Below are 57,671 nucleotides of genomic sequence, written 5' to 3'. Positions count from 1 at the left end.
CGCGTCGACCACCTGTTCTATGCTCGCGCGCGTGACGTCCGCATCCCAGAACTCGAACTCGCGCCGCGGTGCCGCCGGCCTGACCGGGCTGGCGCTGACCGCGCTGTCGTCCGGGCTGGTCGCCGTGCCGACGGCGGCCCACGCGTCGGCTGCCCCGGCTCAGGCCTGGGCTCCCGGCGCCCGGTCCAACGGCCCGATCGCGTACACCGTCCAGCCGAACGGGCCGAACGGCCCTGACATCTGGAAGACGGTGAATCCCGACGGGTCCGGCCAGGCCGTGGTGCCGGCCGGGGATCCCAGGGCCTATGACGGCATCGGTGCCGGTGCGCCGAACCAGAGCGGGCTGACGGACCAGGGCGTCGGACCGTTCATCGGCCATTTCGCGTACTCTCCCGACGGCTCCCGCGTGGTGTTCCCCAACCACTGGAACGACTGCGCCGAGCTCGCCGATGCCGACGGCACGAACGCGACGGTGCTTGCCGGCGGCGACTGCGTGCTGGGCGACGCCTCGGGCAAGGCCCGTGTCCTGAAGGCCAACGTGGCGGGCAAGCCGGTGTGGAGCGCGGACAGCAAGTCCGTGTACTTCCAGTCCGGCGCCTCGATCGTCGCGGTCGACGCCGCCGGGACGGTGGCCACGCCGGTGGCCCTCAACGTCTCCATCCCGGCCACGTACCAGCTGGATTCCGTGTCGCCGACCGGCGCGTTCGCCTTCTCCGACTACCAGTCACACAACATCTTCATCCTCGCCCCCGGGGCCTCGTCCTTCCGGCAGCTCACCACCGGCCTGCACGCCTTGTTCTCCCCCGACGGCGCCACGCTGCTCGTATCGGACTTCTCTCCGGCACCGATCAGCGGTTTCTCACTCGTGGAGGTCAACGCCAGCAGCGGATCCCGTACGCCGCTCACCGACCCGGCGACGGAGAACGTGGACCAGACCATGTTCTGCTGGTCTCCGGACGGCACCTCTGTCGCCTACGTCGCGAACAAAACCCTGTACACCCGCTCGGCCACACCCGGCGGCAAGGCCACAGCGGTGGTCTCCGACCCCAACGGTGTGGCTCTGGGCGACTGGCACAACGGCCCACTGACCCCGCCGCGTGCCCTGGACCGTATCGGCGGCTCCGACCGGGTCACGACGTCGATCGCGGTGTCGCAGTGGTCTTACGCCAACACCGGCGCCGGGGGCACGCAGGCGAAGGCGGCGGTGCTCAGCCGCAGCGACCAGTTCGCCGACGCCCTCGGCGGCAGCGCCCTGGCCGCGCAGAAGAACGGCCCGCTGCTGCTGACCGCCACCGGCGGGCTCGACCCGCGGGTCGGCGCCGAACTGCGCCGCATCCTCGCGCCCGGGTCGGACGTGTACGTCCTGGGCGGTACCAGCGCGCTGAGCCCGGTCATCGAGCAGCAGATCCGTGGACTGGGCCTGACCCCGGTCCGACTCAAGGGCGATGACCGCTTCCAGACCTCCGCGGCCGTGGCCGCCGCGATCAGCCCGCACCCGCACACCGTCATGGTGGCCACCGGCCGGAACTTCCCGGACGCGCTCGCCGCGGGCGCCGCGGCGGCGCAGGATCCCGCCGGAGGTGTCGTGCTGCTCTCCGACGACGGCACGCTGCCGGCCTCGGGCAAGAAGTTCCTGGCCGGGACCAACCCGCGCTCCACCGCCGTCTACGGTGTCGGCGGCCAGGGGGTGCAGGCGCTGGCATCGGCGTTCCCGCAGTGGGCTGGGCTGACCACGCCGCTGAAGGGCCCGGACCGGTACAGCACGGCAGCGGCGGTGGCGCGCAGCGCCCTGTTCACGGCGCACGGCCCCGTGCCCTATGTCGGTCTGGCCACCGGCGACGCCTGGCCGGACGCACTGGCCGGCGGGGCGCTGATCGGCCGGCTGCACGGGCCGCTGCTGCTGACGACGAAAACGTCGCCGTACCTGCCGCAGCCGCAGCTGGACTATCTGCGGGCTCTGGCTGCGCACCTGAGCGGGATCACGGTGTTCGGCGGAGAGAACGCGGTGGCCACCGGGGTGGCGGTGAACACCGCCGAAAGCGGTCTCGGCCGGGACGGCTTCTACACGTTCACGAACCGGTCGACGCCTCCGGTGACCGGCGCTCGCTGAGCACGTTCGCCCGCGGCGGGCCGGGGCGGCGCACCGCCCCGGCCCGCCGCGCAATCCGATTGCGACAGCCCAGCTCAGCCCCGTACTCTCACCGCCCGTGGAACACATCACCGCCGCGGTGGACGCCGTCGACTGGCCCAACCTCAAGCACGCCTACGGCCCGGCGACCGACACCGCCGGACACCTGCACGCGGCACTGGCCGGAGACGCCAACGCGGTCAACAAACTCGACATGTCGCTGTACCACCAGGGCGGCTGCGTCTACCCGGCAGCCGCCGCAGCGGCACCGATCCTCATCGACCTGGCCTGCGAACCAGCCATCGCACATCGGCCCTCGATCCTGGACATGCTGAGCCGCTTCGCCGCGTTGCTGCTCGACATCCGCGAGCCGTGGCGCTCGCAGCCGCACGCTCAAGTGCTGCGCGCGACCATGCAGGACGCCCTCGTCCGCTTCATCGACCTGCTCGACGACGCCAAGCCCGGCATCCGGGAAGCCGCAGCCGACATCATCGCCGCCTACGACAGCGGCACCGACCAGATCACCGATGCGCTACGTCGCCGCTTCCCGATCGAGTCCGATCACCGCGTCCGCGTCGTGCTGCTGCTTTCGCTCGGGGAACTGTCGGCCCAGCTGCCGCCCGATGCCCGCGCCGCTGTCGCCGCGTGGGCGGACGAGGCGACCCGCACCGATCGCCGCGCACGCCTGGCCGGGCTGATCGCGCGCCACCAGCTGACCCCGGCGCGCGCCGACGCCGCCGACCTCCTCGAGGCCCTCGCCGATCCGGCGTTGGTGGCGAAGGACTATTTCGCCAGGGCCGCCACTGTCGGTGAACTGGCCACTTGGGTTTCCCACCGTGTCGACGACCGCGATTTCCAGCAGCGGTTCGCCACGTGGGCGTTGAACCATGACGAGATCCGCACCAGCGGCGCGCCGGTGTTCATGCAGGTCGGCGGTGTGATGCTGCGCTCGCGTGTCGCAACGGCGGAGCTGCTTGCGGACGTCGCGGCACTGCTGGGCCATCCCCTGGCCGAGGTACGCCTCGGTGCCGCTCACCTTCTCGCCGCCGCCGGGCGGTGCGCGCAGCCGTACGCAGACCTGCTCGCCGCCGCACTGCACGACCCTGACGACGCGGTCGCCACCCGGGCCGTGTGGGCCCTGGCCGTCCTCGGCGATGCCCGCGCGATCCCCGACCTGGCCGCGGGCATCGAAGCCATCGAAGCCACCGAGGCCGATGGCACACTGCGGCGGTTCGCCGCGAGCAGCATGCACTACGGGGCCGAGGTCGTACCGTTCATGGTCACCGACCTGCCGGGCCTGCTCGACGTCCTGGCCCCGATGCGGCAGCACGCCGAAGCCCTGCTGCCGGCCATGCGCCGCCGACTCGCCCACGAAACCACCACCCCCGGCCTGCACCATCTCACCGAGACCCTCGCCGGCTTCGGCCCCGCCGCGGCGGCCGCGCTGCCGGAGCTGAGGGCCCTGCTGGACTCGCCGCACCCCGAGCTGGCGTGCAACGTCCTCGGCGTACTGGGACCACACGCCACCGAGGCTGCGGAAGACCTCCACCGCGTCGGAACCTCACCGCTGCCGGGCGCCGAAGCCGCAGCCTGGGCCTATCTGCGCGTCACCGGCGATCCAGTCCCGCTGCTTGCCGCGCTCAGTGTCGAACGGGGCCTGTCCGGCCCGGCGCTTACGTTCCGCCGAGCCGCCGCCCTCGGCCCCGACGGGGCGCAGCTGGCCGAGGGCTTCGCGACCATGCTCGATGCCAAGCCGCAGTACTGGCCGACCTGGACCGGCATCGAGGCCGCCCACGCGCACTGGCGCATCACCGGCGACCCGACGCTGTGCCTGCGCGTCTTCGACACCGCACTCGATCCGCTGCGCCACGGCCGCCAGCTGCCGATCTCCCGGCAGGTCCTGCGCTACCTGCCGGCGCTCGGCGCGGACGCAGCGCAGTTCCGGCCGCTGCTGGAGGACATGGTCGCAAGCAGCGAGCGCCTGATCTACAGCGGCGGCTGGCGCGGCATCGCCGAGGACGACGAGGCGGTGCGCCTGGCTCGTGCCGCGATCTGACTTCAAGACAACCACCCCCAGGACCCGCGCCCCACCGAATATGATCCGCAACCATGCCCGACCACACAGGCGCCGACCTCGAAGTACAGCGCAGCCGCAGCAACCTGGCAGCCGGCGACCTCGCCCACGCCGCCGTCCACCTGGCCCGCGCCCTCGACCACGACCCGTCCCTGCAGGCGGCCTACACCTGCCTGAACGACCTCGCCGAAGCCGCAGGCTCCTTCGACGCCGCACGCGCGATGTTCGCCGGCGACGGAGGCAGCGTCGCCCCCGGCAACGCAGCCGCGATCACCGCGCTGCTGCCGGGCCAGGGACAGATACCCCAGGCCGTGGAACTGCTCGGCAGCCTGACCGCAGCCAACCCGGCCAAGCCCTGGGCCGCAGCCCCCTGGTTCAGCCCAGACCTGGCGGCGACACTGCCAGAAATCAGCATCGGCCGCGCCATCACCACCGTCTGGCAAGCGATCGGCAACCCCGCACCGGAACCCACGGCGCGCGCCGCACAGCCGTGGCTGGCGCTGGCACGCGCCGCCGCAGCCCGCCCCGACATTCGCGCCGACGTGCTGTGTGCGGCATCGGCGCTGGCCAGGCGGCTCGGCGCGCACGACGACGCCATCGCCTGGTGCCAGGCCGCGGTGGAACGGGACAACCAGACCGAAGGCGTGCCCTCACAACACACGCTGATCATGCTCGGGTACGCCTACCGCGACGCCGGCCGGCCCGCCGAGGCGATCGAAGCGTGGACCCGCGCCACCACCCGGACCCCCGCCAATGCCGACCTCCTGCTGGACCTCGCCGACATCACCTTCGACCAGGGCGACTTCCCGCAGTCGCTACGCTGGGCCGAGCGGGCCGCGGCCCTGAAGGGCTCCGCGCCGAAGCCGAAAGTGCAGGCCGCGCTGCTGGCCGCCCGGTTCCGCACCAGCACCGGAACCGGAACCGGCGGCAGCGGCAGCGGCAGCGGCGACCCGGTGAACCACATCCCGGACGCCGCACCCCTGATACAGCTCGCAGACCTGTCCGCAGCCAACCCGGAATCCGCCTACATCCGCCGCTGCCTGTCCCGGGCCTGCGACGGTATGCCGTGGCTCATGCTCGTCCCGCCCCCGACCGAGGCGATCTGCGCCAGCTACGGGGAACTGGCACGGATCGAGGAATCAGGCGAAGGCCAGGTCACCAGCGCCCAGTCATACATGACCTCCCTGGAAGCGCCGACCCCGATGACGCTGCACCGCACCCGCTTCCCCCAAGCCTCGATCCAACTCGGGCCGATCATCGAACCAGACCCCCGCACCCCGATGACCACACAGTTCGGCACGCCGCTGTGGAGCTACGACGGAACACACGCCACCGCGACAGTGCCACCACCCGGCGCCGAAGCACTCGAACTCGTCCACGACGTCGGAGGCGGCATCTGGGCCGACCCGCTCGTCGCCTACGACCAGGCCGCCGGATTCGCCACACTGAACGCCGACGACCTGCTGGGACTACTCGCCCACATGCCGCCACCAACAAACCCCTCGTGGGTGAAGGTGAACCGCGAACACCCGCTGACCTGGCAGCGGCTGGCGCAGGTCTGGGTGTGTGTCGGCATCCTGCATCACCGCCCCGAGCAGCCGTGGGCCGACTCCGGGCGGCGCGCGCTGCTGTTGCGTCTGTTGTTCGGGCCTGAGGACTGGACTGTTGAGGCGGCGGCGTTCGCGTTGTGCGTCAGCGCTTGGCGTTTCCCGGCGCAGCGTGCGGACGTCGCCGAGGTGATCGGGCGCCGGTACCTGCACGCGGCCGAGGCGCTCGGGCGGCGGCCGACCCAGCTGCACGACCCCCTGGCGCGGATCCTGCTGATCTGCCCGGCCGCCGACCGCAAGATCGCGCGTCAGGCACGCAAAGCCCTGGACGTGCAGCGGCAGGCCGCGGACGTCGTCGACACCGACCAGCTGAAGGAGTCGCTGCTGCGCAGGTGGACGCGCCGCAAAGACAGGTAACAGCCCGGCGCCACTTGCCGGCATGCCGGTCTGCCGCTCAGCCGCTCAGCCGCTCAGCCGGTCGCGGTGAAACCGCCGTGTTGCCGCCGTGTTGCCGCCGTGAAGCCGGCCGCACCTACCTTCGGCCCTGAGCCCGCCAGGGTACGAAGGAGTGCGACGACATGACCACAGCCACCAGCGCCGTCGAGGCGGCCGGGTTGCGCAAAGAGTTCGGGAAGTTCCGTGCGGTCGACGGTATCGACCTGCAGGTGCGCCAGGGGGAGATCTTCGGGGTGCTGGGCCCGAACGGCGCCGGGAAGACCACGGCGCTGCGGATGCTGGCCACGCTGCTGCCGATCGACGGCGGCGCCGCCCGGGTGTTCGGGGTGGATGTGGCGCGGGAGCCGCACCGGATCAGGCAGCTGATCGGGATCACCGGCCAGTACGCGTCCGTCGATGAGGACATGACCGCCGTGGAGAACCTGTGGATGTTCGGGCGGCTGCAGGGGCTGCGTTCGGCCGACGCGCGCGCCACCGCACGGCGGCTGCTGGGCCAGTTCGACCTGGAGGAGGCCGCGGACCGGCCGATCGCGCAGTTCTCCGGCGGGATGCGGCGGCGCCTGGATCTGGCGGCGAGCCTGATCACCCGGCCGCCGCTGATCTTCCTGGACGAGCCGACGACGGGTCTGGACCCGCGGACCCGCGGACAGATGTGGGACACGATCCGGAACCTGGTCACCGAAGGCTGCACGGTGCTGCTCACCACCCAGTACCTCGACGAGGCCGACCAGCTGGCCGGGCGCATCGCGGTCCTGGACCGGGGCCGCAAGGTCGCCGAGGGCACGCCGGAGCAGCTGAAGGCCTCGGTCGGCAACTCCACGCTGCAGCTGCACCTGGCCGCCGGCGCCGACACCGGGACGGCCCGGCAGGTCGTGACGCGCGTCGCCGGCGCCGAGGCGGTGCTGACCCCGGAGTCCGGCCGCATGAACGTGCCGCTGGACACCGCCGACCGTGCCGCGGACGTGCTCATCGCGCTGCGGGAGGCCGGAGTGTCGATCGCGTCGGTCAGCGTGGCGCAGCCGACGCTGGACGAGGTGTTCCTCGCCCTCACCGGCCACGGCACCGATGACAACCGCACGGATGACGACCCCGATGGCGGCAGCGCCGTCCCGAACCCCGCCGACCACACCGCCCGGGAGACCCAGTGACCACCGCCTCCGCCTCCACGCCCACACTGCCCGCCAAGCCAGAGGCGGCACACATCGTCGACCCGGCCGCGGCCGTCGCCGCCGCCCGCGCGCACGGCACCCCCGCCGAGATCGGCACCCAAACCCTGATCATGGCCTGGCGGGCGCTGAAGAAGATGCGCCGCAACCCCGAGCAGTTCTTCGACGTCACGATCCAGCCGCTGCTGTTCACCGCGATGTTCGCGTACATCTTCGGCGGCGCGATCTCCGGCGGGGTGAGCGCCTATCTGCCGGTGCTGATCCCCGGCATCGTCGCCCAGACCGTCCTGACCACCTGCATGTCCACGGGGGTGCAGCTGCGGGAGGACATGGACAAGGGCGTGTTCGACCGGTTCAAGTCGCTGCCGATGGCGCGGATCGCGCCGCTGGCCGGCCCGATGATCGCCGACCTGGTGCGCTACCTCATCGCCTCCGGGCTGACGTTCGTCGCCGGGCTGCTCATCGGCTACCGGCCCGGCGGCGGCGTGCTCGGGGTGGCCGGCGCGATGCTGCTGGCGATCGTCACCGGCTGGTCCCTGGCCTGGATCTTCACCTGGCTCGGCACCATCACCTCCAGCGCCAAGTCGGTGCAGGGCATCTCGATGCTGATCCTGTTCCCGCTGACGTTCCTGTCGAACGCGTTCGTGCCGGTACAGACGCTGCCGCGCTGGCTCGCCGACTTCGTGAAGATCAACCCGGTGTCGCACCTGGTGTCCGGGACCCGGGCGCTGGCCAACCACGGCACCGTCAGCGCCGAGGTCGGCTGGACCCTGCTGGCCTGCGCCGCCGTCATCGCCGTCTTCGCGCCACTGTCGACCCGCGGCTACCGCCGGAGCCTGTGAAACCCGGCCCCGGCCAGCCCTACGTTCCCTACGTTCCCTACGATCCGTCCGGCAGCCGCCACGCCGCCGCCCGCGCCTCATCCAGCAGCGCCGGCGGGCGGCGCCCCGCATACTGCGCCCGCAACCGCCCAAGCCCACCAGGCCACGCCTTCTCCGCAACCGCCACGATCTTCTCCCACGCCATCGTCGGCAGCATCCGGTTGTACGCGAACGCCTCAGCCAGCACCAGCAGCCGCACCGCATCGGCCGCCGGCGCGGCCCCGCGCAGCAGCGCCCACGCCCCCAGCGAAAACAGCAGCAACCCGGCAGCCGGATAGTCCAGGCGCTCGTTGTCGACGGTCAGCACCCGGCACGCGCTGTCCCGGCACGCCACGAACATCGCCGCCCCGCACGCCAGCTCATCAGCGGACTGCCCGTACCAGGCGTGCGCGTTCAACACCAACGCGTCCCCGAAGTAGCTCCACAACTCGGTCCCGGTCCGCATGACATCAGGAACCTCGGTCTGGTGCATCCGCCGCGCACATTCCCGATACAGCCGCAGCCCCGCCTCGGCCGCGCCGTCGGCCAGCAGCAGCTCGGCCCGGCAGATGTGCCGGAACACGTCCGTGCCGAACGACGCCGCCCGCACCTCGATGCCGTCGATCCGCGCCAACTGGGCCCGGGCCGCCTCCAGCCGGCCCGCACCGATGTCACACAGCACCAGCAGCGCCCGCAGCTGCGCCTCATCATCGTTGGCGCCGAGCCGCTCGGCCACCGGCAGCGCCGCCACCGCATGAGCGACCGCAGCGTCGGTGTCGCCGAGCTGCATCGAAAGCTCCGCCAGCAGCGCATGCGGCAGCGCCGCCGCCCACGGCCCCACCTCGGCGACCGGCTGCGACTGCGCCAACTCCAGCACCCGCTGCGCCGCCGACAGCGCACCGGCCAGATCACCCTCGTTCTCGCAGTGCCGACTCAGCCACAACGCCGCCACCGAACCCACATGCCGATCCGGCGACGCCGCCAACTCACCCAGCCGCGCGGGGAAAGCCTCATCGACCGCCGGAGCACACGTCAGCAACACCTGAACCAGAGCCGCGACATACGCATCCTCGCCGCTGGCCGGCCCCAGCCGCCGCAGCACCTCGAACAGGTCCGCACGCTCCCCGGACAGCGCCAACGAAATGTTCAACGTGATCGCCACCGCCGCCCGCGCCACATCAGCCAACGCCGGCGGCGGCACCCACTCCCACAACGCGTCACGGACCGCGCCGCCGACAACCAGCAGCCGAATATGCTCCCCGCGCATCATCCACATCGTGCCCAACGCCGCCAACAAAGCCACCAGCGACTCACAGTCACCGTCGGCGATAGCGCCGCGCAGCTCATCAGCCAGGTTCGTCTCCTCCTCCCCGAGCGCGCCGATCGCCTCGAACTGCCCGGCCCCGGCGAATCGCAGCCGCCGCGCCGCCACATACTCCACAGCCCAGCGGCGCTGCGCGGCACGCGCCCGGTCCTGTTCGCCGGCGCGCGCCAGCTGCATCCGGCCGTATTCGCGCACGGTCTCCAGCATCCGGTACCGCACGCCGCCGGCCGGTCCTTCGCGCACCGTCACCAGCGACTGGTCGACCAGCCCCTGCACCGCGTCGATCACGGCCGCTTCGCCGAGTGCTGATTCTCCGCTGACGTGCGCGAGTACTGATTCGGCGGCGTCCAGTGTGAATCCGTCGTGGAACAGCGCCAGCGCCCGCAGCGCCCGCTGCTGCTGCCCGTTGAGCAGGTTCCACGACCATTCGATGACGGTCAGCAGCCCTTGATGCCGGTCCGGGGCGCCGCGGCCGGCGCCGCGCAGCAACGCGAACCGGTCCTGCAGCCGCCGGTCGATGTCTTCGACGGCCATGATCCTCACCTTCGCCGCGGCCAGCTCGATCGCCAGCGGCAGCCCGTCGAGTCTGCGCACGATCCGGGCGATGACCTGCTCGTCCAGCCGCGCGCCGGGCCGTGCGGCCAGGGCTCGTTCGGTGAACAGCCGCGCGGCGTCGGCGGCGCGGAGTTCACCGAGTGGATACAGCTGTTCGGCGGCGATCGCCAGCGGCGCCCGGCTGGTGGTCAGCACCCGAAGATCGCCGGTGGCGGCGACCAGGAACGCCACCAGGTCGGCGACGGCGGCGATGAGGTGTTCGCAGTTGTCGAGCACCAGCAGCGCCGGCACCTGCCCCAGCTGCTGCGCGATCCGCGCGGTGAAGTCAGCCTGCTGCCGGGCACTGAGTGCTGTGCGGCCGCTGACCGAGTCACGCACCCCCAGCGCCGAGCCCACTTCCATGGCCAGGTCCTGTGCCGAGGTGATTGCGGCCAGTTCCACGAAATACACCGCCGGCTGCTCGGCCGAGCGTGCGATGACCTGCGCCAGCCGGGTTTTGCCGAGCCCGCCGGCCCCGATCACCGTCACCACCCGCGATGCGGCCAGCGCCGCCGAAAGATCCGCGACATCACCGTCGCGGCCGATCAGCGCGGTGGCGTCGTAGCGCAGCCCGTGCCGTACCGGACGGTCGGCGGCCAGCAGGGCACGCTGCACCCGCGCAAGCACCTCGGAGGGTTCCGCACCGACGGTGTGGCGCAGTTCCCGCCGGTAGCGTTCGAACCGGTCCAGTGCCGCTGCCGGACCCCGCACCGCTGCTTCACTGCGCAGCAGGTCAGCAAGCAGCGACTCGTCACGCGGGTCACGCTCGTGCGCGGCCTGGAGCCGCGGCAGCGCCTGGGCGTGTGCCCCGGCGCGGCTGGCGGCGCGCGCCGCGACCAGGTGGGCGCTGGCGGTTTCGGCGGCTGCGGCGCGGCGGATGTCGGCCAGCGGCCCGGTGGCGTCGTCTGCGGGTGCCGGGGTTGAGGATTGGGCCAGTTCCAGTGCTTGGCCGGCCAGGTGTGCGGCGCGGGCGGGGTCGTGGTCCAGGGCGGTGTGGGCGTCGTGGACGAGTTGGGTGAGTTTGGTGCTGTCTACGTGTTGGGGTCCGGTGCCGAGCCGGTATCCGGCGGCTTCGCGGGTGATGATGTCGGCTCCGCAGGTGCTGCGGGTGCGCGATATGAGCACTTGCAGGTTTTTGGTGCTGGTGGCGGGGGCGTCGGGGCCCCAGATGAGGTCGATGAGTTCGTGTGCGCCGACTGGCCGGCCGTGGCGTGCGGCCAGGGCGGCCAGTAGCGCTTGCGGGCGCTCACCCACGACGGGGATGCCGTGCCAGCGCACGTCGTCCAGCAGGGTCAGGGCGATGCTCACCGGCCCAAGTCTAGGAGTGCGGCTGGTCTCAGGCGCGGGTGAAGGCGACGCTGACGTTGTGGCCGCCGAACCCGAAGGAGTTCACCAGGGCGGCGTGGAAGGGTGTGTGGCGGGTTTCGCCGGTGATGAGGTCGAGTTCGGTGGCGGGGTCGGGGGTTTGCAGGTTGCGGATGGCCGGGGCTGCGCCGTCGCGCAGTCCGTGGACGGCGGCGAGGGCTGCCAGGGCGCCGGAGGCGCCGAGCAGGTGGCCGGTCATGGATTTGATGGCGCTGATGGCGGGGTGGGTTCCGATGGCTTCGCTGATGGCGGCGGCTTCTTCGAGGTCGCCGCCGGGTGTGGCGGTGGCGTGGGCTTGGACGAGGTCGATGTCGTGGGGTGTCAGGTCGGCTTCGTGTAGTGCGGCGCGCATGGCGCGGATTTGGCCGTCGACGTCGGAGGCGGTGATGTGGCCGGCGGCGGAGGTGATGCCGGCGCCGGCTGCGGTGGCGAGGGGCTGGGCGCCGCGGGCGCGGGCGAAGTCGGCGCGTTCCAGGACCAGGACGGCGCCGCCTTCGCCGAGGACCAGTCCGTCGCGGTCGATGTCGAAGGGGCGGGATGCGGCGGCGGGGTCGTCGTTGCGTTTGGACAGGACCGTCATTTGTGCGAACGCGGCCAGGGGCAGTGGCAGGACGCAGGCTTCGGCGCCGCCGGCGACGACGACGTCGGCGCGGTTCAGCCGGATGAGGTCGATGGCCATGGCGATGGCTTCGGCGCTGGAGGAGCAGGCGCTGACGGGGGTGCGGGCGCCGCCGCGGGCGCCGAGTTCCATGCTGACCCAGGCGGCGGGGCTGTTGGCCATGAGCATGGGGACGGTCAGGGGTGATACGGCGCGCGGGCCTTTCTCGCGCAGCTTCTGCTCTTGGGTCAGCAGTGAGGTGACGCCGCCGATGCCGGTGCCGATGACCACGGCCAGGCGTTCGGGGTCGACGTCGGGCCGGCCGGCCTGGGCCCAGGCCTGTCGGGCGCTGATCAGCGCGATCTGGGCGCAGCGGTCCAGGCGCCGGGTTTCGATCCGGGACAGTGCCTGCTCCGGTGGTGTGTGCAGGCCGGCGGCGATCCGTACCGGCAGGTTTTGGGCCCAGGTGTGTTGTACGGCGGTGACGCCGGAGTGTCCGGCGAGCATCGCCTCCCAGGTGGAGGTGGCGTCCGGGCCCAGCGGGGTGGTGGCCCCGACGCCGGTGACAAGGATCTGATCAGGTGTGCTGCGCTCGGGCATGTACGGGGCCTTTCTGTTTCTCGTCGGCCGGGGGGTGTGCGGTCGAGCCGTCACGATCACCCTCGCAGTGATCAGGGCCGTGGATGTAGGCCGTCATCCTCCCGAGATCAGCCCTCGATGTTGTGCGGTTCCCACTGGTGCGGGTTCCACCGGCGCCGTCGAGAGTGCGCAATATTCGACGCAACTCGCGCAAGAAATCTTGCAGAGCCAGAAAGACTTCGACGATCTTCGGAAATCAACGTACAGAACTCTTGCTTCGCCGACCGCCGACCCCTACGGTCCTCTCATGTCCACACCCACCAAACCCCTGGCCGCGGCCTTCGCCGTGGTCCTGGGCTTCAGCACGCTGCTCGCCGCGGGCCCGGCCGGCGCGGCCTCGGCCGCCGCGGCCCGGACCACCCGGGCCGCGCTGGATCCCGCGCTGGTCGCCGGCCGCGGCGCCGATCTCGGGTTCGCCGAGCAGGAAGCTGAGAACGCCGTCACCGACGGCACGGTCATCGGTCCGGGCACCGATGCCTACACCCTGGCCGCCGAGGCGTCGGGCCGCTCGGCCGTGACGCTCAAGCCCGGCCAGTACGTGCAGTTCACGCTGCCCGCGGCGGCCAACGCCATCACGGTGCGGTACAGCATCCCCGACGCCCCCACCGGAGGCGGCATCACCGCGCCGCTGGACGTGTCGGTGAACGGCGGCGGCCACCGCACGATGACGCTGACGTCGCAGTACGCGTGGCTGTACAACGAGTACCCGTTCAGCAACGACCCGAATGCCGGGCCGCTGAACCCGGACTGGTGGACCACCGAGTGCAACTGCGTGCCGGACCAGACCACCCCGGCGCCGGTGTTCCCCACGCCGTTCCGGCCCAACCACTTCTACGACGAGCAGCGGCTGCTGCTGGGCCGTACCTACCGCGCCGGCGACGTCATCCGCCTGACCGCCCCGGCCGGCAGCCCCGCGTCCGGCACCACCATCGACCTGATGGACTCCCAGCTGGTCGCGCCGCCGAAGGTCGATTTCGCCGCGGCGAACGTGCTGCTGTTCGGCGCGGACCCGACCGGACGGCGCGACTCCGCCGATGCCATCGACCGCGCCATCGCCTTCGCGCACCTGGCGCACGTCCCGGTGTACATCCCGCCGGGGGTGTTCCAGGTGAACCGGCACATCATCGTCGACGACGTCACCATCTCCGGCGCCGGCAGCTGGTACACCATCATCAAGGGCCACCAGGTGACGCTGTCCAGCCCCGCGCCGGACGGCTCCATCCACACCGGCGTCGGCTTCTACGGCAAGGACGCCTCGGCCGGCGGTTCGCACAACGTGCACCTGTCGGACTTCGCCATCGAGGGCGACGTCCGCGAGCGCATCGACACCGACCAGGTCAACGGCATCGGCGGCGCGCTTTCCGACTCCAGCATCGAGGGGCTCTACATCCACCACACCAAGGTCGGGATGTGGCTGGACGGCCCGATGGACCATCTGACGATCGAGAACAACCAGATCGCCGACCAGATCGCCGACGGCATCAACTTCCACACCGGCGTCACCGGCTCGGTGGTGCGGAACAACTTCATCCGCAACACCGGCGACGACGGCCTGGCGATGTGGTCCCAGACCACCGCCGACGCCGACGACGTCTTCGACCACAACACGGTGCAGACACCGGTGCTGGCCAACGGCATCGCCCTGTACGGCGGCACCGACCTGACCGTCTCCGACAACCTGGTCGCCGACCCCATCCGTGAAGGCTCGGCACTGCAGATCGGCAGCCGCTTCGGCGCGGTGCCGTTCGCCGGCACCATCACCGTCAAGGACAACACCACCGTGCGCGCCGGCACGTTCGAACTGAACTGGAAGATCGGGCTGGGCGCGATCTGGATCTACGCCCTCGAACACAGCATCGACGCGAACATCCAGGTCAGCGGCGACGACTTCCTCGACAACACCTACAACGCGATCATGCTGGTGTCGGACTTCTCGGTGAAGGACCAGTACCAGATCACCAACGTGCACTTCAGCGACATCAAGGTCGACGGCACCGGCACCTCGGTCGTCTCGGCCCGCACCGCCGGCGGCGCCACCTTCCAGAACGTGGTCGCCCGCAACGTCGGAGCCGTCGGCATCAACAACTGCGGCTCATTCCACTTCACCCCCGCCGGCTCGGAGTTCACCGTCACCGACCTCGGCGGCAACACCGGCGGCGGCACCACCGGGCCCTGGCTGGCGCCGTGGGAACTGCCGAACACCATCACCTGCGACGACCGCCCGCCGGTCGTGCCGCCCCCGGCCCCCTCGGCCTGGCCGACCAGCTGAGGGAACACCGAGCGTCGCCGCGCCCAGGAAGTGGGAGGGCGCGGCGACGCTCAGCTTTTCCCAGCACACCCGCCACCGGCAGTGGCACCGGCCGGCCAGCACTCACCCGCGCACCGGCTCCGGCGCCGTCCACGAATCCAACACCCGCAACGCCTGCGCACTGTCCGACCCCGGCTGAACCGTGTACACACACAACGTCTGCTCAGCATCCCCCGGAGCCTGAAACGACTCATAGGAGAAGCTCAACTCCCCCACCACCGGATGCCGATAACGCTTCACCCCATGCGTACGCCGCAACACCCGATGATCATTCCACCAGCCGGTGAACTCCGGACACGCCAACATCAACTCCCCGACCAGATCCGCCAACTGCCGATCCTGCGGATAACGCCCCGCCTCGAACCGCAACATCGCCACCGTCTCAGCCGCGATCTGCTCCCAATCCCCGACCCGCTCACGCGCCAGCGGATCCAACAGGTAATACCGCGCCATGTTCCGCCTGGTCGCCGGCAACACCTCGAAATCAGTGATCACCGCCCGCGCCAACCGGTTCGCCGCCAACACATCGGTCCGCCGGCCCAAAATGAACGCCGGCACATGATCCAACGTGTCCAGCATCAGATGCAGCCCCGGCCGCACCCGCTGCACCCGCGACGGCGCGCGCCGCGAAACCGCCGCCCCCGCACCGCCGCCGCCGGCGCCGCCGGCCAGCAGGTCCGACAGGTGCTCGGCCTCGGTGTCATCCAGCCGCAGCGCCCGCGCGATCGCCGCCACCACCTCCGCCGACGGGTTACCGGCCCGGCCCTGCTCCAGCCGCGTGTAGTACTCGCTGCTGACCCCGGCCAGCCGCGCCACCTCATCCCGGCGCAGCCCCGGCACGCGCCGGATCCGCCCGTCGAACGGCAGCCCCGCGGTTTCGGGACTGATTCCGGCACGCCGCGAACGCAGGAACCCGGCGATCTCCTTGGCACGGTCCATGCCTCAAGTCTGGTCCACGCCGCGCCGTTGCGGACGGGCCAGGGTAGCCCTGCCAGTACCTGCCTGCACGGGGACAGCTATGGCCGCCGGAACGCCCGGCGCGACTGGTGTTCTGGATGTGGGCCGCAAACCAACCGGCCGAACACCTCCCACACCGACTTCCACCTGAGCTTTTGGAAGGTTCACCCATGTCCAGCAACACCTGGGGCACACCCCTGACCGGCCGCGTCGCAGTCATCACCGGCGCGTCCAGCGGCATCGGCCAGGCCTGCGCCGAACGTCTGGCCGCCGGCGGCGCACACGTCGCCGTCGTGGCACGCCGCGCCGAACGCCTCACCGACCTGGTCGCACGCATCACCGCCGCCGGCGGCACCGCCCTGGCCATCACCGCCGACGTCACCGACGCCGCCCAGATGCGCGCCGCCGCAGACCGCGTCCGCACTGAACTCGGCACCGCCGACCTGGTGGTGAACAACGCCGGAGTGATGCTGCCGGCACCCGTGCAGGAGTTGGCCGTCGAGCAGTGGCAGCAGCAGATCGACCTGAACATCGGCGGCGTCATGAACGTCATCGCCGCCTTCACCCCGCACCTGCTCGCCGCCGCCGCCGAACGCGGCGTCGCCGACCTGGTCAACACCTCCTCGATCGCCGCGCAGAACATCTTCCCCGGCTTCGCCGTGTACTGCGGCACCAAGGCCTACGTCACCCACCTGTCCCGGCAGCTGCGGGCAGAGCTGGGCCCGAAGAACGTGCGGGTGTCCGCACTGGAACCGGGCATCGTCGGCACCGAACTGCAAAGCCACGTCACCGACGCCGGCGCCCTGCAATGGCTGGCCGGCGCGAAGCAGAGCATGGAGTTCCTCACCGCATCCGACATCGCCGAGACCGTCGCGTTCCTGGCCTGCGCACCGCCGCGCGTCAACCTGCAGCAGCTCACGATCATGCCCACCGGCCAGCTGAGCTGATCACGACGCCAGCAACACCTCCACGCCGCCGGCCACCAGCGCCGCGACCGTCGCATCACCGGCATCCACATCGGTCACCACACCGCTGACCTCAGCCAACGGCAACACCGTGTACCGGGATGCGGCACCGACCTTCTCAGCGCTGGCCAACACGTAGGTGTCGGCGGCGCGCGCGGCCAGGGCTCGTTTCATGGCGGCTTCGTCGGCGTCGGCGGTGGTCAGGCCGGCTTGCGGGTGGACGCCGGTGACGCCGAGCAGGAACACGTCGGCGCTGATCTGCGCGGCGGCTTCGGCGGCGGCGGCGCCGCAGGTCACCGCGGAGTGTTTGAACAGCCGTCCGCCCAGCAGGAACACCTCGGCTTCGTGGTCCAGCAGGGCCGCGGCGATGGTGGGGCTGTGGGTGATGACCGTGCAGTTGAGGGTTTTCGGCAGGGCCTCGACGACGGCGCCGGTGGTGGTGCCCCCGTCGAGGATGACGGTGGCGCCGGGCCGGATCAGGGTGGCGGCCAGGGCTGCGACGCGCTGTTTGCTTTCGGGGGCGACGGCGTCGCGGGCGGCGTAGGCGACGACGGCCGGGGAGGCGGGCAGGGCGCCGCCGTAGACGCGGACGGCCAGGCCCGCGGCGTCCAGCTCGCGCAGGTCGCGGCGGATGCTGTCCGCGGAGATGCCGAGTTCGGCGGCGATGGCTTTGGCTTCCAGGCGGCCCTCGCGCCGCAGCCGTTCCAGGAGCAGTTCTTTGCGCGCGGCGGCCAGCATGCCGATTCCTTCCGACTCTTTCACGGTGTTGCATGTTTGTGGCATCCTACACGGCATGACGAAACCTCTGCTGATTCTGATAGCGGGCCCGTACAAGTCCGGCACCAACGGCGACGAGGCGCTGATGCACCGGAACCTGCGACGGCTGCAGGAGGCGGCGTGGCCGATCTTCGCCGCCGGACATGTGCCGATGATCGGCGAGTGGGTGGCGCTGCCGGTGCTGGACTCCGCCGGCGGCTTCGGCCCGAACGATCCGCTGGCCGAGCAGGTGATGTATCCGACCGCGCAGCGGCTGCTGCAGCACTGCGACGCCGTACTGCGGCTGCCCGGTGAGTCCGCGGGCGCCGATCAGGATGTGGCGATCGCCAGAGGGCGCGGCATCCCGGTGTACACCAGCCTGGAGCAGATCCCCGGCGCCCAGGCGGCAGGGGTCTGATGCGGGGTGCGTCTCAGTGCGGGGTGCGCCTCAGTGTGGGTGCGCCTGAGTGTGGGGGTGCGCCTCAGTGTGGGGGTGCGCCTCAGTGTGGGTGCGTCTTAGCGCGCTGAGCGCACCTTGTCGTAGTGCCGTGCCGCGCGCACCCGGTTGCCGCACGTCACCGAGCACCATTCGCGCCGCGGATGGGTTTTGACGAAGTACAGCACGCAGCCCGGCGCATGGCAGGCGCGGAGTTTGTCGGCGTCGGGCCCGGTGAGCAGCGTGACCGCATCGGCCGCGACGTGTGCCAGGCCTGTGGTGATCGCCGAGGGGCCGCTGGTGCTGCTCGCCCGCAGTTGCCCGTCGTCGGCCAGGGCGATCCGCGGTGCCGGCAGGTGCGCCAGGACCTCGTTGAGGTCACCGACGGCGGTCTCGACATCGGCGGTGGCCGAGGCCGCCTCGGGCCGGTCATCGCCGGTGACCAGGGCGGCCAGACGCCGCAGGGCGTCCCGCAGCTGCCGCGCCGCGTGCAGTTCGGCGGCAGTGGCGCGCGCCCCTGAGCGTTCGATCGCGACGGCGTCGCAGAAGGCGGTCAGGTCCTCGGTGCCGACGAGGCTGTCGTGCAGGCCCGCGGTGTCGGCCCAGATGGTGGCCATCAGGGCGATCGGCGCGGCCTCCTCGGCCAGCATCCACTCCCGCTGCGTCGTCTGCTGCCCGGCCGCCTCATCCATGCCGCGAGGTTATCACGGATGGATTCACTTGCATCCGTGATAACCCCGTGGTAGACCTTTTCACGGATGCAGAAGTGAGTTTCCGTGAGAAGGGCGGGATGGCTGTGCCGAACGACAACGCCGACACCGGCTTCCACGCCGGCGAACTGGCCGTACAGCGCGCCGCCGGTGTCGCCGACGAAGCCTCGCGGCTGTCGCCGATGCTCGCCCCGGCACGCTTCTCCGCCGGGTTCGCGAACTTCCTCGCGCAACGCACCTTCGTCGTCCTGGCCGGCACCGACACCGACGACCGCCTGTGGGCCTCGCCGCTGGCCGGGCCGCCCGGGTTCGTGCAGGTGAGCTCGCCGACCCAGGTGACGCTTCACGCGACCCCCGCCGCCGGCGACCCGCTGCACGACATCCGCCCCGGCCGCAAGGTCGCGATGACCGCGATCGAGTTCGCCGCACGCCGCCGCGTCCGCATCAACGGAACCCTGTCCCACGCCGACACCGGCACCGGCACCGACATACTGCGGATCGCAGCCGACCAGGCCTACGGCAACTGCCCCCAATACATCACCCCGCGCCTGCTCACCCCCACCGACGCCACCGAAAACCCCGGCCCCCGCGGCGTCATCCGCCGCGACACCGCTCTGAGCGCCGAGGACGTCGCCCTCATCCGGGCCGCCGACACGTTCTTCCTCGGCACGCGCCACGCCGGCCGCGGCACCGACGTGTCACACCGCGGCGGGCCCGCCGGGTTCGTCCGCGTCGACGGCCAGGCCCTGTGGTGGCCGGACTACCCGGGCAACAACCTGTTCAACAGCCTCGGCAACCTGGCTGTTGACCCGACGGCGGCGCTGCTGTTCTTCGACTTCGCCTCCGGTGCCACGCTGCAGCTGTCCGGCACCGCCGAAACCCTGTGGGGCGCCCCCGGCCCGGCCGACAGCGAGGCCGAGACCGGCCGGGTCGTCCGCTTCACCCCGCAACACCTCGTGGCCGGCCCTTTACTGCCGGCCCGGCAGATCACCCCCGGCCCTGAAAGGACCCTGCCATGACCGGCTCCCGTCCACCCTTCCCACCGTTCGACCAGCAGGCGGCACTGCGCAAAGTGCAGGCCGCCGAGGACGCGTGGAACACCCGCGACCCGCAGCACGTCGCGCTGGCCTACACCCCGGATTCGCAGTGGCGCAACCGCGACGTGCACCTGGTGGGACGTCCGGCGATCGTGGAGTTCCTGACCGCCAAATGGGAACGCGAACAGAACTACGCGCTGCGCAAGGGCCTGTGGTCCTACGACGGCAACCGCATCGCGGTGCGGTTCCAGTACGAGTGGCACGACACGGCCGGGCAGTGGTGGCGCAGCTACGGCAACGAGCTGTGGGAGTTCGATACCGCCGGGCTGATGAGCCGGCGTGAGGCGTCCATCAACGACCGCCGCATCGAGGCGGCCGAGCGCCGGTGGTTCGGTCCGCGCCCGGAATCCGAACACGGAGCCGACTTCCCGCTGTGGTGAACCCGCCAGGCTGCCGGCCGCCGACGAAGTTCGGCGGCCGGCAGCCCGTTCTGTATCAGTGCAGCACCGACACCTTCGCCGCCGCCGCCAACTCCGGCTGCAACCGGCGCGCCACATCGACGTGGTCGCCGGTCCAGATCACCCGGACCGCCGTGGCGGTGGCCTGCCCGTCGGAGTCGATGAGGTCGGTGCGGACCGAATCGACCAGCCGCGCCGCCGCCTCCGGCCGCAGCTGCACCGGCGCCGGGATCGGGGTGCGCCCGCCCAGGCTGTCGGCCAGGCCCCGGTACCAGCCGGTGACACTGTCGGCAGCCTCCAAGATGGCGTTGTGCGCGGCGCTCTTGTCGGCCATCGCATGGCAGCGGCCGGTCTTCTCCCACAGCGCCACCACCGAATCCGCCGCCAGACGCAACCCGACCACACCGGTGACCAGCGTGGTGGTGTCGGCCAACGACAGCGGCTTCGCACCTCGCTCAGCCAGGTAGGTGCGGTAGGCGTCATCCAGCCGCCGCGCCGACGCGGCCGCCTCACGGCTCTGCGCCGCTACCGGCTCCACCGCCGGCGGCGTGCTCGTCGAACCGTCACAGTGCCCCAGCGCGTACGCCACCGCACCCGACAGATACCGCGCAGCATCCGTATACGCCCCCGCCAGGGCCTTGTCCACGGCGGCGGCAGCACCGCGCGGCCAGAAGAACAACGCCACCACGATGCTCACACCGCAGCCCAACGCGATGTCCTGGATCCGCAGCAGCACGATGTGCCAGTCCGGGTTCTGCCCGATGTTGAACAAGATCACCAGGGTGACGGTGAACGCCGCCTGCCCCGCGGTGAACGAGATCGCCGCCGGCGCGATACCGGCGATCAGGATCGCCACCGGCAACAACAGCCACAGCACAGTGCCGTGATGACCGATCACCTGCAACAACCCGGCCCCGATGATCGAGCCCAACACCGTCCCCAGCACCGCACGAACCGCGTTCTGCCCGGTGTTCAACGCGTTCGACCGCAACACCGACAACGTACCGAGCAACACCCAGAACGAATGCTGCACGCTGGTCACATCAGCCAACAGCACCGCGATCGCAAGACCGATGGCGCCGCGCACACTGTTGTGCAGCCACACCGAACTCCACCCCAGATGCGCCGAAGCCCGCTCCCGCGCCGAGGCCAGGGGCTTGGCCAACGCCCCCGGCTCCCGGCCCAACAGCCGATCCGGCCAACCGCGCTGCCACGCCTGCGCCGCCAACTCCACGTTCCCGGCGATCTGCGCCACCGCGAACCCCAGCTCCAACGCCCGGAACGAGAAGTCCAATGTGGAGATGAACGTATAAATCTCGGCGGGGGACTCACCCACAGGCTGATCCACCGGCAACCGCGCCGTCGAACTCGCCTCCATCGCCGCCAACGCCACCTGCAACCGCTCCACCGACAACCGCAACGGCCCCACATCACCGCGCAAATCCATCAACAGCGCCGAAGCACCATCCAAAACCTCCGCAGCAGCCACCCGCGCGGCGCGCGCCGCCGGATCACACGCCGGCGGCTGCTCCTCATAGTCCGGCCGGTCAGTGAGGATCGCGCACAACCACGTCAACTCATCCACCAACCGCACCAGCGTCCGCGACGACGTCGACAACCCCGTCGGCCGATACGGCGTCGCATCGAACATCCGGCGCAGCGCGTCGTTGGCGGCAGTGGTCTCATCAGCGGCGATCTTGCACGCGGCGGCATCGAACGCCCTGCTGGAACCCGTCGCCACCGCATCAGCACGCAACAACGCCGCAGCCGCCCGACACACCCGCGCCGCCGGCCCCGCCAGCGGATCCGACGCCGGCCGCGGCCACAACAACGTCACCGCCGGCAACGCCGCGGCCGCCGCCAAACCCGCACCGATCAACCGATCCGACAACTGCGAGAACGGCACAGGCGTCGCCACCGGCAACACGAACGCCAACAACAACGCCGTGGCACTACCGGCCAGCACCGAACTGACCACCCCGGAGAACAACACCACGAACGCCACCGCCAGCGTCGCCACTATCGCCAGCCACGTCACCCGCGCCACAGCCGTCCCGACACAGATCAACGCCGCCCACGCCACAGCCAACGCGAACTGCGCCCGCAACCGCTGAATCAACGTGCCGCTGTAATCCACCAACAACAACATCGAAAACGAACCGAACGCGGCGAAACTCGCCATCGTCGACGAATGGAACACCTGCGTACACAACGCGAACAACGCCGGCATCACCACCGCGGTCCGCCCCGCACGCCGCGTCGCCGCCAACGCCGGATCATGCGACCGCAACCACCCCGTCAGCGCCGACAACCGCCCCTGAACCCAGGCCCCTGACGACATTCACACCTCCGGTGAGCACGTCGGCCTGGCCGGGCGCCACACCGCGCTCAAATGTGTACCACCGCCGACGATCACTGTGTCGGATCAGCCGCCAAATCTTGCGTACCGAGAACCGACAACAACTCCAGCTTCTCCACCGCATCAGTACCCGGCACCGGACTGAACCACAGCAACCGCTGACTACCGTCCTCAGTAAGCAGGTTCAAACAGTTCACATCGATGATCCCCAGCTGCCGGTGCACAATCCGCTTCGTGTCCATCCGCCGAACCGCCACATCATGCCGGCCCCACAACACCGCGAACTCCTCACTACGCCCCAACAACTCCGCGATCATGCCGTTGGCCTCCTCATCGGCCCGACCACGCCGCGCCATCGCCGCCCGCAGATCCGCCACGAACGTCTGCGCATGCCGGTCATGATCCTCCGGCGGATACAACGCACGAGCCGCCGGATCCGTAAACCACCGGTACACAAACCCCGCCCGCGGCCCCACCCCCACCGGAGCCGGCCCCAACAACGCCTCAGCCAGCCGGTTCTGCACCAACACCACATGCAGATCAGTGATCACCCGCGCCGGCGTCCCCACCAGACGATCCAACAGATCCAACATCCCCGGATGCACATGCGCCGCACCCCCACCGGCCGGCGGCACCGGCCGCCCCGCCAACTGATACAAGTGATCACGCTCATCCCGGGACAGCCGCAACGCCCGAGCGATCGCCGCCAACATCTGCTCCGACGGCTGCGCCCCACCCCGCTCCAACTCGATGTAGTAATCCACCGAAGCCCCGGCAAGCTGCGCCACCTCATCCCGGCGCAACCCCGGCACCCGACGCCGCGGCCCCGTCGGCAACCCCACATCCCGCGGCCGGATCCGATCCCGCCGCGACTTCAGAAAACCACCCAGCTCCACCAAATCCACCCTCCCAGTCTGGATCACCCGCCCGCCCCGAGCCAGGGGGTGCCGACCCCTGGGTAAACGACAACTGGTTACCGCCCCCGACCTGCCGCACCGTGGTCACAACGAAACCGGAAACGGAGAAGACCATGACCACGGACACCACCGGGAACACCCCCCGCGTCGCCATCATCACCGGCGCCTCACGCGGCATCGGCGCAGCCGTCGCCCACCACCTCGCCGCCGACGGACACACCGTCGTCCTCGGCTACGCCGGCCGCGCCGACCTCGCCGAACAAGCCGTCACCGCCATCACCGCCGCCGGCGGCCACGCCATCGCCGCCCAGGCCGACGTCGCCGACGAACACGCCGTCACCGCCATGTTCGACACCGCCGAGCAGCAGTTCGGCGGCATCGACACCGTCATCAACGCCGCCGGACAGATGAAACTGTCCACCGTCGCCGACCTGGACCTCACCGACCTCGACACCATGCACCGCACCAACATCCGCGGCGCATTCGTCATCGCCCAACAAGCCGCCAAACGCCTGCGCCCCGGCGGATCCCTGATCCTGTTCTCCACCTCCGTCATGGGCACCAAATTCCCCACCTACGCCGGATACACCGCCAGCAAAGGCGCCGTCGAAGCCATGACGCTCATCCTCGCCCGGGAACTACGCGGCCGCGACGTCACCGTCAACACCGTCGCCCCCGGACCCACCGCCACCGACATGTTCCTCGACGGCAAAGACGACGAACTCATCGCACACCTGGCCGCACAGAACCCCCTGGAACGCCTCGGCCAGCCCGACGACATCGCACGCCTCGTCACCTTCCTCGCCGGACCCCAAGGCCACTGGGTCAACGGACAAGTCATCCGCGCCAACGGCGGAATGGTCTGAAAGGAACCACCACCATGACACCCAGCATCATCATCGTCACCGGCGCCTCATCCGGATTCGGCAACCTCACCGCCCGAGCCCTCGCCACCGCCGGACACACCGTCTACGCCGGCATGCGCGAAACCACCGGACGCAACACGGCGCGCGTCACCGAACTCGCCCGACTGGCGGCCGACACCGGCGCTGACATCCGCGGCATCGAGATGGACGTGCAGGACCAGGACTCCGTCGACGTCGCCGTCGCCCAGATCGCCGCCGAACAAGGGCGCCTCGACGTGGTCGTCCACAACGCCGGACACATGGTCCTCGGCCCCGCCGAAGCCTTCACCCCCGAACAGCTCGCGCAGCTGTACGACATCAACGTCCTGAGCACACAGCGCGTCAACCGCGCCGCACTGCCGCTCATGCGCCGCGCCGGCTCAGGACTGCTCGTCTGGGTCGCCAGCTCCAGCACCCGCGGCGGACACCCGCCCTTCCTCGCCCCCTACTTCGCCGCCAAAGCCGGCATGGACGCCCTCGCCGAAAGCTACGCCGCCGAGACCATCCGCTACGGCATCGACACCGTCATCGTCGTCCCCGGCGCCTACCCGTCCGGCACCAACCACTTCGCCCACGCAGGCCTGCCGGCCGACACCGCCCGCGCCGCCGAATACGACACCGCCTACGGCGAACTCCGCGCCCAGATGGCCGACCGCCTCGCCGGCCTGTTCCCCGCCGGACACACCACCGACGAAGTCGCCGAGGCCATCGTCGCCGCCGTCGACACCCCCGCAGGCCGGCGCCCCTTCCGCATCCACATCGACCCCAGCCGCGACGGCAGCGACGTCGTGTCCACCGTCGCCGACCGCATCAGAGCCGAGTTCTACCACCGCATCGGCATCGCCGACCTGCTCCCCGAACACGCCAGCCGCTAACACTCACTGAAGACAACCGCCCCAAGAAAGGCCCACCCGCCATGCCCTTCGCCAACTTCAAAGTCCCCGCCGGCACCCTCAACGACCAGCAGAAAGCCGACATCATCCACCGCACCACCGAGCTGTACGTCGACATCTACGGCGAACGCGCCCGCGGCGGCACCATGGTCCTCGTCGAAGAAGTCACCGACGGCGGCTGGGGCATCGGCGACCACGTACTGACCCTGGCCATGCTGCAGGGCGACACCGAGCCGGCCCCCGACAGAACCGCCAAGCCGACCGACTGAACCAAAGGGGTACTGCCATTACCCCTACAACCAGACACTCCCCGGCACCTGGCAAGCAGCGTTGACTGAACACCCGTGGCCGCCGCCGCGATCACCCGAACAGCGGTACCCCACCCGCGGCGGCACGCCACAACCCCCGCAACGCCGCACGATGCAAGCGACACCAGGAACGAGGGAACCCATGCGCGCCACCTACATGTACGGAGCCGGCGACGTCCGCGTCATCGACGTCCCCGACCCCGCCGTCAAACACCCCACCGACGCCGTCGTCCGCGTCGTCGCCTCCTGCATCTGCGGCTCCGACCTGCACCCCTACCACAACCGCCCGCACACCGACGACGGCGCCTCCACGGGCCACGAATTCCTCGGCATCGTCGAAGACACCGGCCCCGACGTCACCACCGTCCGACGCGGCAACCTCGTCATCGCCCCCTTCGCCTGGTCCGACGGCACCTGCGACTACTGCCGCGAAGGCCTGCAGACCTCCTGCCGCCACGGCGGCTTCTGGAACTCCGGCGACGTCGGCGGCGGCCAGGCCGAAGCCGTCCGCGTCCCCCTCGCCGACGGAACCCTCGTCCCCGTACCCGTCGAAGAAGACTCCCCCCTCATCCCCTCCCTGCTCACCCTCTCCGACGTCTACGGCACCGGCTACCACGCCGCCCTCAAAGGCCGCGTCCGCCCCGGCACCACCGTCACCGTCATAGGCGACGGCGCCGTCGGACTCCTGGCCGTCCTCGCCGCCAAACGCCTCGGCGCCGAACAGATCATCCTCATGGGCCGCCACACCGACCGCACCGACCTCGGCCGCCACTTCGGCGCCACCGACGTCGTCGCCGCCCGCGGCGAAGAAGGCATCCAAGCCGTCCGCGACCTCACCGGCGGCGACGGCACCCACACCGTCCTGGAAGCCGTCGGCCACATGCCCGCCTACGAACAAGCCCTCGGCGTCGTCCGCCCCGGCGGCATCATCAGCCGCGTCGGCGTCCCCCAATACGACCAGGCCCCCGTCGGATTCACCACCCTGTTCGGCCCCAACATCACCCTCACCGGCGGCCCCGCACCCGCCCGCGCCTACATCAACACCCTGCTCCCCGACATCCTCTCCGGCGCCGTCGACCCCGGAAGAGTCTTCGACCGCACCATCGGCATCGAAGAAACCCCCGAAGGCTACAAAGCCATGGACGACCGCACCGCCCTGAAAGTCCTCATCCGCGACTGACCACGACTCCACGCCACACCGATACGCCACACTGACCGACTAGGGCCTGTCCTGTCGATCAGTGCTGGTGTTGTCGGGCCGCTGCCAGTCCGCCAGAGTCGGTATCACGGCGCGCAGGTCCTCGTCGTCGACGATCGTCGAGGCTCTGGCTCGGGCCTGCTGATCGGCGTTGAAGGCGATGCTGAGGCCGACTTCGTCGAACAGCGGCAGGTCCGATCGGCTGTCGCCGATGGCGGCGCACCGGTCCGGCCCGAGGCCGAGTTCCGCCGCGTAGCCCAGCGCGAAGTCGCGTTTGCCGAACTCGTCGAAGGCTGCCAGCACCCGGCCGGTGAACGTCCCGTCGACGGTCTCGAGTTCTGGTCCGCAGTAGGCCGCGAATCCGAACCTCTGCCCGAGGTGCTTCCCGATCGGCTGCCAGGCCAACGTGGCCAGCACCGGCAGCAGGCGGTGCGCGCGGCACCACCCGACGGTCTCGGCGATGCCGTCGACGAGCGGTAGCCCGGTCAGCCAGTCGTCGATGTCCTGTTCGGTGTGGCCCGCCCACGCCAGGGCGTCCACGGCTGCGACCTCGGGGTTGGTCAGCAGGCCGGCGGCGTAGGCCGCCTCGGCTTTGGTCATCTCCTCCTCGGTGCCCAGGTATCTGGCCACGTGGACTGCGGATCCGGGGGCGGGTACGAGGGTCCCGTCGATGTCGACGAAGACCACGCCGGCCCATGCCGACGGGAACGTTCCGCCCACGACGGCGGGATCGCCGAGGAGAACCTCTGCTGAGGCCGGCAGTTTCATGTCACGACAGTAGCGAGATCAGTCGGTTCGCCGCGGCGGGAAACCGCGTGGACATGGCCGCGGCAAGGCGAAACAGTAGGCGCATGGAACCCGATAGCCGGCGGAACCGGACTGCGTGGGAGGCGGCATCGGAGAAGCACGTCCGGGAATACCGGGAACTGCTGGCCCAGGCCAGGAATGAGTGTTCGCTGTTCGCGGACGAGCTGGACTTGCTGGGCCCCATCCTGGCGCACTCGCCTGTTGTCGTGCATCTGCAGAGCGGCCACGGCCTGGATGACATCGCCCTGATCGATGCCGGCGCCTGCTCGGTCGTCGGTGTGGATTTCAGCCAGGTGGCGGTGACAGCGGCGCAACAGCGAGCGGACGAGTTGGGGGTGGCCTGCCGCTACGTGGTCGCAGAACTGCCGGGTGCGCCGCTGCGCGACGCGTGCGCGGATCTCGTCTACACCGGCAAGGGGGCGTTGATCTGGCTGCCGGACCTGCGGGCATGGGCTGCTGATGTCGCCCGCCTGCTGCGGCCCGCAGGGCATCTGTTCGTCTACGAGGCCCATCCGGCGGTGCCCTTGTGGACTTGGGACGAGGACGAGCCCCGGATTCGACCTGACCGCGGCTACTTCGAACGCTCGCACGTCAACGACACGTTTCCCGCGCATGGAGCGGTGGAGTACCAGGCCACCCTGGCAGAGGTCATCAACGCGGTGCTCTCCGCCGGCCTGGAGTTGCTGCACGTAGCAGAGTATGCCGAACCCTTCTGGCGACCGGACGGCGTCGCGGCGGCGGCATGGGGAGGACGGCTGCCGAACGCCTTCGCGCTTATCGCACGGCGAAGAGATTCCGGCCTCACCGCTGATTGCTGAGTCTTGGAGCGGTGGATGTTCAGCCGGCCCCACAGGCCTATGCCGTCGTGTTCGGACACCGGCCCGGCGGTCGTGGCGATCGTTCTTGCCGGCGACGGCGAGCGACCACCGAACTTCGATCCAGCGCCTACCGCGGCAGCCTCGTCCTCATCGCGGCACTGATCCGGCTCGGACGATCGCCACCCCTACTCCCCCATGATCGAAAAGGCCTGTCTTTTAGGAGAGTGCCGCCGAAGGCGGCTCCTTACAAGGTTGTGTGGCTGGTGGTGGTGACCGAGATATGGGCAGAGGATTGGGGCCTGTTATCTGTTGACTAGTAAGCAAAGGCGAGCCCCGACCGTGTGAACACGGTCGGGGCTCGCTGAACCACTCAACAACTCACCTCACGGCGTCAGCACCCACTCCTGGTTCTGACCGCCGTTGGCCGTGTACTGAATCACCGCTGTCCCGGTATTGGTGCTACCTCCGGAGACATCGATCATCTGGCCGTCGTACACGCTCTTCAGCCCGATCACCCCCGGACCGTCATCGACCAGCGTCCAGCGCGAGTTGCTGTTCCCGTCGTCGGCGTACTGGATCAGCTGCGTCGCCGCGGTGGTCGTCGGACCGGGGATGTTGACCAGCTTGCTGCTGTTCGTGTTGACGATCGTGTACGCGCCGCTGCTCTGCCGGACGAAGGTCCACCGCTGGTCGGCCTGGCCGTTGTCGGACCACTGCAGCAGCGTGGCGCCGTCGGCGGTGGAGTCGTTGTTCACATCCAGCCGGCCACCGGTCAGCAGGTTCTCGACCCGGTAGCCCTGGTTCGCGTCGGGAACCGGGACCAGGGTCCACTTCTGGTTGGCGCCGTTGTTGGACGGCCACTGGATCACCTGTGCGCCGGCCGCCGTCGAGTTGCGGGAGACGTCGGCCAGCAGGCCGTCCCCAGAGGACTTCAGCGTGTAGGAGCCGCTGCCGGTCGGGACGAACCGCCATTGCGCGTCGGTGGCGTTGTCGTCGGTCTTCTGCGTCAGCTGTGCGCCCTGGCTGGTCGAGGGGATCGCCAGCTGGAGGTGGCTGGTGCGGTTGAGCACCTTGAAGCTGCCGTCGCCGACCGGGACCAGCTGCCACTCCTGGTCCAGGGCGTTGTCAGCGCTCTGCTGCACGATCGCGCTGCCCGAGGTGGCCAGGTTCATGCCGCTGTTCGTGTTGACGATGTTGTACGACAGCGCCGTGTAGTTGACCGCGCTGGTCGGGACCACCTTCAGCAGCGTCGCCCCGTGCGAGGGCAGCGAGACGCCGTAGCCGGTGGCGAACGTGCCGAGGTCGGTGTGCGACCAGTCGTCGTGCACCGTCGCGGAGGAACCGGTGAAGCCGATGTCCTGCCAGTTGACGGAGACCGTGGCGGCCGAGCCCGACAGGTTGAACAGCGCCACGGTGTAGCTGCCGTCGCCGTTCGCCGCGTACCACGCCTGGAGCTGCGTGGTGCGGTCGACCGCGCGCGCCGGGTGCCCGGACTGGTCCACGGCCAGTACTTCGCTGTTGGTCAACAGCCCGACGTCGGTCGAGTCCAGGTTGGTCAGGTCCACCCCGAGCGTCAGGTTGGAGTTCTCGATCGCCCACAGCGTCAGCTGCGTCTTGCGCTCGTCGTAGGTGAGTCCGTCGTTGGATCCGTTGCCGACCTCGACGGAGTCCAGGTCGTTCCAACCGCCGGTGGTGCCGGTGCCGATCCACGGCTGCACGTCGTTGAACCGCGCGCTGACGTTGTTCCAGTCGGTGAGCGGGAAGGAGGAGTTCGAGCCGCAGTAGCACTCGACGTCGCCGTCGATGCGCCAGCCGTTGGCGTACTGCTGCCAGGAGGCGGCGTCGGCGGTGGTCAGCGAGTTGGACAGCTCCAGGTGGATGGTGCGGCCCGACTGGTTGAGCGCCTGCGACCAGTGCTGCACGTCGGCGACGGCCTCGCTGTCCCCGTCGTTCGGGCTGACGCCGTCGATCTTCAGGTAGTCGATGCCGTAGCCGGCGAGCGCGTCGGCCCAGGAGTTCAGGAACGCCTGCGCGGCGGTCGGGTTCTTGGCGTAGTCGATGTAGTACATGCGGCCGCCGCCGAAGTTGTAGTTCGTCTCGGTGCTGCTGGTGTTGGAGACGATGTCCCTGGCGTGGAACGAGGTGCCCTGGATCGGCGTGTTCTGGTTGTAGGCGGCGACCGGGATCCCGGGCGTCAGGTACATCCCGAACTTCTCGCCGAGGGAGTGGATGTACGAGCCCAGATTCGCCATGCCGTCCGGGAACTTGCCGGTGTCGGTGACCCACCGGCCGTAGGAGTCGACGGTGCTGGCGGGGTCGAGGTACCAGAAGTCGTCGAGGTTGACGTACTTGTAGCCGGCGGCGACCAGACCCGAGGACGACATCGCCTGGGCCTGGGCCTTCATCTTCGCCTCGGTCGGGGCGTTGCGCAGGAACGACCAGCTGCTCCAGCCCATCAACGGCGTGGTCGCCGCGCCGTTGCTCTGCGCGTAGGCCTTGGGCTGTTGGCTGTTGACGCAGAACAGGGCGAGGAGCGCCGCCACGAACAAGGCGAGGACGCGGCGCGGGCCGGGACGTGCGAGTGGGGCGGTGTGCATGACGTGCTCCCTGATGGACGGTGAAACGGGACCGGGAATCAAACAGGAAGACAAGCAACCGAACAGGGGGTATCAAACTTCTACGACTGGAGTAAACGGATCCGACCGTTAGGCGTCAAGATGAGATGAGCATGAGATTTCGGGCGCCGACCACGGGTCTGCCGGTGGAGCCAGATCTGCCGGTGGATACAGACGGGAACAAGTGAGGCCGGTCGCGGGTAGTACCCGCGACCGGCCTCGACCATCGTGTGCGTGGACTACCGCTGCCGCACCGTATATGTCAGATGTGTCACGCGCGAGGAAGCCTCCGAACGCACCGGCTCGATCGCGACCTTGGAGGCGTCCACGTTGTCGAACAACCGCGTCCCGGCACCGAACAGCACCGGCGACACCGCGATCGAGAACTCGTCGACCAGCCCGGCGTTGAGATACTGCACAATCGCATCGCTACCGCCGGCGATACGCACATCGCGCTCCCCCGCAGCGTCGCGCGCCTGCTTCAGCGCGCTTTCGATGCCGTCGTTGACGAAGTGGAAGGTCGTGCCGCCCTCGCGCTCCCAGGGGTCGCGCTTCTCGTGGGTGAGCACGAACACCGGGGTGTGGAACGGCGGGTCGTCCGGCCAGGATGCTTCGCCGAGGTCGAACATGCGCTTGCCCATGACGCTCGAGCCGGTGCGCTCGAAGGTCTGCCGGGCGATGTCGTTGTCGAGCCCTTCCTCGCCGCCCTGGCCCAGGGTGAGGTTCTCCCGGAAGAAGCGCAGCGGGAAGAGCCACCCCTGCAGCTCCATCCACTGCCCCATCCACTCGTCCAGCCGCGGGTCCTGCTTCCGCTGCTCGGGGGTGGCGAGAAGGGCGTCCATCGACACCGGCGCGCTGTAGCCGTCCAGGGACATCGAGACGCTGAAGAACACCGTGGAGTCATGATCGCGCGCAGTCATGATCGCTATCATGGGGGTCGGGCGCGCCTGTAATGGGTAGGACGCGCCGAATTGGGTCGATTCTCCCCCAGATCAGGCTCCAGATCAGGCTCCAGATCAGATCTCCAGCTCAGGTCCCCGGGGCGTCGCCGAAGTCCGGGATCGCCAGCCGGATGCCGCCGTTCAGCGCGGATTCGTGCGCGATGATCCCCGGCAGCGTGTACCGCGCCGCGACCCACGCGTTCACCGGCGGCAGGGTGCCGTCGGTCACCGCGGCGACGAAGTCGTCGGCCAGGAAGTGGTGGCTGCCCTCGTGGCCGTTGGCGGCGTTCGCGAACTCCTTCGGCAGCCGGCCGCGGTCGTGCACCGGCGCCGAGCCGGAGGTGAAGGCGTCCCGCAGGGCCGGGGCGACGTGCTGCAACGACGGGTCGTCCGGCGGCAGCGTGGGACGCGGCTGGAGGTGGTCGCTGATGTCGGTGACGCCCTCACGGTCCTGCCACAGGCTCACCGTCGCCAGCTGTTCCAGGCTGCCCTGCGTCCCGAAGAACCGGAAGCGGGACTCGCGGATGCGCGAGGGGTAGCCGACGCGGCGGAACTCGTTGGTGCGGAAGCTGCCGCCGCCGGCGGCCTCGAACAGGGCGGTGGCGTTCGAGAAGTCGTTGGCGAACATGCTCACGTCCTTGTCGAACACGCCGTCGCCGCGGTCGTCGGCGACCCCGATCGCGGACACGCTCACCGCGTGCGTCTGCCACGCGCCGAGGATGCCGCCCAGGGCGTGGGTCGGGTAGAGCAGCGGCGGGTAGCTGGCGGTGGCCTTCCAGTTCTCGCCGCCGCTGTACTTGTAGGCGTCGTAGAACCCGAGGTCCATGTCGTGCACGTAGTCGCCCTCGGCGTAGAAGAGCCTGCCGAAGGCGTCCTTGGCGACCAGGTCCCGGGCGTGCACGGTGGCCGGGTTGTAGTGGCTGGTCTCCCCCATCATGTACGTCAGCCCGGTGTGGCGGACCTCCTCGATGATGGCGGCGATCTCCTCGTGGGTGACGGCCATGGGCACCGCGGAGTAAACGTGCTTGCCCGCGCGCAGTGCCTGAACGACCAGGGCGCCGTGCGTCCAGCGCTGGGTGAAGATCGCTACGGCGTCGACGTCGGAGGCGAGCATCGCCTCGAAGGACGGCAGCGTGCCGGCGAGTCCGTATTCGGCGGTGAGGCGTTCGGCCCGCTCCGGCAGCAGGTCGGTGACGAACACGTCGCCGACGCCGGGATGGAGCTGCCACAGCTTGGCGAACTGGCCGGAGAACTGACCGGCGCCGACGATGCCGATGGTGATGGCCACTGCGACTCCTCTGCAAACGTTCCCGCAATCGTTCCCGCAAATGTAGCGAGAACCCGGACGGCGCACCAGGGCCCCGCTGGTTGCCGCGTCTGAGAACGATTGACTACGCTGGGCCGCATGGCGGTGACGATCAACGAGGTGGCCAAGCTCGTCGGCGTCTCGACGTCCACGGTCTCCCGCGCCTTCACCGCGCCGGACCAGGTGCGCGCCGAGACCCGGGACCGGATCCTGGAGGTCTGCGCCGAGCTGGGCTACTCCCCCAACCCCTCGGCGCGCTCACTGCGGGCCGGCACCACGGCGACGCTCGGCATGATCGTCCCGGACATCACCAACCCGTTCTATCCGCCGATCTTCAAGGCCCTGCAACAGCGGGCCCGCACCCTCGGCTACACCACGCTGGTCGCTGACTGCGACGACCGCGAGAGCGCGGAGCTGGAGGCCATCGCGGCCGTCGCCAACCGTGTGGACGGGCTGCTGCTGTGGGCCTCGGGGCTGTCCGACGAGCGCCTGGTCGAGATCGCCGCGCAGACGCCGCTGGTGTTGGTGAACCGGGAGGTGCCGGGCATCAGCAGCCTGCGCATCGACCTGACCGCGGGCGTCCGGCAGGCCGGCGAGCTGCTCTACGCGCTCGGCCACCGCCGCTGCGCGCTCATCGACGCCAGCCGTCCCGGGTTCGAGCGGGACAAGCTGCTCGCCGAGATCTTCCGCGGGCTGGGGCTGACGGTCGTGGAACTGGGCCCGTACGAGGCGCGGTTCGAGTCCGGCGTCCACGCGGCCACGCTCGTAGCCACCGGCGGCGCGACGGCGGTGCTGGCGCACAACGACCTGGTGGCGCTCGGCACGCTTCAGCAGTTCACCGCGCTGGGGGTGCGGGTGCCGGCGGATGTGAGCCTGGTCGGCATCGACGACACGCTGCTGGCGGCGGTGTGCACCCCGGCGCTGACCAGCGTGCGCATCGATCCGGAGGAGCTGGCCGCGGGCGCGTTGGAGCTGCTGCTCGATGCCGTCGCGCGGCGGGAGACCAGGCACGTCGTGGTCGGGACGCGCCTGGTCCCCCGGGCGTCTACTGGGCCTGCGCCGGCGCCCCGCTAGCCGAGAGCGCCGCGCCCGCGGAGATCCCGGTCGGGCAGGCGGGGTCGAACGCGGCCGCGACGAGGATCCGCTCCATCTCCCGGACGATCAGCTCCTGCTCCTCGGGTGTCACCTTCTCGGTGTCGACGCGCAGCATGAAGTTGACCGTGTCCGGGACGGGGTTGAGTTCCATGAACGTCTGCGCGTCCGGGACGTCCGTGTGCGGGCCCCACGTGAGCGTGGTCAGCGGCAGCGCGGCCTCGATCTCCTCGGGCGTGGGCAGCGGCCCGGGCCGGACCGCGGCGGAGGCGCGTCGCAGGTCGTTGAAGTAGCACAGCAGGTCGACCTCCTCGCCGCGCTCGGCGGCCACCCGCTCGAACATCGCCAGCAGGTCGCGCGGGTCGAAGTAGGCGAACTTGCCGGCCTTCAGCTGAGCCTGCCAAGCCTGCAGGGCGACGGTGTCGAAGTCGGTGTCGGCGACGTCGATCACGCACAGGCAGGAGGCGAGCAGCGGGGTGACCGTCTCGCGCAGGCCCGGCCGGAAGCGGTTGCTGACGAATGTCCGGATGGCGCTGGGGCTCTTGCCGGAGACCTTGGCCAGGCCCACGGCGTGGGCGGCAAGCAGGATCGAGCCGGTGTTGGCGCCGGTGCGGGCGGCGATGCAGGTCGCGGCGAGGTACATGGCCTTGGAGTCGAAGACCAGGTCCCACCACTGGGGATCGCACGGCTCGTACTCGGTGTCGAAGCGGCTGCCCGACACCTGCCGCACCATCTTCTCCCAGTACGCGACCGAGGCGGCGCTCTGGCGCAGGGCGGTGGCGGTCTGCTGCTGTCGGGCCAGGTCGAAGGGCTGCATGCCCTCGCGCGGGGCCAGGTGCTCGCCGGTCTCCCGGTCCAGGTTCGCAAGGTCGCCGACGAGCGCCTCGAATCCGAGCCCGTCGATGGCGATGTGCGGGTACATCGCGGCGAAGTAGAGCAGTTCCTCGCCGCGGCGGATGACGGCCATCTTCACCGGCCAGTCCGTCTCGATGTCGAACGGCCCGTGCTCGTACCCGGCGCGGACCTTCTCGGCGGCCTCGGCGGCGTCCTCGTCGGGTCCGATGTCGACGATGTCCAGGGCCACCTCGCCGGAGGAGGACAGCACCTGCATCGGCTCGCCGTCCTCGCGGATCCGGTAGCGGGTCCGCAGCGACTGGTTCCGCTCCACGATGAACGCCAGCAGGTGGACGATGTGCTCGACGGTCGTCCCCTCCTCCAGGGGCACCGTACCGCCGATCATCACGGCCTCCCCCGCGAGCTGCATCATGCGCAGGATGTTGCGCTGCCCCCAGGTCACCTCGCACTCGCCCGAACCGTCACCCGAGAAGGGCACCAGAATGCGGTCTGCCACCAGCTGCACCATCGATTCTTTTCAGCGTTGCCCGAACGTGCTTGAAGCCTGCTCGAAGGGTGCTTGAACCTTCGTGCGAACGGGATTCATCGTCGGACAAGGCTGGTCGGGACGTCAACACTCTGTGTCAGGCGGCAGTGCTCTGGACAGCGGGGCGCGCGCGGACTATACATACCCAACACTAGGGAACACGCAGTCACATAATTCATCAGCTTTGCTCAGATCGGCACTTCGTGGGCGGGAACGTCGTATGAATCCTCGGATACACAGTCCCCTGCGGCTTCGCCGCACTCGCAGGACGCTGGCGGCGGCGGGCGCCGCCATCGCGCTGATGATCGGCTCCGTCGGTGGCGCGCACGCGAGCCCGACGCAGAGCAGAGGCGTCACGCCGGCGTCAACGGCGTCGACGGCGACGCCACCAGCCGCCACGGCGACTCCTCACACGGTCACGTACGACGGCTACTCCTTCCTCGTCGACGGCAAGCGCACGTACCTGTGGTCCGGCGAGTTCCACTACTTCCGCCTGCCGAGCCCCAGCCTTTGGCTGGACATCTTCCAGAAGATGAAGGCGGCCGGGTTCAACACCACGTCGTTGTACTTCGACTGGGGATACCACTCTCCGGCGCCGGGGGTGTACGACTTCACCGGCGTGCGGAACGTGGACGAGCTGCTGGACATGGCGCAGCAGGCGGGCCTGTACGTGATCGCCCGGCCCGCGCCGTACATCAACGCCGAGGTCGACGGCGGCGGCCTGCCGGCCTGGCTGGGCACGAAGAACGTGAAGAACCGCACCGACGACCCGGCGTTCCTGTCCTACGCCGACCAGTGGCTCACCCAGATCGACGCGATCCTGGCCCGGCACCAGCTCACCAACGGCACCGGCACGGTGATCGCGTACCAGGTCGAGAACGAGTACTACAACGGTTCCACGGACAGCCGCGCCTACATGCAGCATCTGGAGGACAAGGCGCGCGCCGACGGCATCACCGTGCCGCTGACCGGCAACAACAACGGGACGTTCACCAGCGGGACCGGCGCCCTGGACGTCGACGGCCCCGACTCCTACCCCCAGGGCTTCGACTGCTCGAACCCGAGCTCGTGGAACGGCGTTCCCGACATCAGCTACGACCACCCGGCCGGCAAGCCGCTGTACACGCCGGAGTTCCAGGGCGGTGCCTTCGACCCGTGGGGCGGCCCGGGCTACGACAAGTGCGCCCAGCTGATCAACGATCAGTTCGCTGACGTGTTCTACAAGAACAACATAGCCGTGGGCGCGACCGCCCAAAGCTTCTACATGACCTACGGTGGCACCAACTGGGGCTGGCTGGGCGAGCCGGAGAACTACACGTCGTACGACTACGGCGCGGCGATCCGGGAGACCCGGCAGCTCGATCCGAAGTACTACGAGGACAAGCTGATCGGCGACGCCCTCGCCTCGATGCCGGATCTGACCAAGACCGACCCGATCCAGACCACCGCGCCGGACGACAACGCCGTCGTGGACACCGCGCGGCGCAACCCCGACACCGGTTCCCAGTTCCACGTGCTGCGGCACTCGGACTCGACCTCGACCGCGGTGGACAACACGCACATCGCCATCGACTTCAACGCGCTTCCCGCCGGGAACTACACCTACGACGACACCGACCCGGCGTTGCAGTACACCGGCTCGTGGTCGCACGTCGCCAACCAGAGCTACACCGGCAGCGACTTCAAGAACACCGAGTCGTTCTCCAACACCGCCGGCGACTCGCTGACCGTCCCGTTCACCGGCACGGCGATCCGGTGGATCGGGTCGAAGACCAACAACCACGGCTACGCCGACGTCTACCTCGACGGCGTGAAGCAGGCCACTGTCGACTGCTCCGGCAGCCAGAGCCAGGCTGTGCTCTATAAGGCCGGCGGTCTGGCCGCGGGGCCGCACACGCTGAAGATCGTCGTCGACGGCACCCACGCCTCCGGCTCGACGGACAACTTCGTCTCCGTGGACGCCATCGACCTGCCGCCGGCCGGAAGTGGGGCCGGCCCCACTTATCCGACCGTCCCCCAGGAGCCCAGCACCGCGATCACCCTCAACGGGCGCGAGTCGGACCTGCTCGTGGCGGACACCAAGCTCGGCGACTCGCAGTTGCAGTACTCGACCTCACAGCTGATGACTACGCAGACCATCGGCGGCCGCGACATCGCCGTGCTCTACAACGACCAGGGCACCGACGGCGAGACGGTGCTGCGGTACCCGAGCCGGCCGACGGTCCAGAGCACCGACGGCGCGGTCAAGGTCACCTGGGACGCCGCCAGCGGCGACCTGCGGCTGAACTACAAGCACTCCGGCCTGACCCGGGTGAGCATCACCGGAGGCGGCTCACGGCCGCTGCTGCTCCTGCTCGCCGACAAGCCGACCGCCGAGACCTTCTGGACGCAGAACACCGCCACAGGTCCGGTTCTCGTGCGCGGGACCCACCTGCTGCGGACCGCTGCCGGCACCGATGGCGGCAAGGTCCTGAACCTGACCGGCGACAACGGCACCGACCCCGGTATCGAGGTGTTCACCTCGGCGAAGTCGGTGACCTGGAACGGGCATGCCGTGCACGCCAAGGCCTCCTCCACCGGAAGCCTGGTCGGCACGATATCCACCGCTGCCGCGATCACCCTGCCGGCGCTCACCGACTGGAAGTACCAGGCCGAGTCGCCGGAGGCACAGCCGGGCTTCGACGACTCCACCTGGCCGGTGGCTGACAAGACGAGCACCTACAGCGCCACCGGTATCGGCTCGCTGCCGGTCCTCTACGCCGACGACTACGGCTTCCACACCGGCAGCACGTGGTACCGCGGCAGGTTCCGCTACTCCCCCGGCGCCACCGGCATCCATCTGGTCTCTGATTCAGGAGGCGGCGCGCAGGCGTTCTCGGTCTGGCTGAACGGGACGTTCCTCGGCAGCTCCACCAACGGCAGCGGTGACTTCACGTTCCCGGCCGGGTCGCTGAAGCAGAGCGGGGACAACATCATCTCGGTGCTGACCGTGAACATGGGCCACGAGGAGGACTACAACTCCTCCAACAACAACACCTCCGCCCGCGGCCTGACCAGCGCCTCGCTCCTGGGCTCCCCGCTGACCTCGGTGACCTGGCGGCTGCAGGGTGTCCGCGGCGGCGAGCAGGAGATCGACCCGGTGCGCGGTCCGCTGTCCACCGGCGGCCTGTACGGGGAGCGCGCCGGCTGGTCGCTACCGGGCTTCGACGACACGGCCTGGAAGCCGGTGAGCCTGCCGGCGCACGACACCGCGCACACCACGCCGGGCGTCGCCTGGTACCGCACGAACGTGAACCTGAACCTGCCGAAGGGCCAGGACACTTCCCTGGGGCTGACCATCGCCGACGACCCGTCGAAGCAGTACCGCGCGGAGATCTACGTCAACGGCTGGATGGTCGGCAACTACGTCAACTACCTCGGCCCGCAGCACAGCTTCCCGATCTCCAACGGGATCCTGAAGACCGACGGGAACAACACGATCGCGATCGCGGTGTGGAACCTGGACGGCAGCACCGGCGGCCTCGGGACGGTCTCGCTGACCGACTACGGCAGCTACGCGTCCTCGCTCGCCGTGAACCCGGTCGACAGCCCGCGCTACACCAAGGCCACGTACGCGATGCCCGCGGCGCCGGGCGTGGACGTGAGCCTCCAGGTCCCCGACACCGCGCAGGCCGCGACGCCCTTCACCGCCACCGCGACCGTCTCGGTCCCGGCCGGACACGGACGCGCGACCGGCCTCACCCCCGCGCTGAGCCTTCCGGCGGGCTGGACGGCGAGCGCCCCCAGCCCGGCCTCGATCAGCTCCCTGAAGGAGGGGCAATCGGCGACGGTCACCTGGACCGTGCAGCCGTCGTCGGGCAGCCAGCCCGCGGCCGGCGCGCTCACCGCGACGGTCGGCTACACCCAGCGCGGCAAACCCGGCACGGCGAAGGACGAACGGGTCGTCGGCTACTACGTGCCGCCCAAGACGGGCCAGGACTACGTCAGCGATCTGCCGTTCATCTCCGCCACCAACGGCTGGGGACCGGTCGAACGCGACATGAGCAACGGCGAGCAGGCGGCCGGCGACGGACACACGATCACCATCAACGGCGTGACCTGGGCCAAGGGCCTCGGAACGAACTCGCCCAGCGACGTGAAGGTGTACCTCGGCGGCCACTGCACCACCTTCACCACCTCGGTCGGCGTGGACGACGAGACGAAGGGCGGCGGCAGCGTCACCTTCAGCGTGCTCGCCGACGGGAAGACCCTGACCAGCACGCCGGTCATCCGCGGGCACCAGGCGGCGACCAGCCTGACCGCTGACGTCACCGGGGCCCAGGTCCTCGACCTGGTGGTCGGGGACGGCGGGGACGGCAACGGGAACGACCACGGCGATTGGGCGGGGGCGCAGATCTCCTGCACATAAGGTCGCACGGAGAACCCGGTGGCCTCCCGCCTGCGGGAGGCCACCGGCCTTCTAGTCCCACCAGAAGCCCCACGGCGGTCGCCGCGACGAGCCGCTGCGCGTAGGCGGCGAGAGTGCCGGCGCCCTGCCAGATGTTGTCGGGACAGCGCTGACAGCCTGAGCGAGCGGTTGGGAAGACTTTGCCTGATTCTGGTCTTGATGACGTTGGAGACGGGACGGTGGGCCATGGCCGGCATCGGAGTTCTGCTGTGGGACTTCGACGGGACGTTGGGAGAGCGTCCAGGAATGTGGTCGGGCGCGCTGCTGCAGGCCCTCGACGGTGCCGCGGTCGGCCACGGCCTGGAGCGATCGGACATCGCCGGGCAGTTGTCAGCGGGTTTCCCCTGGCATGAGCACGAGGTCGGCCACCCGCACTTGAACTCACCCGACCTGTGGTGGGCGCACCTGGCCGCTGTTCTGTCCGCCGCACTGGAGCGGCTCGGCGTGCCGAGCAACACTGCCCGCCTGGCCGCCGGCGCAGTGCGTGAGATCTACCCCGACCCGGGATGTTGGCGTCTGTTCGATGACACGCTACCGGTGCTCACCGCGCTGTCTGAGCAAGGATGGGATCACATTCTGGTGTCCAACCATGTGCCGGAGCTTGACGGGCTGCTGGCGGCGTTGGGGCTGCGAGCGCGGTTCTCGGCAGTGGTCAACTCGGCGGTCACCGGATACGAGAAGCCGCATCCGGAAGCCTTCCGGCTTGCGCTGGCGGCGGCCCGGTGGCCCCGGCGCGTGTGGATGATCGGTGACAGTCTCACCGCGGACGTGCAGGGGGCGCAGGCCGGCGGCATCCCCGCCATCCATGTGCGGACCGCCGGCAGTGTCGCCGAGCGGCAGACCGGTGATCTCTATGGCGTCGCAACGATCGTCGCGGAACCCTGATCCGCGGAGCAGAGTTCCACCGCATACCCCCCGCGGTGTTCGGCCTCGGTGCCGCGACACGCGATCACCGGCCGGATCAAGTTCCACTGCGGATCGGTCAGGTCACTGGGATCCGGCTCGCGGCCGCCTACGAATCGCGGCCGCTTACGGAACACATCCCGTCGCCGTTGGCGAAGACTTGCTGTCGACCCGCAGCGGATTGCGCGTTACCACGCTTCGGGCCTGTTATCCCGCGCTACCGAAACGCCTCGACGTTCCGCGCCGCCCACTCCCCGAACGACCGCGGCACCCGCCCCAGCACCCGCTCGACATCCGGGCTGATCTGCAGCTCGGCCTCGCTCGGCGCGCTGAGGATGTCGAGCGTGTCGTCGGCGAGCTCGCCCGGCATACTCTGCGTCATATAGGCCTTCGCCTCGGCGCGGGTGAGCTCGTGGAAGCGCACCGGCGTGCCCAGTGCGGCGGCGATGGCCTCCGTCTGCCCGCGCGGCGTGATGACCTCCGGGCCGGTCAGTGTGTACACGCCGCCGGTGTGGCGGTCGTCCACCAGGCAGGCCGCCGCGACCTCGGCGATGTCCGTCGGGTCGATGATCGGGACGCCGGTGTCGCCGAAGGGCGCCGCGACGAGTTGCCGCGTGCGCACCGACTCGGCCCACCACAGGGCGTTGGTGGCGAAGCCGCCGGGCCGCAGGATCGCCCAGTCCAGGCCGGACTTCCGCACCACGTCCTCCAACGCCAGCATCTTGATCCGCGTCGTGCCGAACGGCCGGGTCGCGACGCCCTGGGTCGACAGCAGGACCAGGCGCCGGACTCCCGCCTGCGCCGCCGCCCTCACGACGTCGGCCGGGTTGGCCCCGACCGCGTGCAGGTCGCCAGACAGCAGCAGGAACAGCGCCTTCGCCCCGGTCAGGACCGGCTTCAGGCTGTCGGGCGCGGCCAGGTCGGCCACCACGTGGCGGACGCCGGCCGGCACCGGCGCGGCGTGCCGCGACACCGCCGTCACCTCCTGGCCCGCGTCGGCGAGCGCCTGGGTCAGCGGCCTGCCTATGTTTCCGGTGGCACCGGTCACCACGATCATGGAACAGCTCCTTCGTGCTGGTGTTTCCTTATGACCGCAACGCTAGGATCCGGGCTAACTTTTGGTAAGGACGTACCTGAAGGTAAGCTCCTGCCATGGCCGGAGGCGCACAGCTCACCCCACCCGATGTCAGGGCACGCTATGACGTGTTTCACACCGACTGCCCCGCGCGCGACGTGGTCGACCACGTCACCAGCCGCTGGGGCATCTGGGTCCTGATCTGCCTGCAGCGCGGCGATCTGCGCTTCTTCGAACTGCGCGAAAGCATCGAGGGCGTCAGCGAGAAGATGCTCTCGCAGTCGCTGCGCGCACTGGTCCAGGACGGCCTGGTCTGGCGGCACGTCGAGCCGACGACGCCGCCACAGGTCACCTACGGGCTCACCGAGTTCGGACGGGAACTCGGCGAGCCTTTGGAAGAGCTCTTCGGCCGGATCACCCGGCGGCTCTCGGCGCCCGGCGCGGAGTAGCGGAAAGCGCGGCGGCGGACACCGGAGTAGCGGAGTAGCGGAGTAGCCGGAAAGCGGAGTTGCGGACACTGGAGCAGCGGGCACCGGAACAGTGTCCGCACAAGAGGCTCCCGCTTCTGGGAGCCCCGAATCCGGCCCGTCTCAGCGCCCCGAACCCGCAGCGGGCCCCGGCGCCGGCGCCGTGCTCTCCCGCACCGACAGCGTCGGCGGCAGCAGCGTCACCCCGGACTTGCCGGCATCGGGCCCCAGCAGCATCTCCACCGCCTGCCGCCCGAGCTCCTGCGCGGGCACCGGAATCGTCGTCAGCCGCGGTGAGGTCTGCACCGCCACCGGCTCGTCCGGGCCGATCGCCACTATCGACACCTCCTCCGGGACCGTGCGCCCCGAGGAGCGCAGCAGGCCCAGCAGCGGCGCGATCATCGCCTCGTTCTGCACCACCAGTCCGGTGGTGTCCGGCCGGTCCTCGAAGATGCGCGCCAGGACGCCGGCGGCGCCTTCGAACGAGGCGTCGCAGGGCCGGTGCACCGCGCGCAGGCCGCGTGCCGTGCAGCGCTCCTGGAACCCGGCCAGCGTGCGCTCGGCGAAGCCGGTGTGGCGGCGGTAGACGCCCTCGCTCTGGCCGATGAAGGCGATCTGGCGGTGGCCCAGGTCCGCCAGGTGGTCGGCGGCCGCGGCGCCGGCGGCGGCGAAGTCCAGGTCCACGCAGGACAGCCCGGCGGGGTCCGCGGGCAGGCCGATCAGCGAGGCCCGGGTGCCCTGGCGGCGCAGCACCTCCACCCGCTCGTCCTCCAGCTCCACGTCCATCAGGATCACGCCGTCGGCCAGGCCGCTGCCGGCCACCCGGCGCACGCCGTCGGGGCCCTCGTCGTTGGTGATCAGCAGCACGTCGTGCCCGTACTGGCGGGCGGTGGTGGTGACCGCGATCGCGATCTGCATCATCACCGGCACGTACAGATCCGTGCGCAGCGGCACGACCAGCGCCACGATGTGCGACTTGCTGCTGGCCAGCGCCCGGGCCCCGGCGTTGGGGTGGTAGCCGAGCGCGTCGATCGCGGCCTGCACCCGCAGCCGGGTCGAGTCCGAGATCGAGCGCTTGCCGCTCAGGACGTAGGACACCGTGCTCGGCGAGACCCCCGCGTGCTTCGCCACTTCGGCGAGTGTCGCCATCCTCGTACCCTGGCCCTTCGGATCGGTCATGCCTGTCATTGTGGACTGTCTCACCGGCCGTCGTGGAGCAGGACGCCGAACCCGGGCAGTTCGCATCCGGCGACGTCCGGACCCTCGTCGATACCCTCGTCGATCTTCACGGCCGCCGCGTTGTGGTTGAGCAGCACCAGCGTGCCGCCGCGCCGCACCGCCTCCACGCCCGCCGGCAGCCCGGCCAGCGCCGGTCCGACCCCGGCCCGGCGCGCCGCCTCGGACAGGATCCGGTCCAGGCCCTCGCCGGCCGGCTGGACCGCGAGGTACCAGGCCGTGCCGGAGCCGTGGACGTTCCGGGTCACCGCGGCCCGGCCGTCGCCCAGCTCGGCGACGACCCGCGCACCGCGCGGATGCACCAGCTCGGTCCAGTCCACGGCGTCGAACGCGCCGAGCTCGGCGGACCGGCAGGGCTCTGTCTCGCCCTCGTCCAACGGATGAAGCTCCTCGACGAACACCCCCAGCGCCTCGCGCAACGCCGCAGCCTGATAGCCGCCGGGATGCAGGCGCGTGGTCTGATCGACGGTCCCGCTCAGGTGGCCGACGACCAGGCATCCGCCGTCGTGGGCGTAGCGCGCCAGGTGTTCGGCGTCGGCCGTGGACAGCACGTGCAGCGCCGGGGCCAGGACCAGGGCGTAGCCGCTCAGGTCGTCGCCGACCCGCACGAAGTCCGCGGTGATGTTCTGCCGCCACAGCGAGGCATGCCACTGCTTCACGATCCGCTGGTAGTCCACCCGCTCCGACGGCTTGCCCCGCCAGCCCAGCGCCCAGCGGCTCGGCCAGTCCAGCACGATCGCGGCGCGCGCCGCCGTCGTCGTCCCGACCAGGGCCCTGAGTCCTTCGTCCGCGGCCAGTTCGCGGCCGTGGTCGGTGACCTCGCGGAAGGTGCGAGTGTCGGGTCCGGCGTTGGGCAGCATGCCGGAGTGGAACCGTTCGGCGCCGGAGGCGGCCTGGCGCCATTGGAAGAACAGGGAGGCGTCGGCGCCGCGCGCGATGGCCTGCAGCGAGTACAGCCGCATCTGGCCGGGCTTCTTGTGCTTGTTGACCTGCCGCCAGTTCACCTCGGAGGGGGCCTGTTCCATGAGGACCCAGGGTCGGCCGCCGGACAGTGAGCGGGCCAGGTCGGCGGCGTAGGCGTGGTCGGCGCCGGCTGCGGGGCCGAGCGCGGGGTCGGGGTAGCTGTCCACGGAGGCGAAGTCGAAGCGGCCGCGCAGGTCCCACTGGTCGATCGCGTGATAGTCGGGGATCAGGTTGGTGGTGATCGGCAGGTCGGGGTTGTGCCGCCGCAGGATCGCCGCCTCGGCGTCGAAGCAGGCGACCAGGGCGTCGGACAGGAAGCGGCTGTAGTCCAGGACCTGCGCGGGGTTGAGCATGTACGGGGCGGCGCGCGGCGGTTTGATCTCGGCCCAGCCGCCGTAGTGCTGGCTCCAGAACACGGTGCCCCAGGCCTGGTTCAGGGCCGCCAGGCCGTCCTCGCCGTCGCCGTAGCGTTCGCGCAGCCAGCGGCGGAAGCCGAATTCGCAGTTGCGGCACCAGCACCAGGGGCCCGGCTCGTTGCCGACGTGCCACATCACGACGGCCGGGTGGCGGGAGTACCGGGCCGCGAGATCTTCGACGATCGCGTCGGCCCGCTCGCGGTAGACCGGCGAGGAGGGGCAGTACTGGTTGCGCGAGCCGTATCCGTGCACGACGCCGTCGGCCATCACCGGCAGGGTGTCGCGGTGCAGGTGGCCGAGCCACGGCGGCGGGGAGGCGGTCGGGGTGGCGAGGATCGCGCTGATGCCGTTGGCGTGCACCAGGTCCAGGACACGGTCCAGCCATGCGAAGTCGCGCTCGCCGGGCCGGGGCTCGTAGCGGGCCCAGGAGAACACGCCTACGGTCACGGTGTTCACACCCGCCCGGCGCATCAGGGCCATGTCCTCGACCCACACCTGTTCGGGCCACTGCTCGGGGTTGTAGTCGCCGCCGTACAGGAACCGGCCGCGGGTAGCGTCGTTCAGGTGTGGCACCGAGGGACCTCTCCGGGATGGACGACCAATCGAAGCGCTTCGATATCCGACCCTACGGCAGCCGAAGGCGGGGACACAAGGTCCGCACGGAGATCGCCCGCCCCTTGACACCGGCGCGGGTGACCGAAAACATCGAAGCGCTTCGATTGTCTCCGCCGCCCAGAAGGACGCATCCGTGACCCAGGCCCCCCGCTACCGCGATCCCGCCACCCTCCTGGCCGAGCTGGGCATCGAGGAGAAGATCGCGATGCTGCACCAGCACCAGCCGGCCGTCCCGCGCCTGGGACTGGCGGCGTTCACCACCGGCTGCGAGGCGCTGCACGGCGTCGGCTGGATCGGGCGCGCCACGGTGTTCCCGCAGGCCGTCGGGCTCGGCGCGACCTGGGACACCGAACTGGTGCGGCGGGTCGGGCAGGCCGTGTCCCGCGAGGTCCGCGCGTTCCGCCAGGACACGGAGAACGCGATGCAGAAGAACGACGTCGCCGAGAAGTACCCGATGGTGTCGCTGAACGTGTGGGCCCCAGTGGTGAACCTGCTGCGCGACCCGCGCTGGGGCCGCAACGAGGAGGGGTACAGCGAGGACCCGTACGCCACCGGCGAGATGGCGATCGCCTACTGCCGCGGTCTGCGCGGCGAGGACCCGCGGGTGTGGCGGACCGCTCCCCTGCTCAAGCACTTCCTCGCCTACAACGCCGAGACCGACCGCGACATCGCCAGCGCCACAGTCCCGGAGCGGGTGCTGCACGAATACGAGCTGCCGGCGTTCCGGCGCCCGATCGAGGACGGCGCGGTCGCCGGCGTGATGCCCGGCTACAACCTGGTCAACGGGGTCCCGAACCATGTCCACCCCCTGATCCGCTCCGCGCTGCGGGCGTGGGATCCGCAGCTGGCGGTGTGCTCGGACGCGCAGGCGCCGTCGAACCTGGTCGAGCGGGAGAAGTACTACCCGTCGCACGTCGAGTCGCACGCGGCCGCGCTGCTGGCCGGGATCGACAGCTTCACCGACAACTCCGAGGACAGCGCGCCGACGATCGAGCGGTTCACCGAGGCCCTGGCGCGGGGGCTGGTGAGCGAGGCGGACATCGACGCGGCGGTCGGGCGGGTGCTGCTGATGCGGCAGCGCACCGGCGAGTTCGATCCGGAGACAGATCCGTACGCCGGCATCCGGGCCGATGTGATCGCGTGCGCGGAGCATACGGCGCTGGCTTTGGAGGCGGCGCGCGCTTCGGTGGTGCTGCTGCGCAACGAGGGCGGTGAGCCGCCGCTGGCCGGCCTGTCGACCTCGGAATCGTCCGCGGAATCGACGTCGGAGTCGTCCTCGGAATCGTCCTCGGAGTCGGTCGCGGTCATCGGGCACTTGGGGTCGCGGGTGCTGACCGACTGGTACAGCGGGACGCTGCCCTACTCGGTGTCCATCGCCGAGGCGCTTGGCGCCGCTGTGCCGGTCGACGGGTCGGACACCGTGGTGCTGCGGTCGGCCGGCGGGGCCGAGTTCGGGCCCTTCAAGCATGTCGACTGGAGTACGAGCGTGCAGTGCCCGAACGCTGTGCACACGCTCCAACTCCTGTCCTCCGGTCAGTACTTGAGCGTGGGCGAGGATGCGGTCGTGGCGGCGAGCGCCGCGACGCCGGACGGCTGGGTGGTGCGGGAGCTGTTCGAGTTCGAGGAAGTGGCCGCGGCGGATGGCATCGCGCTGCGGTCGAACGCGACCGGCCGGTACGTGCGCGTCGGCGCCGACGGCGACCTGGTGGCCGACCTGGAGGCCCCCTCGGATGTGTTCACCCTGCAGGTGGTCGCCTCAGGACTCGACGAGGCGGTCCGGGCGGCGGCCGGCGCCGAACACGTGATCCTGGTCCTCGGCAACGACCCGCACATCAACGGCCGCGAGACCATCGACCGCGACGGCCTCGCGCTGCCGCCGCACCAGCAGGCGCTGCTGAAGGCGGTGCACGCCGCGAACCCGGCCACGACGCTGGTGGTCGTCTCCAGCTATCCCTACGCGATCGACACCGCGATCCCCCGCATCGTGTGGACCTCGCACGCCGGCCAGGAGCTCGGCACGGCGGTCGCCGACGTGCTGACCGGCCGGCACAACCCCTCGGGCCGGCTGCCGCAGACCTGGTACGCGAGCGCCGACGGCCTGCCGGATCCGTACGACTACGACGTGATCGGGTCGCAGTGGACGTATCAGTATTCGCGGCGCGAGCACCTGTGGGAGTTCGGCCACGGGCTGTCGTACACGGCGTTCGAGTACTCGGGCCTGCAGGTCGCGCGTTCGGAGGTGGCGCTGACGGTCACGCTGGACGTCGCCAACGTCGGCGCCCGCGACGGCGCGGAGGTCGTGCAGCTGTACACCCGCTCGCTCGACGGCGAGCGCCGTCCGCTACGCAAGCTCGCGGGCTTCGCGAAGGTGCAGCTGGCGTCGGGCGGCCGGGAGCAGGTCGCGTTCGAGGTACCGGTGGCGGACCTGGCGTTCTGGGACGAGGCGGCACAGGAGTTCGCCCTCGACGAAGGACGGTATGAGGTGCTGGTCGGGGCTTCGTCGCGGGATATCCGGGCAACCTCGATCGTGCCCAGCGCGTCCGTAGCGATGTGACTACTCACTCCCCCGGTGTGTTGGCGAGCCGGCTCCTCGCCGGCCTGGCCATCGCGGCTTCCTGTGTGTCCTGCGCGTCTTCCAAAGGCGGCGCGCCGCCCACCGTGATCTGCGGGAAGACGATCAGCCGCGACCCGGCCGGACCGGTGATCGAGGACGCCACAGCCCACGACATCACCGTCACCTCGGTGACTGCCGGAGCTGTGATCATTCTGCGCACCGCCTCCGGCTGTCACACCGGCGCCGATGTCGCCGTCGAGCCGAGCGACGCGGCCGACATGGTCGACGACGTACGCGGCGCGGACCAACGCTACATCGCGGTGGTGCTCGAGCCCCACCGCGATGCCTTCACTGTGCGTGTGACGCGCTCACCCGGGTCGGTGTCCGTCGTGACCGTCAAGGGGCTGTCCCCGGCTACCGCAATGTCGCATGGTTAGGTCCTGCGCCCAACAGCGGCAGGCACGGTTCCAATCCGTGGATCTCGACTGGCGCCGTGCGGTGCGCCTCCCAGTCTTCCCGGGTCAGGCGTAGGCGCCGCAGGACCGATGCCTTGCCACGCACGACACAGCGTTGGATGCCGTCTTCGCGGTATCCGAGTTTGCGCGAGACGCCGAGCGACGCCTGGTTGTCCTCGAACGCCCCGGACGTCGCGTGCTGGGCACCGAGACCGGCGAAGGCCAGGTGGAGCACGGCCGCTCGCATCTCCGCTCCAAATCCTCGGCCCTGAAAGGCCCGGCCGAGATAGGACCCGCTGTGGACCTCGCGCAACACCGCGAAGTCCTTCGCGCCGATCTCCTGGGTGCCGATGATCTGACCGCTGTGGACAGTGACGAAGCTCAGCCCCCAATCATTCGGTTTCCAGTTCGCCCAGGTTCCCCACTGGTACTGCATAGTGCTCAGCGCGACCTGAGCGGGAGGCGCGTCAGTCCACTCGGCGGTGAACGGCTGCACGGCGGGGTCATGGATGCCGCCGACGGCCACCGTGGCCAGCGCCGCCAGGTCGAGGTTCGACGGGAACCGCAATTCCAGTCTCGGCGTGGTCAGCCGCAGGTTGGTCATGGGCCAGTAGGGCAAATCGTCCATAGCCGAGATTCTCATCGGCCGCACCCTTCCGCCAGGAGTTTTCGCGCCCGGCATTGCTCGCCACGGCCCCCGTCAGCCCTTGATCGCCCCTGTCAGCATCCCCTTGGCGAAGTGCTTCTGCACGAACGGCGTGAGCACGATGATCGGCACCAGCGACAGCGACACCACGCACATCTGCAGGCCCAGCTGCGAGGCGTTCTGCAGCCCGCCGATGCCGGTGGTGCCCATGCCGGGCATCTGGTTGCCGGAGTACGTGTACTCGTAGATCACCATCGCCAGGGGCCACTTGCGGCTGTCGGGTTCGTACAGGAGCGCGTTGAAGAACGTGCCCCAGTAGGTGACCGCGTAGAACATCGTCATGACCGCCAGGACCGGGCGCGAGGTCGGGATGACCACCGACCACAGCAGGCGCCACTCGTTGGCGCCGTCCAGGCGCGCGGCCTCGATCATCTCGGCGGCGGTGTTCTGGAAGAAGGAGCGGATGATGAGGATGTTGAAGACGTTCACCATCGACGGCAGGATCATCGCCCACAGGCTGCCGTACAGCTTCAGGTCACTGACCACCAGGAAGGTGGGGATCAGGCCGCCGTTGAAGAACATCGTGACGATCATCATCAGCAGCAGCGGCCGCTGGCCGAAGGAGTGCGGGCGGGACAGGCCGTAGGCGCACAGGACGCTGACGATCATCGACAGCGCGGTGCCGATCAGCGTCACGAACAGGCTCACGTACAGTGCCTGCGACACCGTCCCGCCGCTGAAGATCAGCTGGTAGTTCTGCAGGCTCAGGCCGTGCGGGACCAGGACCAGGCCGCCGGCGCCGTTGATCGAGCCCTTGGTGGACAAGCTGGTCAGGACCACGGCCCAGACCGGGACCACGACCAGGGCGCACACCACGGTCAGCACCGTGCCCTTGCCGAACTGGCCGAACCAGGTCGGGGTCTCCTCCCAGACCTCGCGGCCCTTGGCGCGCTTGCGCGGCGCGGTGGTCACGGCGCGCGGGGGTTGGATCAGAGTGCTCATTTTCTGTACAGCCCGTCCTCACCGAATGCGTGCGCGAGTCTGTTGGCGCCCAGGATCAGGATCAGCGACAGCACCGCCTTGAACAGGCCGGCCGCGGCGCCGTAGCTGTAGTCGGCGCCCATGGTGGTGGCCGAGCCGAAGCCGCCGCCGATCCCGTAGATGTAGGAGTACGTGTCCAGCACGTCCGCCGCTCCCGCGCCGACCGCCTGGCGCTGGATCAGCATCTGCTCGAAGCCCACGCTCAGGGCGTTGCCCAGGCGCAGCACCAGCATCAGCACCACGATGCCGCGCAGGCCCGGCATCGTGATGTGCCGCATGCGGCGCCAGCGGCCGGCGCCGTCGACGGCCGCCGCCTCGTACAACGACTGGTCGATCGCGGCCAGGGCGGCCAGGAAGACGATCAGGCCCCAGCCCGCCTCCTTCCACACCGCCTGGGCCGTGACGAGGTACTTGAACGTGTGCGGGTCCGTCATGACGTTCCACGAGGAGATCCCGTGCTTGTTCAGGAAGACGTTCAGCACGCCCGCGCCGCCGAGGAACTCCTGGAAGATGGTGATCACCAGGACGTAGGAGAAGAAGTGCGGCAGGTACACCACGGCCTGGATGAAGCCGCGGATCCTCGGGCTCAGGACGGTGTTGACCATCAGGGCCAGCGCGATCGGGATCGGGAAGTACAGGATCAGCTGGACGAAGCTGATCACCAGCGTGTTCTCGAACGCGTGCCAGAAGTCGGGGTTGGCGACCAGCTGGCGGAACTCGTCCAGGCCGACGAAGTCGGAGTGGATCAGGCCCTGGTAGATGTCGTAGTGCTCGAAGGCCACGATGATGCCGGCCATCGGCAGGTAGTTGAACAGCACGAGCAGCAGCAGGGCGGGGATCGTCATCAGCAGCAGGGACTTGTCCCTGCGCAGCCGGATCCGCCAGGACAGCCGCGTCCCGGGACGGGAGTTCGAACGGGAACGCGAACCAGGGAAGCGGGAGCCCGGGCGGAACCGGGAGCCCGGGCGGGAACGGGGCGGCGCTGTCGACACGCTCATCGTCAGTTCCCTGTGCCGTACTGCTTGGCGATGCCCTCGTAGAAGTCCCGCAACTGGTTGCCGCCGCTGTTCTGCCACGTGCTCAGCGCCGACTGGTAGTCCGCCACGCTTTTGCGGCCCATCCGCACGTCGGTGATGACGGCCTCCAGGGCCGTGCTCGCCTTGGCGGTCTCGGCCGGCTCGCTGATGTTCATGGCGTAGAACAGCGGCTTGTACGCGTGCTGCACCATGTCGGCCTGCCAGGCGGCGTAGTCCTTGGTGATCTGGTTGTAGCCGGCGTTAAAGGTCACCGACTGGCAGTTGGCCAGCTGGTCCAGGGTGTCGGTGACGTCCTTGTTGCCCTGGTCGGTGAGGATCGGGGCGCCGTCGGTCATGGTGTAGTCGACGCCTTCCTTGCCGTACCGGGAGATCAGGTACTCGGCGCTGCCGAAGGGGGCGGCCAGGTAGTCGGCGATCCGCAGCAGCTCCTTGACCTGAGCGTCGGTGAGCTTCTTGTTCAGGTAGGAGAACATGCCCGCGCCCGGGTAGAGCGGCATCGAGGGCTTGCCGCCGTCGAAGGCGAAGACCTTGAACGCCTGGCGCTCATAGGCCGGGTTGGCCGCGACACCGCTTTGCGCGTCGCCCTTGTTCCACGCGCCGGTGCCGTCCGCGGTGATCACGGTCTTGCCGGCCCAGAAGCGGTTCTTGGCCTTGGAGGCGTCGCCGGCCAGCGCGTCGGGGTGGACCAGACCGCCCTTGGCCAGGCCGTTGGCGAAGTTCAACAGTTCCAGGAACTCCGGCACCTCATAGCCGTTGACCAGCTTGCCGGTGCTGTCGCGCTTCCAGCCGGTGCGGCCGTTGTTGGCCGGGACGTTGAACAGCTGGTACAGGAAGGTGCTCAGGTCCTCGAAGGCGTACTGGCCCTTGCCCGGGACGGTGACTTGCTTGCCGACTGCCTTGAGCGTGTCCGCGGAGGTGACGGTGGCGGGGTCGATGCCGGCGGCCTTGAAGATGTCGGCGCGGTAGAACATCGCGCCGGGGATGCTGGCCGCCGAGGTCCACAGCGGGATGCCGTACAGCTTGCCGTTCCACACCCCGGCCTGCCAGCCGCCGGTGGGGATGGCCGCCAGGTTCGGGTAGTCCAGCGCCTTGTCGCCGCCGAGGTAGGGCGTCAGGTCCTTGAAGAACTTGTCGACGCCCTCGGCGAAGTTCTGGATCGAGGAGACGTTCCAGCCGGGCACGTCCAGCCAGTCCGGGATGTTGCCGGAGGCGAAGCGGGTGGCCAGCATCGTGGCGAAGGTCGTGCCGTCCGACGGGCTGTCGGTCAGCGTCGCGCCCAGGGCCTGGTTCACGGCCGTGTAGTAGCTGTTGCCCGGCGCCGGGACCGAGCCCCAGATCGGCGAGACGGCCGTGTACGAGCCGCCGTCGCCGACCGCGCCGGCCACCGACTTGGGCGGGCTGGCCGGGTAGGACAGGAAGGCCGGGTCGCTGGCCGCGCCGTTCGTGCCGGCCACCGAGGGGATGTCGGCCGTGACCACGCTGCTGGCCTTGTAGGCCGGCAGCACCGCCTGCACCGCGCTCTTGGCCGCGACGCCGCTGGTCTTGGTCGCGGCGGTGCCGGAACCGCAGGCGGACAGCAGCGGGGCCGCGGCTATCGCCCCGCCGAAAGCCGCGGAGGTCTTGAACATCTGACGGCGCGAGACGCCGTTGGAACCTGCCATGGGACCCTCCATCGAAACGGATATGACGGTGTTTCCAGTTGTCGGCGATATCTAGTTGTGAGCGGTAACATCCAGCGTCAGCACCACGGTCTCACCTTCGGCCCGCGCGATGACGCCCAGTGGATCAGCTGTTGTCGAACCGCCTTCGACAGCCGCGCCGGCCACCCCCGAGAGCTGAACCATCCAGCCCTGCACGCCGTTGGAGCAGGTGACCCGGATTTCACGACCGGCCCGGCGCGTGGTGAACGTCGCGAGCACCGAGCCGTCGGCGGCCGGGACCACCGTGCACACCTCGGCTCCGTCGTCGAGCTCGGACACCCGCAGGGTGACGCCGGCCGCGTAGTCGTACTCCGGCCCGTCCTCGACCGCGCCGACCGGGATCACCGAGCCCGGCCGGGCCAGCAGCGGGACGCTGTCGAAGCCGTGGTGCTCAGTGGCCCAGCGCGGGCCCACCACCTTCTCCCCCGTCAGCAGATGCGTCCACGTGCCCTCCGGCACGTAGTACCGCACCGCGTCGCCGGCGGAGAACACCGGCGCGACGAGCAGGTCGTCGCCGAGCATGTACTGCCGCTCCAGGTGCGTGCACGCCGGGTCGTCCGGGAACTCCAGCACCATCGCGCGCATCACCGGAGCGCCGGCGCCGACCGCCTGCTCGGCCGTCTTGAGCAGGTACGGCATCAGGCGGGCCTTGAGCTTGGTGAAGTGCCGCAGCACGTCCACCGCCTCCTCGTCGAACAGCCAGGGGACGCGGTAGGACTCGTGGCCGTGCAGCCGGCTGTGCGAGGACAGCAGCCCGAAGGCGATCCAGCGCTTGAACACCGCCGGATCCGGAGTCCCCTCGAAGCCGCCGATGTCGTGACTCCAGTACCCGAAGCCGGACAGGCCCAGCGACAGCCCGCCGCGCAGGCTCTCGGCCATCGCCTCGAAGGTGGACTCGCAGTCGCCGCCCCAGTGCACCGGGAACTGCTGCGAGCCGGCGGTGGCCGAGCGGGCGAACACCAGGGCCTCGCCCTCGCCGCGCCGTTTGCGCAGCAGCTCGAAGACGGTCTGGTTGTAGTAGTACGCGTAGAGGTTGTGCACTCGCTCGGGGTCGGCGCCGTCGGCGTAGACCACGTCGGTCGGGATGCGCTCGCCGAAGTCGGACTTGAAGCAGTCCACGCCCATCTCCACCAGCGCGTCCAGCTTGCTCGCGTACCACTGGCGGGCCTCGGGGTTGGTGAAGTCAACGACGGCCAGGCCCGGCTGCCACAGGTCCCACTGCCACACGTCGCCGTTGGCCCGCCGCAGCAGGTACCCGGCGGCCTTGGCCTCGGCGAACAGCGGCGAGCGCTGGGCGATGTAAGGGTTGATCCACACGCAGACGCGCAGGCCCCGCGCCTTGAGCCGCTCCAGCATGCCGCGCGGGTCGGGGAAGGTACGCGGATCCCACTCGAAGTCGCACCAGTTGAACTCGCGCATCCAGAACGAGTCGAAGTGGAACACCGACAGCGGCAGGTCGCGGCGCACCATCTCGTCGATGAACCCCCCGACGGTCGCCTCGTCGTAGTCGGTGGTGAACGAGGTGGACAGCCACAGCCCGTAGGACCACGCCGGCACCCGCGGCGGCCGGCCGGTCAGCGCGGTGTACTTGGCCAGGATCTCCCGGGGCGTGGGGCCGTAGATGAGGAAGTACTCCAGCTCCTGGCCCTCGACGCTGAACTGGGCCCGGGCCACCGCCTCGGAGGCCACCTCGAAGGAGACCCGGCCGGGGTGGTTGACGAACACGCCGTAGCCGGCGTTGGTCAGGAAGAACGGGACGTTTTTGTACGCCTGCTCGCTGGCCGTGCCGCCGTCGGCGTTCCAGCTGTCGACGGACTGGCCGTTCTTCACCAGCGGGCCGAAGCGCTCGCCGAGCCCGTAGACGAACGCGTCGACCGCCAGGTCCAACTGCTCGCGGACGAAGTGGCCGCCGTCGGCGGTGCCGATCGCGGCCATCGCCTTGGTCCCGCTGCCGGTCAGCCGCCGGCCGCCGGCCAGGAAGTCCAGGCTCCAGCGCGGCCCCTTGGCGATCCGGGCACTGAGCGCACCGGAGGTGAAGGTCAGCGCGTCGCCGTCCTCGGCGATCACCGGCGGCTCGGCCTCGGAATCGCCGTCCACCAGCACGAAATCCGGCTTGCGGTCCTGCCCGGCGAAGTGCGTCACGCCGACCCGGATCACATCCGGCAACGGCGCGCTGAACGCCACCGTCAGCGCCGGGCCCCGCAGCAGGTCGTCGCGATCGTGGAAGCGGTAGCAGGGGGCGTGGACGACCAGCGAGTCCGGACCGATCCGCCCGTCGAGCACCTGGGCGGGATAGACCGCCTGGACGCCGGGCCGCATCAGCCAGTAGCCATCGGTGAACTTCACAGGACTCCCTCTCGGGTCTTCAGGTACGTGCGATCGAAGCGCTTCGATCTAGAGCGCCGACATGACTGCCGACTTCGCTTTGATCCTCGTCGAGGTTGTCGAAGCGCTTCAATGGTCCGTCATCGTAGAGGCGTGCGGATGCGCGAAACAACACCTGGCGGAAACTTTCTGGATACGGTCCTCAGTCGTGAGCGAGTTGATAGTGATCAGGCACGGCGAGACCGCCTGGAGCCGGACCGGCCAACACGCCGGCCGTACCGACCTGCCGTTGACCGAAGCCGGGCAGGAAGCGGCGCGTGCGCTGGCACCTCGGCTGGCGGGACGGGAGTTCGCGGCCGTCTACAGCAGCCCTTTGACGCGTGCCGTGCGGACTGCCGAGCTGGCGGGGCTCAGCGGCGCCGAACCCGACGCCGACCTGATCGAGTGGGACTACGGCCGCTTCGAAGGGCTGACCGCCGAGCAGATCCTGGAGCTCAAGCCCGGCTGGGAGCTGTGGCGGGACGGCGTTGCCGGCGGCGAGGACCTCGGGCAGGTGGCCAAGCGGGTCGACGCGTTCCTGGGCCGGGTCCGTCCGCTGCTGGACACCGGCGACGTGGCGGTCATCGCGCACGGCCACCTGTCCCGCATCCTCACCGCGCGCTGGCTCGGGCTCGACCCGTCGGCGGCGCGGCAGTTCGGGCACCCGCATCCCGGGACCATCAACACGCTGGGCTATGAGCACGGGGCGCCTGTCGTGCTCGGGTGGAACGTACCGTAGCGGCAGCCGTCAGAAAGCCGCGATCGTCTCCAGCGCGCGCTCGGTCCGAGTCAGCGCCCGGATCACCGGCACCGGCCCGTGCCGCCGCGCCGCGACGGCGGCCAGCAGGCCGATGACGGCGTCGGTGGCCGCGGCGGGCACCTCGGGCGTGGGCAGCTCGACGCTGACCGCGAGGTCGTCGAGGTGCACGACGATCTCCATCATCCGGTTGAGCAGCAGGTCGTCCAGCAGCAGCGCCGGCGGGCCCCACGGGAACTGCACCACGCGCCGCGCGGGCTGGCCGGGGAGCTCGCGGCGCAGGCACTCCAGCACCTCAGCGGTCTGCCGCGCCAGCGTCTGCGCGCCGACCTGCGCATACTGCACGCCGCTGGCCCGGATGCCGCGGTGGACCTCGCCGTCCTGCTCGGCGTCGAGCCATCTGGCGTTCAGCAGGTGCTCCACCGCGGTGACCGGATCGGTGTCCGGGGCCGGGCCGTCCAGGACCTTGGCCACCACGTTGACCTGGCCAGCCAGATGTCCCGCCAGTCCGCCGACGGTGTAGCCGGTAAGCGCGCTGGGCCGGTCCCAGCGCTCCGCCACGGCCGGGTGCGCCAGCAGCTTCGCCGCCGCGTCGGCCGACGCGAGGTAGCTCTCTCGGATCATGTGCCGGATCTCCCCCGGTTCTTCCCGATCACAGCGGCGCGGCCGCCCCCGGTGACAGCGAACGTGTTCGACACTATCTTGCTCCCTCATGGCCTTCGTCGACATGACCTTGAACGAGCTCCGCGACTACCTCCCCGCGCGCGCCGAACCCGCCGATTTCGACGCCTTCTGGGCCGCCACCCTCGCGGCGGCGCGCGCCTTCCCACTCGACGCGCGGTTCGAGCCGGTCGCGAGCCCTCTGCGCACCGTCGAGGTCGAAGATGTGACCTTCAACGGCTTCGGCGGGCAGCCGGTCAGGGGCTGGCTGCTGCGCCCCGCGAACGCCACCGGACCGCTGCCGGCGGTCGTGGAATACGTCGGCTACGGCGGCGGCCGCGGGCTGCCCCACGAGCGCCTGGTGTGGGCCAGCGCCGGCTACGCGCACCTGATCATGGACACCCGCGGCCAAGGCAG

45 protein-coding genes (1 of these 45 only partly in view) are annotated in these 57,671 nt (G+C 70.0%); 24 read left to right on the top strand and 21 right to left on the bottom strand.

The annotated features are described in order from the left end of the window. The first annotated feature begins 31 nt into the window (after nt 1-31). From ABH926_RS26365 to ABH926_RS26345, 5 genes are all read left to right on the top strand, one after another. Nucleotides 32-2,110, top strand: a complete 2,079-nt coding sequence (locus ABH926_RS26365) for a cell wall-binding repeat-containing protein (protein WP_370368451.1) — start codon at nt 32-34, stop codon at nt 2,108-2,110. 97 nt (nt 2,111-2,207) lie between these two features. Next, on the top strand, nt 2,208-4,184 hold the full coding sequence (locus tag ABH926_RS26360; RefSeq protein ID WP_370368450.1) for a hypothetical protein: 1,977 nt from the start codon (nt 2,208-2,210) through the stop codon (nt 4,182-4,184). A gap of 53 nt (nt 4,185-4,237) precedes the next feature. Next, nucleotides 4,238-6,166 carry a tetratricopeptide repeat protein gene (locus ABH926_RS26355; RefSeq protein ID WP_370368449.1) on the top strand — a complete coding sequence of 643 codons (1,929 nt, stop codon included), beginning with the start codon at nt 4,238-4,240 and terminating at the stop codon, nt 6,164-6,166. 161 nt (nt 6,167-6,327) lie between these two features. Continuing rightward, nucleotides 6,328-7,353, top strand: coding sequence for an ATP-binding cassette domain-containing protein (locus tag ABH926_RS26350; protein ID WP_370368448.1), 1,026 nt, complete (start codon nt 6,328-6,330; stop codon nt 7,351-7,353). After that, nucleotides 7,350-8,213, top strand: coding sequence for an ABC transporter permease (locus ABH926_RS26345; protein ID WP_370368447.1), 864 nt, complete (start codon nt 7,350-7,352; stop codon nt 8,211-8,213). Before ABH926_RS26350 ends, ABH926_RS26345 begins: the two co-directional genes overlap by 4 nt. A 37-nt stretch (nt 8,214-8,250) precedes the next feature. Here ABH926_RS26345 and ABH926_RS26340 read toward each other — a convergent pair whose 3' ends face one another. Together ABH926_RS26340 and ABH926_RS26335 are read right to left on the bottom strand one after the other, a co-directional pair. Next, complete coding sequence (locus tag ABH926_RS26340; RefSeq protein WP_370368446.1) at nt 8,251-11,457, bottom strand: BTAD domain-containing putative transcriptional regulator; 3,207 nt, start codon at nt 11,455-11,457, stop codon at nt 8,251-8,253. Nucleotides 11,458-11,485: 28 nt separating this feature from the next. Then, complete coding sequence (locus tag ABH926_RS26335; protein ID WP_370368444.1) at nt 11,486-12,712, bottom strand: beta-ketoacyl synthase; 1,227 nt, start codon at nt 12,710-12,712, stop codon at nt 11,486-11,488. Nucleotides 12,713-12,998: 286 nt separating this feature from the next. Here ABH926_RS26335 and ABH926_RS26330 point away from each other — a divergent pair, with 286 nt between their 5' ends. Further along, on the top strand, nt 12,999-15,020 hold the full coding sequence (locus ABH926_RS26330) for a glycosyl hydrolase family 28-related protein (RefSeq protein WP_370368443.1): 2,022 nt from the start codon (nt 12,999-13,001) through the stop codon (nt 15,018-15,020). Between the two features lie 102 nt (nt 15,021-15,122). On the opposite strand, the gene ABH926_RS26325 is transcribed toward ABH926_RS26330, so the two are convergent. Continuing rightward, nucleotides 15,123-15,998 carry a helix-turn-helix transcriptional regulator gene (locus ABH926_RS26325; RefSeq protein ID WP_370368442.1) on the bottom strand — a complete coding sequence of 292 codons (876 nt, stop codon included), beginning with the start codon at nt 15,996-15,998 and terminating at the stop codon, nt 15,123-15,125. Nucleotides 15,999-16,186: 188 nt separating this feature from the next. On the opposite strand from ABH926_RS26325, the gene ABH926_RS26320 reads away from it, so the two are divergent. Next, entirely contained in the window at nt 16,187-16,963 is a 777-nt protein-coding gene (locus ABH926_RS26320; protein ID WP_370368440.1) for an SDR family oxidoreductase, read from the top strand. On the opposite strand, the gene ABH926_RS26315 is transcribed toward ABH926_RS26320, so the two are convergent. After that, complete coding sequence (locus tag ABH926_RS26315) at nt 16,964-17,719, bottom strand: DeoR/GlpR family DNA-binding transcription regulator (RefSeq protein ID WP_370368512.1); 756 nt, start codon at nt 17,717-17,719, stop codon at nt 16,964-16,966. A gap of 55 nt (nt 17,720-17,774) precedes the next feature. Between ABH926_RS26315 and ABH926_RS26310 the strand changes: the two genes are divergently transcribed. Beyond that, nucleotides 17,775-18,155: a DUF4406 domain-containing protein gene (locus tag ABH926_RS26310; protein WP_370368438.1), complete on the top strand. Its 381-nt coding sequence runs from the start codon at nt 17,775-17,777 to the stop codon at nt 18,153-18,155. A 98-nt stretch (nt 18,156-18,253) separates the two neighbouring features. On the opposite strand, the gene ABH926_RS26305 is transcribed toward ABH926_RS26310, so the two are convergent. Then, complete coding sequence (locus tag ABH926_RS26305; RefSeq protein ID WP_370368437.1) at nt 18,254-18,865, bottom strand: ABATE domain-containing protein; 612 nt, start codon at nt 18,863-18,865, stop codon at nt 18,254-18,256. 74 nt (nt 18,866-18,939) lie between these two features. Between ABH926_RS26305 and ABH926_RS26300 the strand changes: the two genes are divergently transcribed. Together ABH926_RS26300 and ABH926_RS26295 are read left to right on the top strand one after the other, a co-directional pair. Beyond that, nucleotides 18,940-19,902, top strand: a complete 963-nt coding sequence (locus tag ABH926_RS26300) for a pyridoxamine 5'-phosphate oxidase family protein (RefSeq protein WP_370368436.1) — start codon at nt 18,940-18,942, stop codon at nt 19,900-19,902. Continuing rightward, nucleotides 19,899-20,360, top strand: a complete 462-nt coding sequence (locus ABH926_RS26295; protein WP_370368435.1) for a nuclear transport factor 2 family protein — start codon at nt 19,899-19,901, stop codon at nt 20,358-20,360. Before ABH926_RS26300 ends, ABH926_RS26295 begins: the two co-directional genes overlap by 4 nt. A gap of 55 nt (nt 20,361-20,415) precedes the next feature. Here the strand turns inward: ABH926_RS26295 and ABH926_RS26290 are convergent, their stop codons facing one another. Continuing rightward, nucleotides 20,416-21,963 carry an FUSC family protein gene (locus ABH926_RS26290; protein ID WP_370368434.1) on the bottom strand — a complete coding sequence of 516 codons (1,548 nt, stop codon included), beginning with the start codon at nt 21,961-21,963 and terminating at the stop codon, nt 20,416-20,418. On the opposite strand from ABH926_RS26290, the gene ABH926_RS26285 reads away from it, so the two are divergent. Continuing rightward, nucleotides 21,929-22,492, top strand: coding sequence for a hypothetical protein (locus ABH926_RS26285; protein ID WP_370368433.1), 564 nt, complete (start codon nt 21,929-21,931; stop codon nt 22,490-22,492). The genes ABH926_RS26290 and ABH926_RS26285 overlap by 35 nt on opposite strands. Nucleotides 22,493-22,790: 298 nt before the next feature. Here the strand turns inward: ABH926_RS26285 and ABH926_RS26280 are convergent, their stop codons facing one another. Further along, complete coding sequence (locus ABH926_RS26280) at nt 22,791-23,642, bottom strand: helix-turn-helix domain-containing protein (protein WP_370368432.1); 852 nt, start codon at nt 23,640-23,642, stop codon at nt 22,791-22,793. 125 nt (nt 23,643-23,767) lie between these two features. Between ABH926_RS26280 and ABH926_RS26275 the strand changes: the two genes are divergently transcribed. The 4 genes from ABH926_RS26275 to ABH926_RS26260 all read left to right on the top strand — a co-directional run bounded on the left by ABH926_RS26275 (nt 23,768) and on the right by ABH926_RS26260 (nt 26,940). After that, nucleotides 23,768-24,520: an SDR family oxidoreductase gene (locus ABH926_RS26275; RefSeq protein WP_370368431.1), complete on the top strand. Its 753-nt coding sequence runs from the start codon at nt 23,768-23,770 to the stop codon at nt 24,518-24,520. Between the two features lie 14 nt (nt 24,521-24,534). After that, the gene (locus tag ABH926_RS26270; protein WP_370368429.1) at nt 24,535-25,434 is read left to right on the top strand and encodes an SDR family oxidoreductase; all 900 of its coding nucleotides are present in this window, start codon (nt 24,535-24,537) and stop codon (nt 25,432-25,434) included. 41 nt (nt 25,435-25,475) lie between these two features. After that, nucleotides 25,476-25,721 (top strand): tautomerase family protein, encoded by a 246-nt coding sequence (locus ABH926_RS26265; protein ID WP_370368428.1) that lies wholly within the window; start codon nt 25,476-25,478, stop codon nt 25,719-25,721. Nucleotides 25,722-25,902: 181 nt separating this feature from the next. Continuing rightward, nucleotides 25,903-26,940, top strand: coding sequence for an alcohol dehydrogenase catalytic domain-containing protein (locus tag ABH926_RS26260; RefSeq protein ID WP_370368426.1), 1,038 nt, complete (start codon nt 25,903-25,905; stop codon nt 26,938-26,940). A gap of 39 nt (nt 26,941-26,979) precedes the next feature. Here the strand turns inward: ABH926_RS26260 and ABH926_RS26255 are convergent, their stop codons facing one another. Beyond that, nucleotides 26,980-27,726, bottom strand: a complete 747-nt coding sequence (locus ABH926_RS26255; RefSeq protein WP_370368425.1) for an HAD family hydrolase — start codon at nt 27,724-27,726, stop codon at nt 26,980-26,982. Between the two features lie 83 nt (nt 27,727-27,809). Between ABH926_RS26255 and ABH926_RS26250 the strand changes: the two genes are divergently transcribed. After that, nucleotides 27,810-28,583, top strand: a complete 774-nt coding sequence (locus tag ABH926_RS26250) for a class I SAM-dependent methyltransferase (protein WP_370368424.1) — start codon at nt 27,810-27,812, stop codon at nt 28,581-28,583. 383 nt (nt 28,584-28,966) lie between these two features. Here the strand turns inward: ABH926_RS26250 and ABH926_RS26245 are convergent, their stop codons facing one another. The 3 genes from ABH926_RS26245 to ABH926_RS26235 form a co-directional block, all read right to left on the bottom strand. Then, nucleotides 28,967-31,180 (bottom strand): RICIN domain-containing protein, encoded by a 2,214-nt coding sequence (locus ABH926_RS26245; protein ID WP_370368422.1) that lies wholly within the window; start codon nt 31,178-31,180, stop codon nt 28,967-28,969. 257 nt (nt 31,181-31,437) lie between these two features. Beyond that, nucleotides 31,438-32,118, bottom strand: coding sequence for a dihydrofolate reductase family protein (locus tag ABH926_RS26240; protein WP_370368421.1), 681 nt, complete (start codon nt 32,116-32,118; stop codon nt 31,438-31,440). A 109-nt stretch (nt 32,119-32,227) separates the two neighbouring features. Next, a complete protein-coding gene (locus ABH926_RS26235; protein WP_370368419.1) occupies nt 32,228-33,427 on the bottom strand; it encodes a Gfo/Idh/MocA family protein in 1,200 nt (399 codons plus the stop codon). Between the two features lie 117 nt (nt 33,428-33,544). Between ABH926_RS26235 and ABH926_RS26230 the strand changes: the two genes are divergently transcribed. Then, on the top strand, nt 33,545-34,519 hold the full coding sequence (locus ABH926_RS26230) for a LacI family DNA-binding transcriptional regulator (protein WP_370368418.1): 975 nt from the start codon (nt 33,545-33,547) through the stop codon (nt 34,517-34,519). Here ABH926_RS26230 and ABH926_RS26225 read toward each other — a convergent pair. Beyond that, nucleotides 34,491-35,888, bottom strand: a complete 1,398-nt coding sequence (locus ABH926_RS26225) for a condensation domain-containing protein (RefSeq protein WP_370368417.1) — start codon at nt 35,886-35,888, stop codon at nt 34,491-34,493. The two genes, ABH926_RS26230 and ABH926_RS26225, sit on opposite strands and share 29 nt — an antisense overlap. A 250-nt stretch (nt 35,889-36,138) precedes the next feature. Here ABH926_RS26225 and ABH926_RS26220 point away from each other — a divergent pair, with 250 nt between their 5' ends. Beyond that, a complete protein-coding gene (locus ABH926_RS26220; RefSeq protein WP_370368415.1) occupies nt 36,139-40,326 on the top strand; it encodes a beta-galactosidase in 4,188 nt (1,395 codons plus the stop codon). Nucleotides 40,327-40,524: 198 nt separating this feature from the next. Next, a complete protein-coding gene (locus tag ABH926_RS26215) occupies nt 40,525-41,250 on the top strand; it encodes an HAD family hydrolase (protein WP_370368414.1) in 726 nt (241 codons plus the stop codon). A 235-nt stretch (nt 41,251-41,485) separates the two neighbouring features. On the opposite strand, the gene ABH926_RS26210 is transcribed toward ABH926_RS26215, so the two are convergent. Then, nucleotides 41,486-42,325 carry an SDR family oxidoreductase gene (locus ABH926_RS26210; RefSeq protein WP_370368412.1) on the bottom strand — a complete coding sequence of 280 codons (840 nt, stop codon included), beginning with the start codon at nt 42,323-42,325 and terminating at the stop codon, nt 41,486-41,488. Nucleotides 42,326-42,420: 95 nt separating this feature from the next. Between ABH926_RS26210 and ABH926_RS26205 the strand changes: the two genes are divergently transcribed. Beyond that, nucleotides 42,421-42,792 carry a winged helix-turn-helix transcriptional regulator gene (locus ABH926_RS26205; protein ID WP_370368410.1) on the top strand — a complete coding sequence of 124 codons (372 nt, stop codon included), beginning with the start codon at nt 42,421-42,423 and terminating at the stop codon, nt 42,790-42,792. Between the two features lie 141 nt (nt 42,793-42,933). On the opposite strand, the gene ABH926_RS26200 is transcribed toward ABH926_RS26205, so the two are convergent. Together ABH926_RS26200 and ABH926_RS26195 are read right to left on the bottom strand one after the other, a co-directional pair. Next, nucleotides 42,934-43,959, bottom strand: coding sequence for a LacI family DNA-binding transcriptional regulator (locus ABH926_RS26200; protein WP_370368511.1), 1,026 nt, complete (start codon nt 43,957-43,959; stop codon nt 42,934-42,936). A gap of 50 nt (nt 43,960-44,009) precedes the next feature. Then, nucleotides 44,010-45,998, bottom strand: coding sequence for a beta-galactosidase (locus ABH926_RS26195; protein ID WP_370368409.1), 1,989 nt, complete (start codon nt 45,996-45,998; stop codon nt 44,010-44,012). A gap of 175 nt (nt 45,999-46,173) precedes the next feature. Here ABH926_RS26195 and ABH926_RS26190 point away from each other — a divergent pair, with 175 nt between their 5' ends. Both ABH926_RS26190 and ABH926_RS26185 read left to right on the top strand, forming a co-directional pair. After that, complete coding sequence (locus tag ABH926_RS26190) at nt 46,174-48,594, top strand: glycoside hydrolase family 3 C-terminal domain-containing protein (protein ID WP_370368408.1); 2,421 nt, start codon at nt 46,174-46,176, stop codon at nt 48,592-48,594. 20 nt (nt 48,595-48,614) lie between these two features. Next, nucleotides 48,615-49,031 (top strand): hypothetical protein, encoded by a 417-nt coding sequence (locus ABH926_RS26185; protein WP_370368407.1) that lies wholly within the window; start codon nt 48,615-48,617, stop codon nt 49,029-49,031. Here the strand turns inward: ABH926_RS26185 and ABH926_RS26180 are convergent. The 5 genes from ABH926_RS26180 to yicI form a co-directional block, all read right to left on the bottom strand. Next, complete coding sequence (locus ABH926_RS26180) at nt 49,009-49,677, bottom strand: GNAT family N-acetyltransferase (protein ID WP_370368406.1); 669 nt, start codon at nt 49,675-49,677, stop codon at nt 49,009-49,011. The genes ABH926_RS26185 and ABH926_RS26180 overlap by 23 nt on opposite strands. 72 nt (nt 49,678-49,749) lie before the next feature. Further along, entirely contained in the window at nt 49,750-50,697 is a 948-nt protein-coding gene (locus tag ABH926_RS26175; protein WP_370368405.1) for a carbohydrate ABC transporter permease, read from the bottom strand. Next, entirely contained in the window at nt 50,694-51,734 is a 1,041-nt protein-coding gene (locus tag ABH926_RS26170; RefSeq protein ID WP_370368404.1) for an ABC transporter permease, read from the bottom strand. Before ABH926_RS26170 ends, ABH926_RS26175 begins: the two co-directional genes overlap by 4 nt. A 2-nt stretch (nt 51,735-51,736) precedes the next feature. Further along, entirely contained in the window at nt 51,737-53,434 is a 1,698-nt protein-coding gene (locus ABH926_RS26165) for a Tat pathway signal sequence domain protein (RefSeq protein ID WP_370368403.1), read from the bottom strand. A 51-nt stretch (nt 53,435-53,485) separates the two neighbouring features. Then, complete coding sequence (gene yicI / locus ABH926_RS26160) at nt 53,486-55,819, bottom strand: alpha-xylosidase (protein WP_370368402.1); 2,334 nt, start codon at nt 55,817-55,819, stop codon at nt 53,486-53,488. A 187-nt stretch (nt 55,820-56,006) separates the two neighbouring features. Between yicI and ABH926_RS26155 the strand changes: the two genes are divergently transcribed. Continuing rightward, nucleotides 56,007-56,576, top strand: a complete 570-nt coding sequence (locus ABH926_RS26155; protein WP_370368401.1) for a histidine phosphatase family protein — start codon at nt 56,007-56,009, stop codon at nt 56,574-56,576. Nucleotides 56,577-56,585: 9 nt separating this feature from the next. On the opposite strand, the gene ABH926_RS26150 is transcribed toward ABH926_RS26155, so the two are convergent. After that, complete coding sequence (locus ABH926_RS26150) at nt 56,586-57,218, bottom strand: maleylpyruvate isomerase N-terminal domain-containing protein (RefSeq protein WP_370368400.1); 633 nt, start codon at nt 57,216-57,218, stop codon at nt 56,586-56,588. An 88-nt stretch (nt 57,219-57,306) separates the two neighbouring features. Between ABH926_RS26150 and ABH926_RS26145 the strand changes: the two genes are divergently transcribed. Further along, on the top strand, nt 57,307-57,671 hold the 5' portion of the coding sequence (locus tag ABH926_RS26145; RefSeq protein WP_370368399.1) for an acetylxylan esterase. It continues 607 nt past the right edge of the window; only the first 365 of its 972 coding nucleotides appear in the window; the start codon lies at nt 57,307-57,309; its stop codon lies off the right edge, out of view.

It is taken from the genome of Catenulispora sp. GP43 (genome assembly GCF_041260665.1).
Classification (GTDB): Bacteria; Actinomycetota; Actinomycetes; order Streptomycetales; family Catenulisporaceae; genus Catenulispora.
Note: the sequence above shows the minus strand (reverse complement) of the source record. Positions and strands in the feature narration are given on the sequence as shown.

Bases quoted from the DNA above. Each gene is read 5' to 3' on its own strand.
- ABH926_RS26310 (WP_370368438.1), top strand. From the start codon at position 17,775: ATGACGAAACCTCTGCTGATTCTGATAGCGGGCCCGTACAAGTCCGGC.
- ABH926_RS26255 (WP_370368425.1), bottom strand. From the start codon at position 27,726: ATGAAACTGCCGGCCTCAGCAGAGGTTCTCCTCGGCGATCCCGCCGTC.
- ABH926_RS26275 (WP_370368431.1), top strand. From the start codon at position 23,768: ATGACCACGGACACCACCGGGAACACCCCCCGCGTCGCCATCATCACC.
- ABH926_RS26270 (WP_370368429.1), top strand. From the start codon at position 24,535: ATGACACCCAGCATCATCATCGTCACCGGCGCCTCATCCGGATTCGGC.
- ABH926_RS26250 (WP_370368424.1), top strand. From the start codon at position 27,810: ATGGAACCCGATAGCCGGCGGAACCGGACTGCGTGGGAGGCGGCATCG.
- ABH926_RS26205 (WP_370368410.1), top strand. From the start codon at position 42,421: ATGGCCGGAGGCGCACAGCTCACCCCACCCGATGTCAGGGCACGCTAT.
- ABH926_RS26210 (WP_370368412.1), bottom strand. From the start codon at position 42,325: ATGATCGTGGTGACCGGTGCCACCGGAAACATAGGCAGGCCGCTGACC.
- ABH926_RS26165 (WP_370368403.1), bottom strand. From the start codon at position 53,434: ATGGCAGGTTCCAACGGCGTCTCGCGCCGTCAGATGTTCAAGACCTCC.
- ABH926_RS26180 (WP_370368406.1), bottom strand. From the start codon at position 49,677: ATGGACGATTTGCCCTACTGGCCCATGACCAACCTGCGGCTGACCACG.
- ABH926_RS26355 (WP_370368449.1), top strand. From the start codon at position 4,238: ATGCCCGACCACACAGGCGCCGACCTCGAAGTACAGCGCAGCCGCAGC.
- ABH926_RS26175 (WP_370368405.1), bottom strand. From the start codon at position 50,697: ATGAGCACTCTGATCCAACCCCCGCGCGCCGTGACCACCGCGCCGCGC.
- ABH926_RS26295 (WP_370368435.1), top strand. From the start codon at position 19,899: ATGACCGGCTCCCGTCCACCCTTCCCACCGTTCGACCAGCAGGCGGCA.
- ABH926_RS26335 (WP_370368444.1), bottom strand. From the start codon at position 12,712: ATGCCCGAGCGCAGCACACCTGATCAGATCCTTGTCACCGGCGTCGGG.
- ABH926_RS26230 (WP_370368418.1), top strand. From the start codon at position 33,545: ATGGCGGTGACGATCAACGAGGTGGCCAAGCTCGTCGGCGTCTCGACG.
- ABH926_RS26260 (WP_370368426.1), top strand. From the start codon at position 25,903: ATGCGCGCCACCTACATGTACGGAGCCGGCGACGTCCGCGTCATCGAC.
- ABH926_RS26240 (WP_370368421.1), bottom strand. From the start codon at position 32,118: ATGACTGCGCGCGATCATGACTCCACGGTGTTCTTCAGCGTCTCGATG.
- ABH926_RS26215 (WP_370368414.1), top strand. From the start codon at position 40,525: ATGACGTTGGAGACGGGACGGTGGGCCATGGCCGGCATCGGAGTTCTG.
- ABH926_RS26315 (WP_370368512.1), bottom strand. From the start codon at position 17,719: ATGCTGGCCGCCGCGCGCAAAGAACTGCTCCTGGAACGGCTGCGGCGC.
- ABH926_RS26325 (WP_370368442.1), bottom strand. From the start codon at position 15,998: ATGGACCGTGCCAAGGAGATCGCCGGGTTCCTGCGTTCGCGGCGTGCC.
- ABH926_RS26245 (WP_370368422.1), bottom strand. From the start codon at position 31,180: ATGCACACCGCCCCACTCGCACGTCCCGGCCCGCGCCGCGTCCTCGCC.
- ABH926_RS26305 (WP_370368437.1), bottom strand. From the start codon at position 18,865: ATGGATGAGGCGGCCGGGCAGCAGACGACGCAGCGGGAGTGGATGCTG.
- ABH926_RS26170 (WP_370368404.1), bottom strand. From the start codon at position 51,734: ATGAGCGTGTCGACAGCGCCGCCCCGTTCCCGCCCGGGCTCCCGGTTC.
- ABH926_RS26320 (WP_370368440.1), top strand. From the start codon at position 16,187: ATGTCCAGCAACACCTGGGGCACACCCCTGACCGGCCGCGTCGCAGTC.
- ABH926_RS26330 (WP_370368443.1), top strand. From the start codon at position 12,999: ATGTCCACACCCACCAAACCCCTGGCCGCGGCCTTCGCCGTGGTCCTG.
- ABH926_RS26350 (WP_370368448.1), top strand. From the start codon at position 6,328: ATGACCACAGCCACCAGCGCCGTCGAGGCGGCCGGGTTGCGCAAAGAG.
- ABH926_RS26150 (WP_370368400.1), bottom strand. From the start codon at position 57,218: ATGATCCGAGAGAGCTACCTCGCGTCGGCCGACGCGGCGGCGAAGCTG.
- ABH926_RS26220 (WP_370368415.1), top strand. From the start codon at position 36,139: ATGAATCCTCGGATACACAGTCCCCTGCGGCTTCGCCGCACTCGCAGG.
- ABH926_RS26200 (WP_370368511.1), bottom strand. From the start codon at position 43,959: ATGGCGACACTCGCCGAAGTGGCGAAGCACGCGGGGGTCTCGCCGAGC.
- ABH926_RS26265 (WP_370368428.1), top strand. From the start codon at position 25,476: ATGCCCTTCGCCAACTTCAAAGTCCCCGCCGGCACCCTCAACGACCAG.